Raw genomic sequence first — 57,671 nt, 5'->3', positions numbered from 1 at the left:
AGAGCGGGTAAATACGACGAAGATAAAGCGGCGGCTTGGCAAGCTTTTTACAATACTTCGCCTTACGTTTGTGCGAGTCACGTACTCGATGCTTTCCGATTCTTGACGAAGTTTGGATAGATTGAGGGCGGGTGGTTAATACAAGTCTCGATTGACCTGTTTGTAGTAACGACTTCCGTCCTTTCTTTGCCAACTCATCAGCAAGGGCTAAAGTCCTAACTACAAAGTTATTACATTTTTGCAACAAGTCAAGTAAACTGAATATTGGCAGTAAAATAATGTCAGCTATTAGCTCAATTACACGCGCCATCATCAAAGCATACTTAGAAGTTTTCATCGAAAACCTTGTCAATCAATACAGAGGACGGCTAATACCGAAACTTGATATTCCAGCAGCATATTTATCATGCAAATCCTCTAAAGGTCAATTGAAACCGTTTCAGGCTGCTATTATGCCCTCAGAGTTGCTGCGGATTAACGAGTTTGAAAGAGGTTTCAGCAGCAGCTTGGGCACAACTTATGAAGAATGTGCAAAACTCATTGCTTTGGAACATCACCAAGAAGCAAGCAGAAGCTATGAAATTTCTGGCGAAGTTAGCATAGAGGCTATCCATGAAATTGAGCGTCAGATAGCGCTATTTGAGCAGTCAGCAGACAAAAATGAAAATAAACCTGCTTTTGAAGAAATGATAGAAGCTGTTCTTGAGGCTCAAAAAACTAACCATTTAGTTACGCGATCGGTCAAAGTCAAAGCAGATTTGTACGTGCTATCTCATGACGGGAGGAAATTTTTCTTTGAAATTAAAGGATCGAAACCCAACAAAGGACAATGCTTGGAGGTAATTCAACGACTGCTGAGATATCATTTACTGTGCGGACTGTCTCGGCCCGATGCTCAATCTTATTATGCTATGGCTTACAATCCGTACGGGCCAAATCGTTCAGATTTTCAATGGCCAGTGGCAAGGAAGTACACGCCCTTTGAACAAGCTGTCATTATGGGGCATGAGTTTTGGAATATTATAGGGGGAGAGACTGCTTACGAAGAACTTTTGGATATATATCAAGAAGTTGGGCGGGAGAAGGGTAAGTATATGCTTGATGCTCTTGCTTTTGGATTTTAGTAAAGCACGAAATTCTTCTCAGGTTTCTATTTAAATTTAAGTAATAGTTAAAGCCGAGTTTAGGAGAAATAAAAGTGTCAGAGCAGCTTCATGAATTATTAGCATTTGTTTTAGAAAAAGAAGTGGGAATGCCTGCTAGCAAGTCTCGCTCTTTCGCCAGTCACTTTGCGGAGTTAGAAGAATTTTTGAACTTACAAGCAGAAACACTCAGAAACGGCATCAGCAGCATCTCTGGCAAAAGACTGCTCAGATTTACTTCCGATGAGATTGAACGCATTTTAGCATTTATATCTTCAGGCCAACTGTCGCTGCAACTTACTATCGCGGAAAATTTTTTAGCCAGCATTTGTCGAGATTTTACTGGGCGACAGCTAGTTATGGTTGAAAATCTGACTTTAGGGAAAATTCATCCCAACCCATTTTTAATCAGGGCGTTAAATCTGGACACTCCTGAAGAAGTTGTCAGGCTCAATGTTTATATGACTGCTACTAGGTCTATTGTCACTTCAATGGGATTTTTTATTCAAAAACTCTTGATATCTTGCTCGGAAAGTGCAGAAATTCCACCGGAAGAGTCTGGATGGGACGCAATTAAAACTACCAGTGATGGCGAGAAATGCTGGATACAGGTAAAAAGCGGCCCGAATGATATGGATAAAGACCCGATAGTATATTGGGCTGCCAAAATTGAGGAAAAAATGCACGAGGGCGATCGCGCTTATATTGGTATAGCTTACGGTAAAAGAACTAATAAAACTGTAACACTTGGTTTGCTGAAGCAAATTTTGCCCAATTCGGAAATGATCACTTTAATAGGTCGAGAGCTGTGGGATTTTGTCAGTGAAGATACTCGCTATACTGTGAATCTGTTTGAAGTTTTGCGTCAGTCGGCTCGTCAAATTTTAGCACAAAGTTCTATTGATGAAGCTATAGAAAGGTGTAGCGATCGAATAATCGATGAATTTATCGGGAAGTACGGCGAGGGAAGTCAAGGTGTTTTTAACTATATAGCAGATATATTTTGAGCGACAGCTTTGCATTAGCCAAGAAGCGCTACTACAAACCCCATACGACAAAACCCGGCGTTGCTTAATCAGGGTATGAAAAAAATAAGTTGAAAATCCCCAAGCTTTGTGGATACTGGTTTATATGAGTTGCATATTTAGCCTTTCATACCGTAAATCAGCAAAGCCGCGATTATGCGAGATCCTTCATACAGCGAGCGATGGCTATGGGAAAGAGCGATTACCTGCACGTCCTTACGCGTCTGCTACACATCATCACCCGCACCGCATTTTTGGTGCGGTTGGCAACACCGGCAATACTTCCGGCAACGCTCGTGCCGTGCAGAGTTCTGAGGCTGGAGCATCATGGCGTTGCCACAGTATTGTCGGTTTCTAGGAATAGCTTTGTACGGTTTTCTTCACTGCCAATAAATTCTGCTTCTTTCGTACTTATTCTAGCAAATACGACTAACTGAGTAGGGTTTTCCTGACTGTTCCTCCCACGCCCGGAAGCGGCATCATAATAACTGTAAGCAATGAGCTTCAACCCAAACTTTCGTTATAAAGTCTTACCAATCTTTGAGGTGACAGATTATGTTGATGCGCTATTGGCAACCATTCACAGAAATTGAAACGCTCCGCCAGCAACTCGATAAAGTTTTTGACCAACGGGCAACAACGAGAGATAACTCAGAAGCCACTTGGATGCCCGCTGTGGAATTTGCTGATGCTGGGGACAATTTCGTATTAAAAGCGCAACTGCCTGGAATTGACCCCAAAGACATTGACGTTCAAGTCACTCGCGAAGCAATTTCTATCTCTGGCGAACGCCGCTACGAAAACACCGAAGAAAAATCTGGCTACGTCCGCTCAGAATTCCGCTATGGCAAATTCCACCGGGTGCTTCCCTTGCCCGCACACATTCAAAACGACTCTGTGCAAGCTGAATACAAAGATGGCATTCTAACGCTAACCCTGCCCAAAGTAACTGAAGCCCGCAATAAAGTCGTCAAGATTAATTTGGCCGAAATTGCTGGAACTCCAGCAAATCCCGCTTTGGAACAGGCTAACCAATAACGATCGGCTGTGCTTAATCGAGTGAGGCAAATTTTCCCAAATTGAGCCTAATTGGATTTACTTAACAACAACGGAACTGGAAAAGTTGATACCGGGAGCTACACTTGCTCTCGGTATTCTTTATTAGGGAAAGCCGAGCGAAAAACTACCTACAACTGTCCTGCACCCGCAGTGAATTCAGTAACGCTTACAAGGCAGGCTTCTAGTAAATGCAGCAGAGAGCTAGACGAGCAGAATACCCAATCGCGATCCCAGGCTTTGAAATCCCTTAGTCTGACGCCCCACCCACTTCTGTGGCGAATAAAGAAACTTGGGCTATGTTAGACCACAGGGCGCTTTTACGGTCATCAGAAACTCTGGGGAAAAACGCTTGCGGCTATTGCATCTAATATATCTTGCAGCCGTTCTGCTTCCCGCCTCATAGTGCTACAGCCTCCTCCAAAATGCGATCGCGAATGCGTTCTTTCAACATATCCACGCTCGGCGCTCTCATGAGGCCACGATTGCCAGAAGCGAAACATGAGCTCACTTTTGTTGAGTAAATTACTATGTTACAATCAGCTCCAATCATAATTAAGTTTTAAAACAGGCCTTAACCTCACGCTCAATTTCCTTACGAGCTGTAGAATAACAATGACTATCAACTTAGCTGGCTATCAATTCGTTGAAACCCTCCACAGCGGAATAAGAACTTCAGTCGATCGCGCTCGGAAGGATTCGGACCTTTCCAGCGCGATCGTCAAAACGGTAAAGGCTGAGTATCCCACTCTTTCTGACATCACCCGCTTGCGCCACGAATATCAAATTTTGCACAGTTTGAACGTAGAAACAATTATCAAACCCATTAGTTTAGAAAACCATAAAAACGGTTTAGCACTGCTATTAGAAGATTCATGCTCCGAGTCTCTCAAAGATTGGATGAAGGGTAAAAAACTCACAATCATTCAATTTCTTTCTTTGGGACTCCAGCTTGTCTCTGCCTTAGCAGAAATCCATAAACATAACATTATTCATAAAGATGTAAAGCCACAAAATATTATCATCAACCCAGCCACTGAAAAAGTTCAAATTATTGATTTCAGCATCGCTTCGCGCCTGGAGCGAGAAAATTCGACGCTCAGCCATCCAGATTTGCTCGAAGGCACACTCGCCTATATGTCGCCAGAACAAACTGGCCGGATGAATCGGTCAATTGACTACCGCACTGATTTTTATTCATTAGGCGTTACCTTCTATGAAATGCTCACAGGCGAGTTGCCCTTTAATTCCACAGACCCGCTGGAATTGGTACACAGCCATATTGCCAAAACTCCCATTCCCCCTCACCAGCTAAATCCTGAAATCCCACCACAAATTTCAGCGATTGCAATGAAGCTATTAGCTAAAAATGCTGAAGACCGCTACCAAAGCGCTGAGGGACTAAAATTTGACTTAGAAACTTGCTTGATAAAGCTACAGGCTAGCGGATATATTTCCAACTTTGTTGTTGGAAGTGCGGATAAAGCAGGGCAATTAAATATACCGCAAAAGCTCTACGGTCGCGACAAAGAAATTGAAAAAATTCTAGAAACTTTCGAGCGTGTTACCAGTGGCACCACCGAATTAATGCTAGTTTCCGGTTATTCCGGGATAGGCAAAACAGTTTTGGTCAATGAAGTTCACAAACCCATTGTGCGGCAGCGGGGTTATTTTATTGCAGGTAAATTTGACCAGTTCAAGCGCAATATTCCTTATGCTTCCCTGATTCAAGCATTCCAATCCTTAACTCAGCAACTTCTAACCGAAGGCGAAGTAGAAATCCAAATTTGGAAAGAAAAACTGTTATCCGCTTTAGGCGATAACGGACAAGTCATCATTGATGTTATCCCTCAAGTCGAATTAATTATTGGCAAACAGCCACCCGTAGCAGAATTAGGGGCAACTGAAGCTCAAAACCGTTTCAGTCGCGTCTTTAAACAATTCATTGGCGTATTTACGACTGTTGACCATCCGTTAGTTCTCTTCCTCGATGACTTGCAGTGGGCGGATTCTGCCTCGTTGAAATTAATTCAATTGCTAATAACTGATTCTGATAGCAAGTATTTATTGCTGATTGGGGCATATCGAGATAACGAAGTTTCTCCAACTCATCCGACGATTCAAACAATTGACAAGATTCGCCAAACTGGTGCGACGGTGAATAATATTGTCCTTCAACCATTACACCTGGTTCATGTCGAAGAATTAATTGCGGATACTTTAAATGAAGCTGGCGGTTCGGAATCCCTGTCTGTAAAAACGCGAAATTTCGCGTCTCTACTTTTTAATAAAACGCAGGGCAATCCTTTCTTCATAAGTCAACTCCTCAAAACTCTCTATCAAGAAGATTTGTTGACTTATAAATTCACCCCCCTAATCCCCCCTTACCAAGGGGGGACAAAGGGGGGTTGGCAATGGAATATCGAGCAAATTCAAGCGATCGGCATCACCGATTACAATGTTGTAGAACTGATTGCTAGAAATATACGCAAATTGCCAGAAGATACACAAAAAGTATTAAAATTTGCTGCTTGTATTGGCAACACTTTTAACTTAGAAGTGTTGGCGATTGTCAATCAGGAATCATCCTTAGTCACGGCAGCGCAATTGTGGGCAGCACTTCAAGCTGGGTTGATTTTACCTTTGAGCAATGAATACAAAATTCCCCTCGTATTTAGTCAGGAAGAATCCGGCGGTTTTACCTTAACTGATGTGAAGGTTGACTACAAGTTTTTACATGACAGAGTGCAGCAAGCTGCCTATTCTTTGATTCCCGATGAGCAGAAAAAAGAGACCCACTTAAAAATTGGTCAACTGCTGCTGCAAAGTACAACGCCCGAAAACCGAAAAGAAAATATTTTCGCTTTAGTTAACCAACTCAATTATGGTACTGACTTACTTACCAGTGAATCCCAAAAATATGAACTAGCCCAATTGAATCTGATTGCAGGTCAGAAAGCGAAAGCTGCTACAGCCCACGATTCCGCCGTCAAATATTTGCAAGTAGGTTTATCTCTGCTAGCCGTAGATAGTTGGGACAATCAATATGAATTGGCATTAATGCTGCATGAGGAAGCAGCAGAGTCAGCATATTTGAGTGGTGATTTTGACGGAATGCAGAGATTCGTTGAGATAGTACAAAACTGCGCCAAAACACTATTGGACATAGTAAAAGTGTACAAAGTCCAGATTCAAGCTTATATGGCGCAGAACAAGCTGCTGGAAGCATTGAATACGGGGCTGCAAGTCTTAAAGCAGTTGGAGGTAGAGTTTCCCGACTCGCCAAACCCATCTGATATTGGGCAGGCGCTGGGGGAAACTGCGGCAATTTTGAGTGGCACCCGAATTGAGGACTTAATCGAACTCCCTGAAATGACCGATCGTTATCAATTAGCAGCGATCGGGATTTTGTCAAGTATATTTTCTGCTTGCTATTCAGGGATGCCGGTACTGGTGCCTTTAACAGTATGCAAACAGGTCAATTTATCCGTTCAATATGGCAATGCTTCTGTGTCTCCCTTTGCATATGCGGTATATAGTCTTCTTCTTTGCGGGGCGGTAGGAGATATTGAGGGGGGCTATGAGTTGGGCCAATTAGCTTTACGTCTAGTCTCAAAGTTAAATGCCAAAGAAATCGAAGTCAAGACTTGCCACTTAGTGTATGCTGCAGTTCAACATTGGAAAGAACACGTCCGAAATACCTTAGAACCTTTCCTGGCAGCTTTCTCTACTGGGCTGGAAACTGGAGATTTAGAATATGCTGGCTATGCCGTCATGGTGTGGAGTCATTACTCGTTTTTTGTTGGCAAGCAACTAATGCAGCTCGAACGAGAGATAGCAACTTATACAGATGCCCTTCATAAAATTAGCCAAGAAACAGCGCTTAATAATACAAAAATCTGTTGGCAAGCCGTCTTAAACATGATGGGAAGAAGCGAAAACCTCTGCGAGTTAAAGGGGGAAGCCTACGACGAAGAGAAAATGCTGCCGCTATATCAGCAAACCAACAACCAACTGGCAATTCATTACTTATACTTGCACAAACTTGCGCTTTGTTATGTGTTTGAGAATTACGCGGAAGCTTTAAAAAATATCCCTCAAGTAGAAAGTTCTTTCGGGTCGTCTACAGGGCAGCTAACTGTTGTTATCTTCTATTTCTACGATTCTCTAGTAAGGCTAGCTGTGTATTCTGAAAGTTCGCATTCCGACAAACAGGACATTCTTAACCGAGTACAAGCCAATCAAGAAAAATTGCAAAAATGGGCGCAATATGCCCCAATGAATCATCTGCATAAATTTTATTTAGTAGAGGCCGAAAAACATCGTGTTTTAGGCGAAAAATTAGAAGCGGTCGAGATGTACGACAAAGCGATCGCTCTTGCTAAAGAAAACGAGTATATCAACGAAGAAGCACTAGCTCACGAACTCGCTGCTAAATTTTATTTTTCATGGGGTAAAGAAAAGATAGCCCGAACCTACATGACCGATGCTTATTATGCCTATATGCGCTGGGGAGCTTTAGCTAAAGTTAAAGATCTAGAAGAAAAATACCCGCAATTAATAGCGCGATCGCCTGCGGTCACTGAAACCCCTTTCGACCCTACAATGACAATCGATCCTTTGACAATTACAGGCGCTCAAACAGAGTTCCTAGACTTGGCAACTGTAATGAAAGCATCTGTTGCCATTTCTAGCGAAATTGTTCTACCTAACTTGCTCAACAAGTTAATGAAAATTTTGATAGAAAACGCAGGCGCTGAAACTGGATCGCTTATTCTCTCAAAACAGGGTCAACTTGTTATAGAAGCGGCGGGAACTAAAGATGAAATCCGAGTGCTGCAATCTTTACCAGTATCAACTTTTGGGCAAGTGCCTATCTCGGTACTTAATTACGTCAGCAGAACTCAGAAAGATGTCGTTTTAAATGATGCCAGCAACGAGGAAATATTTAACGCCGACCCCTACATTACCCAACACAAACCAAAATCAATTTTGTGTGCGCCTATCCTATATCAAGGTAAGTTAACTGCCATCCTGTACCTAGAAAACAACGTGATTGCTGGAGCTTTCACGCCGAAGCGGGTAGAAGTGTTGCGGATGCTATCGGGCCAAGCTGCGATCGCCTTAGAAAATGCCAACCTCTATCACACATTAGAAGTCAAAGTAGAAGAACGAACCGAGGAATTAAAAGCAAAAAATACGAGCCTAGAAGTGGAAATTAAAGAGCGACAGCGAGCCGAGCAAGCGGCGGAAGCCGCAAACCGCGCCAAGAGCCAATTTCTTGCCAACATGAGCCACGAACTTCGCACACCGCTCAACGGCATTTTAGGTTATACCCAAATCCTCAAACGAGACACAGGTTTAACCAGTCAGCAAAATTCTGGTATTAACATCATTCATCAGTGTGGCGAACACCTTCTAACTCTGATCAATGACGTTCTAGACCTCTCCAAAATCGAAGCCGGAAAAATGGAACTCTATCTCACCGAGTTTCACCTGTCAGACTTTCTCCAAGGCATTACTGAAATCTGCCAGATTCGCGCCCAACAGAAGGGAATCTCTTTGATTTACGAACCGCTAACTCCACTTCCTACTTGCGTCCAAGCTGATGAAAAAAGATTGCGGCAAATTCTCATCAACTTACTCGGTAATGCCATAAAATTCACCGAAAAAGGAGGCGTTTGTTTTAAAGTAGACAGGCTGGAGACTCAGCAATCTTTGTCATCACCAATCGCCAATCCCCAATCCCTAACAGCGAAATTTATTTTCCAAGTAGAAGATACAGGCATTGGCATTGCGCCGGACGAACTCTCAAAAATATTTTTGCCCTTCGAGCAAGCCAGCGATTCAGTTAGCCAAATAGAGGGGACAGGATTAGGGCTGCCAATTAGTCGCCAATTAGTGGAGATGATGGGCGGCGAACTGAAAGTACAAAGCTCTTTAGGTAAAGGCAGTATTTTCTGGTTTGAGTTAGAGTTGCCTATTACCGAAAGCTGGGAAGGGTATCAAAAAGAACCTGAAAAAATTATCAGGGGTTTCTCAGGCGATCGGCAGAAAATTTTAGTCGTTGACGATCGCTGGGAAAATCGCTCGGTGCTAGTTAATCTTTTAGCTCCCATTGGGTTTGAATTAATGGAGGCAACGGACGGTCAAGACTGCGTGAATAAAGCGCTGTTATTTCAACCGGACTGTATTATAATTGACTTAGTAATGCCTGTGATGGACGGCTTTGAAGCGGTGAGGCGGATCAGAAAAATTCCTCTATTGAAGGATGTAATCGCGATCGGAACTTCTGCTAGCATTTTATCCGGCGATCCCCACAGCATTTTCCAGGCTGGTTGCAACGCTTTTCTCCTCAAACCTATTCGGGCAGAAAAGTTATTAGAATGCTTGGGCAACCATTTAGGTTTAGAATGGGTTTATGAGGAGCGAACAACTTTCAGTTCAGAAGGTATCTTCACCGATGCCTCTTCCCAAATCCAAGACCAACCACTGATTGCTCCCCCTTCGGAAGAAGTTGCAGTCCTGTTCGATTTAGCCATGAAAGGTGAACTCCTCAGTATTGAGAAGCGAGCCAGCAAGCTGAAGGCAATAGATATGCGTTATGCACCTTTTGTCAATCAGTTGCTTGAATTAACCAAAAACTTTGAAGAAGACAAATTAGTAGAATTTGTTCAACAGTTTAGATGAGGACTAAAAATGACTAGCGAATCTTTAGACAGAGGAACCATTTTAATTGTGGATGATACGCCCACTAATCTGGGTTCAGTATTGGATTTTTTGAGCGCATCAGGCTTCACTGTTTGGGTAGCTCGCAGCGGGTCTAGCGCTATCAAAAAAGTGCAATATTCTCAGCCCGATTTAATTTTGTTGGATGTTCTGATGCCAGAGATGGACGGGTTTAAAACCTGTCAACATCTAAAAGCAAATGACTTAACTAAAGATATCCCAGTCATTTTTATGACCGCGCTGGACGATACAGAAAGCAAAGTCAAAGGCTTTAATGTGGGGGGAGTTGATTATATCACTAAGCCCCTTCAACAGGAAGAAGTTTTAGCTCGGGCTATCACACACCTGAATCTGCGAAATCTAACTAAAAAGCTTCAGGCGCAAATTGTCGAGCGCGAGCGAGCGCAAGCCGACCTACAAATTTTGACACAAGAACTAGAGACGCGAGTAGAACAGCGCACCGCTGAACTTTCCCAAACGAACGAACGCCTCAAGCAGGAGGCTGCTGAACGCAAGCTTGCACAAGCAGCTTTGCAAGCATCGGAAGCGCGAGAGCGACACAAAGCCCTACAGCTCGAAAATTCCCTGCACGAACTCAAGCAGGTGCAAAGCCAGCTCATTCAAAGCGAAAAAATGTCGGGGCTAGGTCAACTCGTAGCTGGTGTAGCTCATGAAATCAATAATCCAATTAATTTTATTTATGGAAATCTTTCCTATGCTATGGAATATTCAAAAGCTTTGGTCACTATCATTGACCTGTACCAAAAGCACTATCCTAATCCGGCTCCAGATATACAAGCAGAAATCGCAGCAAGCGAGCTAGATTATCTCAAAGACGACTTGCCTAAAATGTTCAAATCGATGTACTTAGGAGCCGATCGCATCCGCGAAATCGTTTTATCTTTGCGCCTCTTCGCACGGCAAGAAGGATATGAAATGAGATCGGTCAACCTTCACGAAGGTATCGACAGCACGCTGATGATTTTACAGAGCCGATTAAAATTTAAGTCAGACCGCCCCTCGATTGAAGTGGTGCGGGACTATTGCCCAAACCTGCCCGAAGTGGAGTGTTATGGGGGAGAAATGAATCAGGTATTTATGAATGTACTTGCAAATGCGATCGATGCTATTGACGAGTGGAACAAGCAGAGAGCGCTAGAAGAAATTAAAGCGAATCCTAGCGTGATTCGGATTAGCACAGAAATAACCAGCAGCAATTGCGTAGCTGTCCGAATTGTTGACAATGGGCCGGGGATATCGGAAGATGTTCGTCGCCATGTATTTAACCCGTTTTTTACGACAAAACCCCCCGGTAAGGGCACAGGAATTGGGTTGTCGATTAGCTGGCAAATTGTAGTGGAAAAACACCGGGGAAGCTTGGGGTGTATTTCTGCACCAGGCAGAGGAACAGAGTTTACTATTGAGATTCCGATTCGGCAGGAGTCTCCTGTCTTGTCGCTGTCAGCTTGATGTTCTCCAAAAAAGTTAGTGAATTCATAGGGTTAATTTTTTAAACTACTCCCCAATCTAGCAAGCTTAACAAAAGTTGTGTGGCTGCTGCTTGTCAAGTTTCCTCGCCAACGATCGTCTTCCCAGGGATCACAAACTAAAAAACCTAGGGTTCGTGGTGGTTGTGTGCGATCGCTGAAGGGGTAACAAGAGAGCTACGAGGTAAAGCGCATAATGGTTTCCGCCCTTATACCTCTCTGATAAAAGCGGCGTTTATGGGGGGATTTACTGGCTAATTATGCAGTCCATTGGTGATATTGTTCCCAGTTTTTAACGCAGTTTTCTCCATTTAAATCCACACAAAATGTACTGCATCTTCAGTAAATTCTCCCGGCTTCTTTGGGACGACAGACATATTTTTTTTTTGATGTCAGTTGATTTCATCTCATTGCAGGGTTGACTTTAAATAAGCCAGAGACATCACCAAAATCCTTGAGTTCAATCGGTTTTCTCTTAATCCAGTGCCTTCTAGATTATAGCCCCCACTTTTACAGTCTCGGAACATTTCTTCAATCCCCATTCTTTTTTTATACGCTTCAATGGCGACGATTAAACTTACCTGATTAGTCAAGATATACCAAGGCTATTTTGTGTTTTGATTGCAGTAGTTTATTTTCCATGTAGCTGCCACGACAAAATCCTGAAAATGGCCGGATTTACGGATTTTATTCCCTTGACAATATAAAGCAATTCCGGTTTAATTGGCAACTCATCTAATCGCTGCCAAATTTTATTTTATACTTCTAGAAAAGTCGCTTTTTTCAAGCTTAAACAACATCTGACATTCCTTGTCTGGAGCCAGGTGGCTAAATCTAGGGAACAAAACTCGCGGTCTCCTAGCACCACTATTTGATAATTTTTGAATATTGCTAAAACTGAGGAGAGTACACTTTCTTGTTCCTCCTGGTTACTATTGCCTATGTGCGGCAGTAATATCCAGGCTAAGGCAATGGCTTTTCTTGACCAAATCACGCGAACCATTAGTAAGTTGAGATTTTTTCCCTGGCTGCGGTCAATCGCTAGGTATAACTTATGTTTCGACTTTTTGGGTGCCGATTTCTCTAGGCAATAACTGATGATAAGCCACAATAAGCTACTAATCGTTAAGGTACGTAAATCCAAGAATCTTTGTAAATTTCTACCTCTTCCTTCACAAGTTATCCAGATTGGAAAGACTCTTGCTATTGTTTCTAGTTTGAATTTTTTTTCGGCTTGAATCAAGTTGAGCCAGAAGCAGCAACATCAGGAAGTGGGCGCAGCCCAATTTTTTTCTAGATGCTCGTGACTAAATTCCATTAGTATTTTTTTGATTTGTGGGTTTACTTGTCACTATAGTAGACCCATCTTGTTTGGGGAACCCAGCTCTCATCCCTTCTGTGTCAAGGTTTTAGCTTCCTTGTTAACCCCCAGAAATTGTCTGTTAAAAAGCAATCAAACAATAATTGGGGTCGGCGTCCCGCCCGCGGAGAATATGCAATTTAAATGCGCGACAGCTTAAATGAAATTTTAATAAAATTGAAAAAAGTCAAAAGTAAGAAAGCTTTCAGTAAAAACAAGTTTTTTTACTTTTGGCTTTTGACTTTTGACTTTTAGCACATCGAGTATTCCACTCAAAACTCAAAACTCAAAACTCTTAAGGCGCTGCTGCTGCCCTGCGGTTGGCAACAATCAGATTAGCCTGATACTCTGCGGCTTTTTGCTGAGCCTTTTGGTAGTTCGGGCTGGTTGACGGTACGGCTCTCATGAGCTTAACCGCTTGCTGCCACTCGCTTGCTACTGCGATCCACTCATTTTGAGACTGAGCCTTCTGGGCCGAAATTGCTGCTTTCTGAGCTGTGTTAACGGCTTCTCTCCAAGAGTCAGGCTTGGGCGCGGCGGCTTTTGGTGCAGGAGAAGCTGGAGCTGGGCTTGCTGGCGCAGCAGCAGTGGGAGCGGGTTTTGGTGCAGGGGAGGCTGCCTGTGGGGTGCCTGGAGATGCGGCTGGAGAGGATACAGCGGCTTTAGAAGGGGGAGATGAGGGTTGGGGGGAGGGGGAAGCAGCTTCGGGGGCGATGGGTTCTGGGTTAGAGTTGCCGAAGGGGAAAGTTTTAGTAAAGAAAAGCCCTGCGATCGCCGCCAGAGGTACTAAGATACCCACAGGTATTACCCATTTGGGAAATTGTTTTTTCGGAGGCGGGGCTTGATCTTCGTCTTCGTCTTCGTCTTCCTCGTCGTCATCTCGATCGAATTCTCCTTCTTGATAATAGTCTCCGCCTTCGGGTTCGACATCATCTAAACCTACAGAGTCGTCAGGCATTCCACTATCCAAGGGGTAAGGCATGGAACCTGCAGGCATCAGATCAATTTCATCTTCCCACGCAGGCGATCCGTCACCTGTTCGACGCCCGTAAACCTTTACAGTGTGAATTGATTCGAGTCCCAGCTTCGTCATGCCGGTGCGGATGAAATCGACCAATACCATTTGATCCGGTACTTTGTCTGCCTCCAGAATTATGTGGAGGCAGCCGTTGTCGCGCGTCACATCGGCGTTGATGCCTTTGGGTTTGAGTGTACGGTTGATGCTAGATGCGATCGCTTTTGGATCGCCTTGCTTGAGCAGTTCCCGCGGGTTCTGTTGTGTCATGGGTAGCGCTCTTTTTTTGGGGGGGGTGGAGAGCCGGCAAATAATATTAACCGATCGGCGTTCGGCGGACAATATTTATTTACCACATTAACTTCTACTTTGCCATTCTGAGAGTATTTCTAGTATCTATTGACCTTTTGACCCGTGATCCGGCATCAAGCACATAGCCTCTATCGAAATTTGTTGTAAAAATTTACAGTAAGGGGCCGATCCTGTGCGCTGTCGCGCATCAGCGAAACAAGCTAGAAAGTTCTATAACTTTGGTTTGCAGGGTTGAGATTTCTTCCCGGCCCCGCTTTAAAGAAGCTTCTAACTCTAGCAGCAAAGGCAAACTTTTTTGCAGTTTTTCTAAGCTGGCGTTCTTGACTTCTTGACGAAAATAGTATACTCGTTTCGGATTGCCGAGATCTAGCGCTTGAGCAATTTTATCATCGCGATCGCCCGCTTGGATCATTGCCTTTACCCACAGCCAAATCCGAAACTTACCAGTCAAGCCAGCCGTAATCCTCAAACCAGGTTCGCTGCGGCCAGTTAAGCCGGCCAATAAATCCAAAGCGGCGGAGGTATTGCCCTCGCGAATCGCATCGGCTAGCTGGAAAGTATTCTGGGCGTGACAGTGTACCAGTGCCGCAACTTCTTCCGGGTTCAGAGGTTGGCTGCGGTTGCCCGCAAACAGCAACAATTTTTCGAGTTCGCTGTATAGCTGGCGGGTATCGCTACCAATGGATTGGGCCAAAAGTTCGATCGCTGTGGCGGTCAATTTTACGTTCATTTCGCCGGCGACTTGGCGCACCCGCTGGACTAATTCTTTGTCATTCCAAGGTGGAATCGGCGAAAATTCCCGCACTTGGGCGGACTGGACAAGTAACTTGGTAGATTTGAGCCGGCTGTCGGGTTTTTTGACGGATGTCAGCAGCAGCACGGTGGTAGGGGGAATCACCGGCAGCGTCCGTTCAAATTGCGCTAACAGTTCTGGAGAACACTGCTGCGTAACAGTCGTATTTGCCAGCCAGACAAAACGGCTGCCGGTACCGAAGGGGGGCGTTAAGGCTCGATCGAGCCCTTCGACCACAGTGTCGGGTCGATCGGCAATAATCTTGTCATAGTTAAAACTAGCCCAGTTGGGGTCGAGGACTGTTTGGCGCAAACTTGTCACAGCCTGCGCCATCGCAAAGTCGTCTTCCCCCCAAAACAGGTAAATTTGCATGAAAAACGCTCACTAGCCCAAAAAATCAGAGTTGCACGCGAGGCTTGTCCAACATATCCTGAATTGGGCTGTTGGAAGCCCGCGCCATAATATAAAATTTGGTGTGGGAGTATGTCACCGCGAGGAAATCAAGATTGGATGATACTTATCAAGCTTACGTAAATCGGGTGGCGCGAATGACGCTGCTGGAGTCTTACAAGTCCCAGGTGGAACACATTCAGGAATCTCCAAAATTTAAGCCGGACGAAGCTGGTCACAGAGATCCTGTACCTTTTCCGGGTTATTCGGTGATTACGCCGCCGGCTGGGGAAGATGCAGAAAATGCTGCACTTTATAGTAATTTGCACTCGATCCAACAACGGCTATTGCATGAAATAGCGGACGGTGCGATCGTGGCACTGCCTCCTGATAGCTTCCATTTAACCGTAGCCGATTTGATTTGGAGCAGCGCTTTTCGAGATGCCTCTGATAAAAATCCCGAATTTGAGGAGCAACTGCGCTCGCGCATGGCCGATCGTTTTGCCGCCTGCAAACCCTTGGCGGGGGGCCCTCCCATTCGCTGGATAGTGCTGGGGTTGATGGTGATGACTAGAGCTGTGGGTGTTTGTTTAGCACCGACGGACGAAAACTCTTACAAGCAAATTCTGGAGTTTCGCCGATCGATCTATCAAAATCCCGATTTAATGGCTTTGGGAATCGAACAGCAATATCATTTTACGGCCCACATTACTCTGGCTTATTTTGGGGACGTTGGGCCGAACCTTGACCGCGATCGCTTGTGCGCTTTGCTGTCAGAGTTAAACGAGCAATGGCTGGACACGCCGCAAGAACTGTCTGTACACCGAGTGGAACTGCGGAAGTTTGACGACATGACCACCTACCTCCGGCAACCGGACTGGCCTGTGTTTGAGTTTTAACGAAGGAAGAAGGAAGAAGGAAGAGGGAAGAGGGAAGAAGGAAGAGGGAAGAGGGAAGAAGGAAGATTTTTTCCCATCTCCCACTCTCCCCATCTCCCCATCTCCCACTCTCCCACTCTCTCGCCCCCTCTCCCCCTCTACCCCTCTCGCTTGTGACAATAGTCAGGATATTGGCTATTAAATGCTTTAATTATTTTTGTTTGACAGTAAAGTCAAGGAAAAAATTTATGAAAAACCAGGAAAAATCAGTAATTCTGGTTTTTTACTTTTTGCTTAAAAAGTGACAGTACACGTTGTTGGTATCGGTTTAGATGGAGCTGCTGGGCTGAGCGAATCGGCGCGGCAGGTTGTAGAAATGGCCGCTCTGCTAATAGGGAGCGATCGCCATTTGAGCTATTTTCCCCAGCACGATGGAGAGCGCTGGGCGTTGGAAGATTTGACCGAAGCAATTCTGGAAATTCGGCGGTGGTGGGCGACTGAACCCGAATTAGAACCCTCAGCAGGGACGGTGGAACCCCGCGATCGACCGATCGTAATTTTAGTGGCCGGCGACCCGCTGTTCTACGGCTGGGGAAAGTTGTTAATTGCCCAATTGCCGCCAGAAAAATTAACTTTTCATCCCCATGTCACTTCGGTGCAGTTGGCTTTTAATCGCTTGAGAATCCCTTGGCAAGATGCTCATTGTGTAGGCTCTCAAGGACGCTATTTTGAGGAGCTGACGGCGAAGCTGAAGCTCGGTGTGGAGAAGATTGCGGTGCTGGCGGACGAAGCTCACACTCCGGCTGTACTGGCAAGTTTGGTGAAAGCTCTAGATTTGCCGACACGCTACGAGTTTTGGGTTTGCGAAAACTTGGGGGCGGCCGAGGAACGGGTAAGCCGCAAGTCTCTGGAAGCTTTGCTGAGAGAGTCTTTTGCACCGCTGAGCGTGGTTGTGATGCTGCGGGAGTCCCCGCCGAGGGCAGAACCTTTGGATCTGGAAAAGTTGCCTTTGTTGGGAATACCGGATGCAGCTTTTATCGGTTGTGGCGACAAGCCGGGTTTGACGGTTGAACGGGAAGTGCGGGTGTTGGTGCTGGGACAATTGGCTTTGCAACCGGGACAAGTTGTCTGGGATGTGGGTGCTGGTAACGGTTCTGTGTCGATCGAAATTGCTCGTTTATTCCCGCAGTCTGAGGTTTACGCGATCGAACAAACGGTTTCTGGTACTTCTGCGATCGAGTTCAACTACGGCCGTTTTGGGCTGCAAAATGTGTTTTCGATTAACGGAACCGCCCCGGAAATCTTGCACCGCTTGCGTCCTCCGCACCGGATTTTTATTGGCGGTAGTGGCGGAGGGTTGACTAAAATTTTGGGCGTTTGCGCCCTGCGGCTGCTTCCTGGAGGCTCGATCGTGCTGGCGTTGGATGCTTTTGAGGATATTGCTACTGTTTTGAGCTGGATGGGCGATCGGGTGCGCCGCGAACCGCACTGGAGTTACCGAATCGTGCAAGTGCAGTTATCGCGTTCTGTGGCTGGGGGGAATTCAACTCGTTTTGATGCGTTGCGGCCAGTTTCGATTGTGACGATCGATCGACACTTGAATTAATGTCTGAATTTTTACCGCTGATTAACGCAGATTAATGGCTGTGTTATCTGTGTTTTTTGTGGTTTTAGTTCTCGCTTGATTGAATCTAATCTTTTTTTACCGCAGAGGGCGCAGAGGGCGCAGAGGAAGAGAGGAAGAGAAGAGGTAATTTTAAATGGGTTTGGGGTATTAGGTTTTAATTTTTAATTAACAAAACTACGGCTGCTGTTGCTAGCAATAACAGAATTCCGGCGGCACCGGCTAGGGGTTTTGCTGCTATTCCTGTAATCCATTCCGGTGCGCGGCCTGTGGGATTAATTGCGCCTTCTGTATCTACGGTAGTTATACCCCAAATCCAAGCTGCGTGAATGCCGATCGCCAATCCTAAACTGCCATTGTCGGCGATGCGGGCTAATGTTAAAACCATCCCCATCAGCCACAATCCGGGCAGTTGCGGTAGAGTTTCTTTGGCTGCCCAAATTAGATGGGCGATCGCAAAAATGAAACTGGCGATCGCTGCTGCGATTAGCACTGAGTAATCTTGCTGGAGGATTGTTTGCAAGCAGCCGCGAAAGATTAACTCTTCTGTGGCGCTAATCCACAGTCCTAATAACAGAGTCAGCAGACTAGCAGGGTTAAAAATTAAACTCCAAAACTTAATTTTTGTTTCGCCTGTTTCGGTGGAAGTTTCGCTGTTTTTTAGCTCGACCCAGCCTGCGGTTAATTGCAGACTGAATAAAATTACTAAGCTGATTATTCCTAATCCTAATCCCCGCAGTAATGAAATCAAAACTGCGGGTTGCCAATCCCAACCCCAGTTGGCAAAAGATGTGTTTTCGATCCAACTTGTCGCCCATAATATGAAGGGGACAATCACGTAGAGGGAAGCGAGTAAAGGTAGTTTTTTGTTTCCCAGGGGTTGGGGTGGATGCCATTTGAGGGCGATCGCCAGCACAATCGCTGCGGGAAGCCACACAAATATCCAAGTCGAGAAAAACAAGATTATTTTGACAATTGCTGGTATTGACGGCGACAGCAGTCGCAGGTTAGTTATACTATTCCACATTTAATGGGTTGCAACTATAATAATGTTGACTGTTGGCTGTTAACTGTTAACTAATGACTACTGACTACTGCCAACTGCCAATTGACTACCGATCGAGCTTGCGCTGAATTTGCCTCAAAGATTGGTACATTTCGGGCAAGCGGTTGTAGATTGCTGTGGCTTTGAGAAATAGTTTGTGGGGAATTGCTGGAATGCCCGTCACGATCGCACCTGCGGGCACGTCGCTGTGAATTCCGGCTTTGGCTGTGGCGATCGCCCCATCTCCGATTTTGGCTTGATTGGCAATTCCCACTTGACCTGCCAAAATTACATTGTTGCCAATTTTTACCCCGCCGGCCATGCCAACGTGAGCGGCAAACGCGCAATTTTTTCCTACTTGACAGCCATGACCTACGTGTACTAAATTGTCGATTTTTGTATTCTGGCCGATGCGGGTTTCTCCGACAGCGGGCCTGTCGATCGTGCTGTTGCAGCCAACCTCAACGCCCTCTTCTAATACAGTGCAGCCAGACTGCTCCATTTTCACCCATCCTGTCGCTGTCGGCACGAACCCAAAACCTTCGCTGCCGATCGCCGCACCGCTGTGAATCACGCAATTGGCCCCGATGCGAGTACGTTCGTGAATGACACAATTAGCGTGTAAAACAGTGCCTTCACCAATTACCGAATCTGGGTAAATTACGACATTTGGATGAATGCAAACGTTGCTGCCAATTTTGACTTTTGCTTGAATAACGGCGTGGGGGCCGATATAGACATTTTCACCAATTTCTGCTGAGGGGTGAACGACGGCTGAGGGATGAATTTCGGATGCTGGGCGAAACGGTTGATAGAAAATGGCGATCGTTTCAGCAAACAGCAATCGCGGATCTGGTGCGGCAATCCAAGCAATGTTGCGATCGTCACATTGAGCTTGAAGACTTTCATCTAAGGGTAAAATTAAAGCCGAAGCATTTGTAGTGGCTGTATGAACGGCAAATTTAGCACCTTCTATATAACTGATAGTACCGGGTGCAGCTTCATCAACAGGGGCCGCGCCTGTAATTTCCGGATCGGTAGCAACCGACGCTGTGAGGGTGCGACTGGTGGCTGAGTTAAGTTTTTCTACTATTTCGCTAAACTTCATCTATAAAAATTTGTTGTTAACACAGATGGATCATAGTTAAAATTACCAGCTTTGGAGCACGATCGGAGCAGTTGCCATTTAAAAAACAAAAACCCCGATTTCTTGAAGAAGTCGGGGTTGTAGCGATCGATTATTTTTGGAAATTATTTTACAGAAACTGCATCTACGTCAACGGTGCTGCCTTGGGCTTCAGAATAATGGGCACCGGTGGCTTCGGATGCTGAAGCTGTCTCTGTTTGGCGGGATTTAAAGTAGTCGATCGCCATTTGGGATACTTCGGAAATCAGCAAGACTGCAATTGCCACATCGTCAATTTGTCCGACGACGGGGAGAAAGTCTGGGGCAATGTCGATCGGGCTTACCAAATATGCCAGCGTTCCCAGAATAATCCACCAGCGGTATTTGGGGTTGCGGAGGGTGTCGCGATACCAGTTGTAAACAGATTGTATAGAAAAGCTCATGGGGTTGTCCTCTACTTATATTTTCAATCTTGACAAATTGTCGCTCGAAATGCTTGTGGAGATATCCCCCCTAGGGTTGGCAAGAGACTTCTACCTGGGAGTATAGGGAATTGGGAAGGGAGAAGTTGTCAAGCTGTATTGAAAGGGCGGCGACTCTTGACAACTCCCCTACAGAAACCTGACAGATGAAAGCCGATGGAATAAATATGTGTTTATCTGCTGTTTTAAATAATATTCATATCTATCACTCACGAATTTTGAAAGATCCATTTTTGGTCGCCGATCGCAATTTCGCAGCCATTTGGTAGCCAAAAAGGCTCGTTAGCAGCCAGCCTCTGCCCGCCCACAAAAGTGCCGTTGGAACTGCCGCTATCGACAAGCTGATACCGCTGTTTGCCAAGTTCGTCAGTGGCGCGGCGGATTTGAGCGTGGTAGCGCGAACTTTGCGGATCTTGTAATACTAGAGTGTTGGTTGGTTCGCGTCCAATTGTAAAAGGATTGGCTGTGAGGGCGATCGCCTCTCCAGAAAGTTTGTAGATTAAATATGCGGTTGTTTTGCGATCGCTGCTTGCGAGTACGGTTGGTGCAAGTTGCGGAGGATTTCTCCCAGCAGGGAGGCTGTTTTGAGCAAGTTGTTGTGTCAGTTGTTGTAAATCGCGATCGAACCCTGCTGCTGTGTCGGAAGCTGGAAGACTCGCAGGAGAATTACCTGAAATTAAGTTTAACTGCTGTACGGGAGATTGAGGAACAATCGGACGGCCTGCTTCGGCAATTCTCATTTGCAGGGCGGCGGCATTTTCTGCTTCCTGTCGGGCACTCATTCCCTCAACTTGGCGAATAACTCCGTTGGTTTCGGGAAAGCTGACATCGCCAATTCGCACGTCTTCTAAGTTAAAACCTAGGGTATAAAAATCTTGGACGCGATCGAGCAAATTTTGGCGCAGCAACAGGCGTCCTTGACTGATAAGCTGTTGTAGGGGTATTTGCCCGATCGCTAATCCCATACAATCCTTAACTGCACTTGCTAAAACAGCGAGAGGATCGGACAATTCCAAAGCTACTCGTTTCGGATCTATAACTTGATAAATAACAGTCAGAGTGGCATCAATTAAAAATCGATCCTTAGACAAAAAATCTCCGTGCGACTGCACATCCAAATTGCGGAGTTTGGTGTCTACGATGACAATTTGACACTGTTCCAGCAGGGGAAGGGCGAAGCTGAAATGCCGCCCGGATTTTAGGGTACGCACGGCGCGGCCGTTTTTGACCAACAAACCCGTGTAACCCGCCCCTATAAAGTCCATACTAAACCCGGCCCAGCGTTCTGGAGTTATCGTTTGAATTAGGGGAGAAGCGTTGTTCATGGGAGGGAGTTGAGGGAGGGAAGATTCTATTTTTAGGGTAACAAATTGCTGGGGGCGAGCGATCGGGCGGTGTGCCGGTTCCGCAACCTTTATTCTATACTTCTGGACTCCCCGCGATTCAGGCCGGACTGGATCTAGTTTGTACCCCAGCAACCCACCTTCTGTTTGTACTGCATTCCCACTTTTGCCATCACCCACCGGGAAGCAATATTTTCCGGTTTAGAAAGCGCTACAATGCAATCGAGTCCTAGAGTTTGAAACCCGTATTCTAAGATAGCAAACGCTGCTTCATTTGCTCAACCCTACCCCCAGTTTATATTTATTTGTACTAACTTACTCACTAGGCTTAAAGTGCATACATTCGCAAAAAATCTTTAAATTATCTGCGTTGCATCTAGGGTTTCCCTATTAATCAAAGATTTATGCAATAACTCTAGTGGATCGATCGCCCTTTTGATTCACCTGACCAAAAAAGCCGCACACTCAACATGAGAAGTCTGAGGAAAGAAATCCGCCGGCTGCACTCGCGCTAACTTATAATCCCCATTGTCGCACAAAATCTTCAGGTCGCGAGCCAAAGTAGCAGGCTTGCAGCTAACATAAACAATGCGATTTGGTTTGATTTCCTTGATAGCTTCCAAAACCGCGCGATCGCACCCTTTCCTCGGCGGATCTAGCAGCACAATATCAGGTGTCAATCCCAAGGAAGGCAGCAAACTCTCTACAGTTCCCACCTGAAAATCGACATTTCTCACGTCATTTAACTCAGCATTTAATTGGGCTTGTTCGATCGCCGCCGGTTGCACTTCTAAACCTATGGCTATTTTTACTTGTTTTGCCAGGGGTAAAGTAAAAGTTCCAATTCCGCAGTAAGCGTCAACTAAAACCTCGTTTCCCTGCAAATTCAATTCCCCTACAATTACCTCTAACAAAGCTTCAGCCGCCTCTGTATTTACCTGAAAAAAAGTATCAGCTCTTAGCTGAAATTTCAAACCAGCAAAACTTTCTCGCAGATAAGAACGACCCGCAATGCAGCGAGTTTCAGCACCAAAAATCACATTAGTTTGAGCGGGGTTTATATTCAAACAAACACCTACCAGTTGAGGATATTGTTTCAGCCACTCTGATGCTTGCTCTTCGAGTCCCGGCAAGTCTCCAGTGCGAACTATTAAAGTGAGCAGCATCTCGCCCGTGCGCCGTCCGATTCGCAAGGACAAGTGACGCAATTCTCCTGTATGTTTCTTTTCGTCGTAGACTTGCCAATCCCGCCAGTGGATGTCTTCTTTGACCTCTTTTAACAAAGGATTGAGGCGCGGGTCTTGCACCGGACACTGATTGAGATTGACTAATTTGTGGGTGCTTTTTTGATAGTAACCTGCTTGGACTTGACCTGTTGCAGATATTGCCACGGGATAAGTCGCTTTGTTGCGGTATCCCAAAAATTGAGGAAATCCCTCGATTTTTCCCGTTAAAATTTCATCAACTTGCACATTGCTAAATCCGCCAATCCTTTCTAAGGCTTGAATGATTTGATTTTGCTTGGCTGCAAGCTGATATGGATAATCTACGTGCTGCCACTGACAGCCACCGCACTTGTCGGCGACAATGCAGTTAGCTCGGATGCGGTGTTCGGAGGCTTCCAGAAGTGTGTCCAGCTTGCCTTTAGCATAGGTGGATTTGACTTGCACGAGGCGGACAAGGACTCGATCGCCCGTCACGGTATCAGGCACAAACACTACTAACTCACCAAAACGACCAACTCCATCGCCGGTGTCGGTCAAGTCGGTAATCTCTATCTCAATCAGTTGACCTTGCTGGCAAGGGTTTGCCAATTTCGTCGAGTTTGGGGTCGGGAATTTAGATTTGGTCACAAGTAGTCATGGTAGGATTTAATATGGTAATGCAATATCGCTCTCTCTTTCCTGAGATAAGTCGTAGCGAAGAAGCGGGGCGTAAGCCATCGCACTCAAGCTCAATTGCAGGCTGTCTTCCTGCGGCTGAACGTCTTGCTGCTAAAGCCAAGCTTCAACCGGGGAGTCGAGCTTGTCGCGAGTTGCCTCGATCCCGTCGGTGCGATCGGCTGTTGGGGCGATGTAGCAAAAACTCGTTAAACAGTCAAAGTGTCTGCCGACATCCAAACTCTCACTCGCAGTTTTTGAGTTTTTCCCGCAGTACCCTGGAACACAAGGAAACTGGCTTGAATATCAAGCATAACGCTTGGGGAGATTTACCCTCTACTTCTAGGATTGATAAATGTTAGGAGCAAGGCGAGTCTGCGAACCAAGAATCCCGTCGCCAACAGATGGGAATGTTTATTAATGTTATCCTCAAATTTGAATAACAATGAGCGTAGTTAGCCAATTTATTCTCCAAGCCGACGACGAACTTCGTTATCCCAGTACCGGCGAACTCCAAAGTATCAATGATTTCTTTAAAACCGGAGAACAGCGGGTGCGTATTGCTACTGCGCTGTCTGACAGTGAGAAGAAAATTGTTGAAGAAGCTAGTAAAAAACTCTGGAAAAAACGACCTGACTTTATCTCTCCTGGGGGCAATGCTTACGGCCAGCGCGAACGGGCTTTGTGTCTGCGCGACTACGGCTGGTACTTGCGCCTGATTACCTACGGTATCTTGGCGGGTGACAAGGAGCCGATCGAAAGCATCGGTTTGATTGGCGTTCGGGAAATGTATAATTCTCTCGGCGTTCCTGTTCCTGGCATGGTCGAAGCTATCCGCTGTTTGAAGGAAGCTTCTTTGGCTTTGCTGAATCAGGAGGATGCTAAGGAAGCAGCTCCTTATTTTGATTATATCGCTCAGGCAATGTCTTAATTGCTTTGGTGATTGCTTTCATGAATGTGGCGGAGCATTCGCGGGTGATTTTTGGGGTGATTCGATCTCGCAATTGCTCGCAAATGTTTCGCTTCTGTTTTGGGCAAGGAAATCTGCCTAATTTCTACTAGGAAGCAATGCTGTTTAAGCTTTCCCAAATGTTGAGTTCGTCTTGTCTTTCAATGCACATTTGATTTAAAAAGTCAAGGGTTTTTGGGAGAGATTGTTTTTTGAATTTCCGGCTGTCGTAGTGAATGGATGTTTTGAGCTGCGAGAGTTCTCCAAGGTTGGGGCAGGTTTGGATATGATGGGCGATCGCATTTTGCCATTCTTCCAGCCTGCGGTAGCTGACAAACAGGCCGCCTCTATCCCGATGGTGGACAAAAACCACGAAAGCCCATGATTCGACTCGCTTAATCAGGTTTTGGCTGATTTTGAGCAGTTGGGCGATCGACCTGACGGTGATGCGGAGCTTTTTTGATGGTTGGATGCGGCGAAACAGTGCTGTCATGGCTGAGTCACTCCTGAACTTGGGTGAGGTAGTTTGTGTTCGTCTTTGTATCTTACTATATCATATCATTCTACACGAATGCAGAGAAGTTGCAGTAATGTTTCTAAATGTGTAATGCTCAAACCCTGTGTGCTGCCTTGAGCAAGGCAAAAGTACAGCTAGCTTAAGAGTTAAATTGGATCTGTAAAATGCCGGGATTTCTTGACTTTAAGGCTGTCGTCGATCGGGAAAAACTGCGCCCTGTGCGATTTACGGATACGGGACGCGGTAGATTGGGCAAACTTCTGAAAGCAGCTAGAGAGATTCGGGGCTGGTCAATTATTGAAACAGAAATGGTCACAAAAGAATACGAGGCCGCTCTGTTTCGGACAGCCGGAGATCCTGTACCAAAAGATGTCGGTATTAGTAATGCTACTGTTAGTCGCTACGAACGCGGGAAGTTAGAAAGTTTGGATTGGCGATCGCTCTCTCTGTTATGCTTTGTGCTCAAGCCGATCGATCCGGTGACAGGGGAAGCCCTGGAACCGACAAATGCTTTATATATAGCGTGCGAACATCCGCCGTACAATGACGCGAAGCTCTACGAGTAGTTGATTTTTGATATCTGATTGAAGAAAATTAGTTAGATTGGGAGTTTTTAACCGCAGAGGGCGCAGAGGGCGCAGAGTTAGAGAAGAGAGAGATTAATCATTCTGATACCAACGGATTTGATATTACGCATCGCCCTTTTGTTTAGCAATTAAAGCTTTAGCTTGCTGCCACAGAGATTCTAACTCTTCTGGGGCATAATCTGACAAAGGTCGATCGCACGCAGCCTCCACCTTCGCAAACCGCTGCACGAAGCGATCGTTTGTTCCCTGCAAAGCAGCCGACGGATCTAAATCGTACCAGCGAGCTAATTGAATCAACACAAACATAATATCTCCCAATTCCGACTGCTGCGCTGCCTTATCCTCGTGTTTGAGAGCGTGTTCAAATTCGGCCATTTCTTCGTGAAATTTCTCCCAAACACCGTCTACACTGTCCCAATCAAAACTCACTTCGGCAGCTTTTTGAGAGATTTTCACCCCGGCGGCGATCGGAGGCAAAGTGCTGGCATAACGGCTCATTTTTGAGGCTAAAGTTGGCGGCTTTTCCGAAGTTGTGCCTTTTTCTGCTGCTTTGATTTTTTCCCAGTTTTCGTTGACTTCATCGACGCTGTTAAGTTCGACATCGCCGAAGACGTGGGGATGTCGCCGAATTAGTTTTTCTGTGATGCCCGCAGCGATTTCGGCGAAGGTAAATTGATTGGATTCGCTGGCAATTTGAGCTTGCAGAATTACCTGTAACAGTAAGTCGCCCAATTCTTCGACGATCGCATCTTTATCTCCTTTGCGAATCGCGTCGGCGGTTTCATAAGCTTCTTCGATTATGTGAGGAATGAGAGTTTCGGGAGTTTGGGCTAAATCCCAAGGACATCCGCCGTCGGGCGATCGCAATTTAGCCACAACTTCTATAAGTTCTTCGAGTGCTGTGAGCGATCGACTTTCAGAATTAGACATAATAATTTACCTTTTATATCAACCGCCAAGACGGTTATAACGTTGTTACTCCAACCATTGATTTTATTACTTCTTCCTTCTTCCTTCTTCCTTCTTCCTTCTTCCTTCTGCTATGGATTTGCTAGATGTGCGACTGGGAGCTTTGATTTTGGACCTCTTAATTGTCTTAGGAGGCCGCAACCCGCTCAATCCTTTTTTTTTGAATCTTTTGTAAGCCGAGCCGCCCCAATCGCTCAGATAGTGGCTCATAGCGCCCAATTCTAGACCGATATAAACGGCTAAAATTTCGATGTGGTGTTCCCAGGTCGATCGCCCGTAACTCAAAACCACATCCTGCCAATTCCCGCCTAAGTTCCCGACTTTTTCGGCAATTGCCAATCCCAGCATTCCGAAAACCGCAATCCAGATAGCGAGGTACAAGATTCGCAGAGCAGTGCCGATGAGAGGGCCGTGGGACAAAAAAGAGCGGTGGCGCAGGCTTTTTTGGTACGGGAGCCAAATCGCTTTGAACCATCCCCAGCGCTGATACTGGCAGGAGTAGATATCCAAGTCGGGGCCAAACATCAGCCCGCCAAATAAGAAACTGCCGGAAACGAGCAAAGTCAGGTTGCTGCTCTGAGTCTGGCCAAAGGTGAGGGCTGCCACAGCGGGCAAACTCCACATGGTTATTTGATCGTGGGTGCGGCCAGAGGGCATTTAGAGTTTAGGATTTTTTTTACTTGATCTTTCTGAGTTACTGTGATATGATAAATCCCGGTGAGTGCAATTGGGTGATTAGCTCAGTGGTAGAGCGCCTGCTTTACACGCAGGATGCCGTAGGTTCAAATCCTACATTACCCATCCGATAACTCAATATCAACAGTTTCAGCCGTTTTTAGCCGTCAAGCCGAGAACGGCTGTTGCTGTTGAGGGTGGAATGTTGAATGGGGTGACCGAAAACAATGGGATACAAGCCTCCCCCTTTTAGGGGGACTTTCGGTTCTGAATTTCTCCGAAGAGGATTTTGAATAAATGCAGTGCTGTTTGTTCAGACTTCCTCTACAATTGTTTTATGTTAAATCTAACCTACGAGTACAAGCTCATTCCTACCGATACGCAACGCCAAACTTTCGACCAGTGGCTCAATATTTGCCGCAAGGTTTATAACTTTGCATTGCGAGAACGAAAAGATTGGGTTAATTCTCGTAAGTGTGATATCAACTCGTGCAGCATTAAGCAGGAATACATTATCCCGGATGATGCACCGCGTCCAACCTTTGCGGGCCAATGCAAATCATTGGCCCAAGCAAAGAAGTTAATTCCTGAGTTGAAACTGCCTCACACCCATGTCTTGCAACAGGCGTTGCGCCAATTAGAGGCAGCGTTTGTGGCGATGTGGGAACGAGGACACGGTTTTCCTAGATTCAAAAAGCGGATGCGCTCATTTGTGTTTCCTCAATTGAATCTAGAATCCGTTAAACGGTTTGATGGTGCCGATTGGGTCAACCTACCCAAGATTGGCCCCGTAAAAATGCACCTGTCGCGTCCAATTCCTCAAGGGTTTGATGTCAAGCAAATTCGCGTTATTAAGAGGGCTTCTGGCTACTATGCCATGCTCACTTTGCAATGTGATATCAAAGTACCTCAAGCCTCACCTTCAGGACATGGACTAGGGATTGATTTAGGGTTAAAACATTTTTTGGCAACTTCTGATGGTGAATTGATTGATAGACCTCGATTCTTTGTGGATGGACAACGCAAGCTGAAATTGCTGCAACGTCAACTGAAGCGCAAGAAAAAAGGCTCTAGAAAGTTTCGTCAAATTCATCACCAAATAGCGAAGCACCACGAATACATCTCGAACAGTCGCAAAGACTTTCATTTCAAGACTGCACATCATTTATGCAACGCAGCCCAAACAGTATTTGCTGAGGATTTGAACCTCAAAGCAATGTCAGCCGGAAGCCTGAGCAAGCACACGCTTGATGCAGGGTTTGGTCAGTTCCTGAATATATTGAGCCATGTTTGCTTTAAGCGAGGTGCATACTTCGCAAAAGTAGACCCCAACGGAACAAGTCAAACCTGCCCATTATGTCAAACCCATACAGGTAAAAAAGAGTTATCCCAACGAGTGCATAAATGTCAAACCTGTGGCTATGAAACAAATCGAGATGTTGCAGCCGCGCAAGTAGTATTGCAGCGTGGATATACAGCGGTTGGGCAAATCGCAGTGAATTTTGGGGAGGGCAAGCTACATGAGTAGTCCCAATGAACCAAGAATCCCTGCTCCTTTAGGACAGGGAGTTGTCAAGACTAAATTTAACATTCTGTGGCGGATGCCTCAAAAGTTGGCACCCCATGCTAGAAAATTAATTTATTGATTTTCTTTTTTAGAACCGTGTATATGAAGCCTAAAATAACCAGCCCGATCGCGTGGCAGCAAGCTGAACTGCTCATGCAGCCAGCCATGATCCGAGTGCTCGACAACATCCGCAAACAATTAGAGGAGTCTGTGTGGACGGGCACTTATCAAGAAGTCCAGATTCCAATTCCGGGCTATCAACTAATTTTAGAGCTTCAAGGCGAGCAAAGATGCGTCGATATTTGGGAACTTTGCTATCGAGTCTGCTTTGTCAACTACCAGCCCGCCCACTCTCAACTGCAAAGCCAGGAAGTCGTAATTGACACTAGCTTGATTGACGATGACACTGGCGATGTAGATTGGAATCGTCTTGATGCCAAAGCCAGTCAATTAATACAAGAAATATTTGCCAATTTGGGCAAATAGTCAGTTGTCAGTTGTCAGGAAAGCAGTAGTTAACAGTCATCAGTCATCAGTCATCAGTCAACACTCAACATTCAACAGTCAACAAAATTTTATGCTGATTCAAGAATTGCACGACATTCAAGCAGCGGCTGGTGCTACTTTTGCAGAGTTAACCACCAAAGAAATTGTGCCAGTGAGTTTTGGTAACGACGCAGAAGCGATCGCAGCAACTAAACAAGGTGTGGCTTTGTACGATCGCACTCACTGGGGACGCATTCAAATCTCAGACAGCGATCGACTGCGGTTCTTGCACAATCAAAGTACCAATAACTTCAATATACTCAAACCCGGTCAAGGTTGCGACACCGTTTTCGTCACATCCACCGCCCGGACGATCGACCTCGCCACCGCTTACGCGACAGAAGATGCCGTACTGCTGTTAGTCTCAGCCAACCGCCGCCGCCAACTGCTGGAATTGCTCGATCGCTATATTTTCCCAATGGATCGCGTCGAGTTAACAGATTTAACCGATACAACTGTTGCTTTCAGTTTCCTCGGCCCGGAAAGCACTCAACTATTAGAAAAAATTGGAGTTACCGAACTAGAAAATCAACCTTACGCTACTCACAAATTGATAAAAACCCCCCCTCTTTCCCCCCCTTACCAAGGGGGGGTTCGAGTTGCGGTTGGTAGCGGTTTAGCAACTCCCGGATACACGTTAATTGCGCCAGCCAGGGATGCAGCCAAGTTGTGGCATGAATTAGTCGAAGCTGGGGCCGTACCGATGGGCGATCGAGTTTGGGAACAACTGCGAATCGAACAAGGACGCCCCGCACCCGATTTTGAACTCACAGACGATTACAACCCCTTAGAAGCCCGTCTTTTACATACTATTACCTATGACAAAGGCTGCTACATCGGTCAAGAAACAATTGCCCGGTTGAACACTTACAAAGGAGTCAAACAGCAACTTTGGGGCGTGCAGTTGAGCGGTGCGGTTGAACCCGGAACAGCAGTCACAATCGGAGAGGAAAAAGTCGGCAAACTCACCAGTTTTACGAAAACTGAATCCGGCTTTTTTGGTCTTGCTTACATCCGCACAAAAGCGGGAGGCGAAGGACTGAAAGTGCAAGTCGGAGCGGTATCAGGGGAAGTAGTAAATGTACCTTTCTTGAGTTCCTAGTTGCGATCGATAGCCTCTTGGCACCGCAGCGCCCAAAAGTTTTTTTGAGGTTGATTTAGGTGAATTTTAACGCAATAAATTGACAGGAATTCCTATCTTTATATAGATTCCCAAACAAACAACAGCAATAATTCTTCATTACACTCCTCACAGAAAAAACAGAGTTTTTCAGCGAAAAAGTTTACATCCCGCTTAATTACAATTTGCCTGGGAGTAGGAATAATCTTTGCTGTAGGAATATAGTGCAGATTTTTAGACGATTATAAAAAATTTTTAATTGAACGGTTTTCCCGTCCGAAAATTCGCGATCTGCTTCCGCGCTTTAGACTGAATGGATCGGGTAAAATTCGTAAGTTTGTTTTGGGTTCGCTCCGCGATAAATTACAACTTGAATGTGCGATCGATTACTTAAGTTAGACGATTGCTGCTTGGGGTAGATACATCAATAGTCACGATCGACAATGACAACCTATTCCCCTTGATGACCCATTAGCAGACATCCTCACTCAACGCGCCAGTTTGAGTGAATTAGATCCCAGACTATTACTCAAGCTACCGGAAATTTTTGGAGATTTAGTACACTCACCACGCTTCGTCGAGACTGTTGCTGACCAGTTTCGTAGTTTTCATGAGTTCGGTGCTAAAGCAACGCTAGCCCGATTGTCCTAGGCACCATCCGCCTCCGTGAGGAAACTTATTTGACACTGCCACGGCTGCACTACGTTAAACCCGTGGGATTCTCCCGTCTAGCCCAGGTCTATGTCTACGAGTGCAAAGGGAAATTCAGCAGCCCGTACAGCGCAATATTTATTGAGGTCATTCTTTCGGATCTTCTCTCTTGCCAAAGCATCTATCTTAAGGCAGATTCTCCAGAGGAAGTAACTCAGGTTGAATAGAGAAGACCGTGTATGTATACGGATGGATATTCATGAAGCGCGACGCCAGAGGCAAGTTTGTTAGCAATTGGAAATCGGAGACGAAACAACGAGTGAGCGTATCTCTGACTAATACAGCATGGCGATCGCTAGATAAAGAGGCTCGCAGGCGAGGAATTTCTCGCTCTGAAGTCATTGAAAACTTTGCCCGCACTCTTGAATGCGAACAGTTGTTCCCCGCCCAAGAAACTGAGCGCAAGGTGGCAACGATTCTGGAAAGCATTACGGATGCTTTTGTCGCCTTCGATCGCGATTGGCGCTACACCTATGTGAATCGGGCGGCGGCTAAAATCCTGCACAAAACGCCACAAGAGCTACTGGGAAAGCACGTTTGGAATGATGTTTTTCCTGAGCTAGTCGGTGCAATTCCCTATCGAGAACTACATCGGGCAGTGGCGGAACAAGTCCCTGTTTCCTGGGAAGAATTCGGGGAATCTGTCGAGTATTGGATAGAGGCAAATGCCTACCCATCTGCCGAAGGTGTCGCAGTTTATTTTCGGGATGTGACAAAGCGCAAACGCTTGGAATCCGAAATGCGGCAGCGAGAACAACAGTTCAAGATGGTGGCTGAAAATGCCCCAGACATTATTAGCCGAATTGATACAGAGTTTCGCCATATTTATGTTAGCCCTTCTGTAGAACTGGTAACAGGTATTCCATCAGGGCAATTTGTTGGCAAGACCAATGTTGAGCTAGGAATGCCAGAAGACCTCAATCGTTTTTGGCATGATAGTTTACGGCAAGTCTTTGCAACAGGGCAGGAACAGACGATTGAATTTAAGTTTCCGACTCTAAATAGTATTCGATGGTATCAGGCACGTATTGTCCCCGAATTTGGCAGTGATGATTCTGTTGTATCAGTATTGAGTATTGCTCGTGATGTGACGGATTACAAACAGGTTGAACAGGCATTACGAGAGAGCGAAGAACGCCTGCAATTGGCACTGACGGCAGCTCAGATATTTGTCTGGGATATGGATTTGCAGACCAATCAGGTGGTGTGTTCTGGTAATGCTCTAGAGGTTTGGGGTCTTCACGAAGGCACAGGAGAAGACTTTTTTGCGCTCGTTCATCCAGACGATCGACAACGGGTTATCCAAGCGGCCCAACGGGCAAGTGCTGGAGAACAGTCCTATATGCAGGAGTATCGGGTAATTTGTCCGGACGGCGTTGTGCACTGGATCGATAGTCAGGGACAAGTTTATCTGGATGAAACCGGACGGGGAGTTCGCATGATTGGCGTTTCGGTTGATATCACAGAGCGCAAACAAATGGAAGCGGAGCGCGATCGCCTTTTAAAACGAGAACAAACTGCCCGACTCGAAGCAGAAAGCGAACGCAAGCGGTTGTATGACATCCTGATGCAGTTCCCCGCCATGATTGCCATTGTTAAAGGTTCCGATCTCGTGTATGAATTTGCCAATCCCAGCTATCTGCAAGTGGCTGGGCGCACTTCAGACATTATCGGGAAATCAATGCGGGACGTTTTCCCCGAGATAGAGGGACAAATTTACTTTGAAGCGCTCGATCGCGTTTACCGGACGGGAGAACCGTTCATTGGAAATGAGTCGCCTGCTTACTGGGATCGAAACAGTGATGGTGTGTTGCCAGAGGGATTCTTCAACTACATCTTTGCGCCTTGGCGGGATGCTGAGGGAAGCATTCAGGGTGTGTTGATTTATAACATTGACGTGACAGCCGAAGTTCAGGCTCGGCGACAGATTGAGTCACTGCTGGCACAGCTACAGGAAAAAGAACGGCAGCAGCAGTTTTTGATTGAACTCAATGACGCGATTCGTGTCATTCAAGACTCGAAGGAAATTATGTGGCGGGTGGTTAGCTCCGCAGGAGAGCACCTCAATGTCACTCGCTGTACCTACGGCGAAATTGATTCTACTCAGGAATATGTCATCGTCGATCGCGACTATTGCAATGGTGTCATCAGCGTGGTGGGTAGACATCACATGGATTCGTTTGGCCCTGAACTTATTGCTCAATTAAAGCAGGGCAAAACTATTGTCGTAGATGATGTCGCTCGCGATCCTAGGACTGCCGGATCGGGGGCTGCTACCTTTGACGCAATCCAAACCCAATCTCTTTTATGTGTTCCATTGGTGAAAGAAGGGCGATTTGTTGCATTGTTGGTGTTGCACCATGTCTCTGTTCGCCACTGGACTGAGGAAGATGTGGTGCTGATGGAGCGCATTGCCGAAAAAACCTGGCTAGCCGTGGAGCGATCGCGGGCAGAAGCGGAATTGCGAGAAAGTGAAGCTCACCTGCAACTCGCTCTGAAGGTTGGACGCATGGGAACCTGGGAGTGGGACATACAGACCAACGCCTTGCTTTGGTCAGAAGGTCACTTCACGATACTAGGGCTAAAACCGAATGAGTGCGAACCGGGCTATAAGGTTTGGGCAAGTCGAGTTCATCCCGATGACCTAGCACAAGCTGAGGCGAAATTTCAGCAAGCCATAGCTGAAAAGGAAGAGTATCACCACGAATATCGCCTGTGTTGGTCAGATGGCTCGGTTCACTGGGTGGAAGCGAGAGGAAAGTTTACTTATGATGTTCAGGGAAATCCCAAGCACTCGATCGGGGTCGTCATCGATATCACACAACGCAAGCAAGCAGAAGAGGCGTTGCGTCAAGCCCTACAAAAGCTCAACTTCCATGTTGAAAACTCTCCAATGGCAGTGGTTGAATGGGATCGAGACTTTCGAGTCATTCGGTGGTCTGCTGGTGCAGAGCGCATTTTGGGCTGGAAAGCCGAAGAAATGCTGGGCAAATCTTTAACAGAGATACCTTTTGTCTTTGAGGAAGACCTGGAAGCAGTTGCTCAAGTCTGCCAACGGCTGGTCTATGGCGAAGAACCCCATATTTTTTCATACAACCGCAATTACACCGAAGATCGCAACATTGTGCATTGCGAGTGGTATAACTCCAGTCTCAGGGACGAATCGGGACGGATGATTTCGGTATTGTCGCTGGTGCTGGATGTGACGGAGCGCAAGCAAGCAGAACAAGAACGAGAACAACTGTTAGAACGCGAGCGCCTTGCACGCTCCGAAGCAGAAGCCGCACAGTGCCAACTGGAAACCGTCTTTGAAACATCACCCATTGGACTTGCTCTGTTAGATGAAAAGCAGCGATTTATTGCCATCAACGAAGCATTAGCAGAAATTAATGGATTAACCCGCGAGCAGCACTTAGGCTTTTCAATTCGAGAACTTTTTGGTCAGTTCGATCCCAAATTAGTCGAAGTCTTCGATCGGATTTACACAACAGGGAATCCTTTCATCTCACCGAACTTTGCGGTGAATGTTCCCGCACGCAGCGATCGCCGTCCCGGTTACTACAATGTTTACTATCTCCCAACGGTTAACTCAACTAGCCAGGTAGAAGGCGTTCTAGTTTATGTGGTAGATGTGACGGAACGGGTGCATTTAGAACGTGCCCAAGGCTTTCTCTCTGAGGCGAGTGCAGTGCTTGCATCCTCACTCGATTATCAAACGACTCTAGAGCGAGTCGCGCAGCTTACAGTGCCGGAATTAGCGGACTGGTGTACGGTTCACATGATAGAAGAGGATGGTTCGATCGAGCAGATTGCGGTTGCTCACATCGACCCTGCCAAGCTTTTATGGGCTTATCAGATTAGAGATAAGTATCCTCTGAACTTGGATGACCCTCGCGGTGCGGCATTTACACTGCGAACTGGGCAACCGGATTTTGTGCCGGAGATTCCGGATGAACTGTTAGTAGAGGCAGCGCGTGACTCAGAGCATTTAGAGATTCTGCAGCAGGTAGGATTCCAATCGGTAATGACGGTGCCATTACGAACTCAGGCACGAATTCTAGGGGTCATTTCCTTTATCTCAGCCGAATCTGGACGACGGTATACCTCAGCAGATTTGCAACTGGCAGAGGAATTGGCTCGTCGTGCTTCTTTGGCGATCGACAACGCTCAGTTGTACCGGGTAGCTCAACGCGATCGCACAAAAGCAGAAGCCGCTAACCAAATTAAAGACGAATTCTTAGCGGTATTGTCCCACGAGTTGCGATCGCCTCTCAATCCAATTCTGGGCTGGACAAAATTGCTGCGAACTGGGCGACTAGATACCACAAAAACCCAGCAAGCCCTGGAAACGATCGAACGCAATGCCAAGCTGCAAGCTCAATTAATTGAGGACTTATTGGATGTCTCGCGCATTCTGCAAGGAAAAATGACGTTTAACGTCGCTCCTGTGAATCTAGCGGCAATGATTGAGGCTGCACGGGAAACGGTACGACTGGCAGCCGAAGCCAAGCACATTCAAATCCAGACCACATTTAATCCTATTTCAGGAACGGTTTTAGGCGATACCAATCGCCTCCAACAAGTAGTCTGGAACCTGCTCTCCAATGCTGTGAAGTTCACCCCAACCGGAGGACGAGTCGAGGTGCAACTAGAACAGGTTGGTATGTATGCTCAGATTCAAGTCAAAGATACTGGAAAAGGCATCAGACGAGACTTCTTACCCCATGTGTTTGATTACTTCCGTCAAGAAGATGGTACAACAACCCGACAATTCGGCGGATTGGGATTGGGACTAGCGATCGTCCGTCATTTTACCGAACTGCATGGAGGAACCGTTCAAGCAGACAGTTTAGGACAGAACTTAGGGGCTACATTTACCATCCGGCTACCGTTAAACATCGTAGAGCCGGAACCCTCTTCTGATGACAGGCACCCAGAAAGTGCGGCAGACTTAGCAGGTGTTCAGGTCTTGGTTGTGGACGACGATGCCGATATGCGGGAGTTGGCAGCATTCACCCTGATGCAATCTGGCGCACAAGTTGCCACAGCCACTTCGGCGGCACAGGCGTTGGCCCTCCTGAATCAATCTGTCCCCGATCTGCTCTTATGTGACATTGGAATGCCAGAGATGGATGGTTATGCCCTGATTCGACAAATTAGAAAGTGGTCGCCCCAACAGGGAGGCACGGTTCCTGCGATCGCACTTACTTCCTATGCTGGAGAAATCAATCAGCAGCAAGCCCTAGCTGCCGGATTTCAGGTGCATATCTCGAAGCCTTGTGAACATGAGGAATTGGTAAAAGCGATCGCCCGTTTGCTGAGACACTGAATGATTTGAGGATTAGCCTAATGCTGCTTGGCATAGATTTAGGAACAGGCTCTGCTAAGGCATTGCTCCTAGCGACAGACGGAACCACTATAGGTGAAGCATCAAGCTCTTATGCTGTTCATTCACCCCACCCTGGATGGGCTGAGTCGGAAGCAGAAGATTGGTGGTTAGCTGTTGCCTCGGCTGTTAGGAAGGCAGTGGGAGATCGCGCTGATGGGGTACAGGCGATCGCACTTTCAGGACAAATGCACGGTGTTGTCCTAGCTTCGGAGTCTGGTCAGCCCCTGCGTCCTGCTATCCTCTGGGCAGATACTCGCTCTAGTGCCACGCTTAACACTTATCATTCGCTCGATGCCGCTATTCTAGAGCGATTGGGCAACCCGATTACGGCTGGAATGGCGGGGCCAACTTTGTTGTGGCTACGAGAACACGAGGCTACTGTCTACACCGAAGCGCGTTGGGCACTCCAGCCAAAAGATTGGCTGCGGTTACGGCTGACTGGAGAAGTTGCAACCGAACCATCTGATGCTAGTGGTACTTTGCTTTACGATGTTGTGTCGGACAACTGGGCTGGGGAAGCAATCGGGGCGATGAATCTACGTGGTGATTGCTTACCAAAAATTATTCCCTCAAGTGCGATCTCCGGCTACCTAACAACTATTGCTTCAGAGCATCTTGGCTTACCTGTTGGCTTACCTGTTATCGCTGGTGCTGCGGATACCGCAGCGGCGGCACTTGGTAACGGACTACTAGAGCCTGGATTAGTTCAACTAACCATCGGCACAGGCGCTCAAATTATTACAGCTCGATCGCAACCAATTATCGATCGTCATGGTCGTACACATCTCTATCGAGCCGCCGTACCGAAACAGTGGTACAGCCTTGCAGCCATGCAAAATGCGGGGTTAGCGCTTGAGTGGGTGCGAGGTATCCTCGGCTTGAGCTGGCAGCAAGTTTATACTAAAGCGTTTTCTGTTCCCCCAGGATGTGAAGGATTGACATTTTTGCCATACCTCACGGGTGAGCGAACTCCACACCTTGACCCTTATGTACGCGGCGCATGGGTGGGGCTGGGACTTCATCACACACAGGGGCACCTGATGCGGGCAGCTTTAGAGGGAGTTGCTTTTGCCTTGCGACAAGGTTTTGAGGCACTTGAGGCAACAGGTTTTAAGGCCACAGAAGTGCGTTTAGCAGGCGGGGGAACGGCAGAAATGCCTTGGAAACAATTACTGACTGATGTATTAAGAATACCCCTCTATGCAACTACAGTTGCTGCTGCTTCTGCGCGTGGTGCTGCTCTACTGGCGGGTATCGGAATTGGTGTATACGCAGATGCTAATGACACCATCAAAATGGTAGCCGCACCAACGCTTGCTGCAAGTCCGCAATCAGTTGATCCAACCCTAGAAGAGGCTTGGATGCGATATCAATCCCTTTACCCACGACTTAAAAATATCTGATCGGCATTTTATCAAAGTAATAATTGAGTCTTTATCAAAATTTAATTCTCACCATGTATAAAGAGTTGCAAAAATTTTTAACCCTATGTAAAAAATTTTTTTCTTAAAAACTCTCATTAAGTCTAGCAATTAAACACTTTAAAGGTTAATAAAAAACTATAACAATTAAAATGATATATAAGGCAGATTAGCTGGTATTAACCTTTTGACTCGGAGGTTTAAATTTGCTGCTGAAAGTAGTATTGAATAGTCATCCGTAAGTAGAGAATATAGAGAATATAAAAGTGCTTCAAAGGATATGACATCTACTATATTTTGGCAGCAATACCTTGCAATCAAGATCTACCATTGAAAGCCTCCATTGGTTGATGGCTGACAGCTTCGACCGCCAGCAACTCAACGATTCACAACAAAAGCGCGTTGGAATTAATTGGGGTAGTTGACGCTCCCCCGTCACAGCGTAGCTTGACGGGGAATTCTGCCTTCACAGTTTGATACCAAGTAAAAGCAGTGCCTTTACTTAGTCTTACTCTCGCTCCAGAAGCTACGGAGGTATGTCCTACGTCTCAAATTTGTACACCTTGATCTCTAATGTATTTAGCTGCATTGATGTTTCTATCCTGGTGAGGCAGACATTAGGGTATTCCCACTTTTTGATATCTAATGAAAGCCAATTTACAGCAGATTGCAAGCTTATAGACCGCAATATCAGCATTTAGAAAACCAATTTCTTAGATATTGAGTATTAATTAAAGAAAGTGCGAAGTGCGACCAGAATTGAGTAAGTTTGGAGGCGAGGTAAAACACAATTATTAAACGATCATCAAGTACCTAAAGACCATAAACTTGTCTAATTAAGGGGGGGTTACATACTGTTAAATAGCTCTCTTTACTCCTGCTTACCTACTTATCAGATGGAAGAAACTTGAGTTAAATAATGACATAATCTTCGCCCAAAATAGCTTGATTAACCTGCGGTTCCGGCTCTATTGGGTCGCTGTAATGAGTGTCAATGTATTTCATGAAACTTTCCCGGTAAGCTTTGAGATGCGAGTTAAGTGCTTCGATATCCTGCTCTCCTGTCGCAAAACCCCTCTCTCTTCTGAAGTGACCGGATTCCTTAACAAAAGCCATGTCAACTTGCCACAAAGCTGAATCCACCGGGCGATATGACAAATCAACAATATCGTAAGCTGCAAACCCTTGGGACTTCATAAAACTCATTACATCATACATCTGACCGAACAAAGTAACTTCTACAATTACATATTCAGTCTGCTGCAAAATCTCAGTTGCTCCTGCTAAAACATCTAATTCCTGTCCGTCTACATCAACTTTAATTAAATACGGGCCTGGCAAATTTCTTTCCCTGGATATTCCATCCAGGGTAATTGCTGGTATGTTTCTCAAATAAGGATTGCTGCTGTCAGTAACGCGATTTTCAGAAAGTGAAGAATGCACCATACCGGGACTGACGTTGAGGGTGAAAACTCCCGCTTCTTTGCTCGCCGCAGCGATAATGTATTCTGCACTTTTGAGCTTGCGGCAAATTTTGGCCAGATAAGGTTCATTTTCGGCGATGGGCTCAATTAGCAAATGTCGGGAATTGGGGAAAGTTTCGTAAAGGTTAAAAGTTCCCAATGCCGCGCCGACATCAATCACAGTTTTGGGTTCAAAACCTAACTGTTTAGCCAGCAGCAAGCTGCCTGACATGGAGTTTCTGAGAATTCCTGTTTGTTGTTGGTTCACAATTTTTTCCTCATTTCAAGGTGAATATAATTAATATTATGTCTTGTGGCAGAGTTATTGTATGTCCGAATAAAGAAACGAAGCAATCGAAATCTTGGCGATTGCTTCCCTTCGGATCGCAATGACAGAAAGAGGTTTTAACTGAGATGTTGCACCATTCTCAATAAGCTTTTTATGGACAGGCAAGATGTGAGTTTCAATGCAACCTCCTACTATTTTGGGGATTTCTGCGCCTTGTTTTCCGGTTCTACAGATTGCAAAGCTTCGTCGAGAATGGCACGCGCTTCTTCAGCTTTACTTCTAGCTTCTCGATAGCGGACATTAGCTTGAGCAAAGTTTTTTAGAACCTTGAAACCATCTTTCAAACGACCAATTTCCTCGGCAGTCACAGCCTCATCGGTAAACAAAATGTCGATCGCCGCCCGGATTTTGAGTGCTTCTTCGCGGGATTCCATCACTTTCAATTTGAGACTTGCCAAATTGCTCAAAATCTGGACAGCTTCAGTAATCGCGTCCTCCCCTTCAGACGCAGCATCTTCGATATCCTTAACTTCAACAAACTGCTTGGGCCCAAATCCCTCCACGAGTTCCGTAGGCAGCTTGCCCTCATCCATGAGATCCATCAGCCGATCCATCGCTTCTTCACGGGCTTTGGCTGAATCTTTCCCCTTGACAGTTAAAATAATTTCGGGGCTTTGAGGAAGTGTATAGCGAACCATATTTTGACAGCCTGTGCGCGAAAACAATTGAATGATATTTTATCTTTATTCGATCGCCAGTTGCAGCTATCAATCTGCTCCATTACCAACCGCTGGCCAAAAGTTGACACATATACACTCAAAAGGAACCCTCGGCAATGAAAGATAAATTTCTTAACTTGCTTAACTTCATTCTAGTAGCTGATGTATTTTTCGTCTTTGCCAGTTTTGCGTGGTTTGCAATCGCAGTAGCAGGTCGATCGACCGGCGTGAATCTCGGTTTTGATTTGTGGTACAGTCTCTGGCAGCCCGTATTTAATCCCGCCCTCGGAATTCTTATGGGTGGTGCTATTCTCAGCGGTATAATTAACCAAGTTTCTAAACGCCTCAATCCGAAGTAAAATTGATGTTTTGTTGGAGACGGTGATTGGCGATGCTACTTAGTTAGCGATCGAACTTGTGGGATGCGTCAGAGATGAGGCACTCCATTAGGTCGATGAAGCTTGAAAATACATAAGTAGTCACAAGTGAGTGAAACACTCCCCAAAGGAGCGATCTCTTATGAAAGCAATCACAAAAGTTATGATTGCTTTACATTCTGTTACAGGGTAAAGCTTATTTTCGTCTACCTATTTAGGTCGGAAATAAGGATGGGACGATCGGGATCTAAAAAAAATCAAGTCATGTTCTGAGTAACAAAAGTCGGGCATTAATTATGGGAGAACAAAAATGTATCGGTATCCTCACCAGCGGGGGTGACTGTGCAGGATTAAACGCAGTTATCCGAGCCGTTGTCCACCGCGCAACCGGAACTTACAATTGGAAAGTGATGGGCATTCGTCAAGCCACCAAGGGACTGATGAGTCGTCCGCCTCAAGCAATTCCCTTGGATATTGAGAAAGTAGACTCGTGGCTCACCATTGGCGGTACGATGCTAGGCACGACAAATGAGGGCAATCCTTTTGCCTTCCCGATGTCTGATGGAAGTCTACGCGATCGTGCTGAGGATATTATCGAAGGCTATCACAAACTAGGTTTGGATGCCTTAATCGGCATTGGTGGCGATGGCAGTCTTGCCATTCTCAGGAAGATTGCTCTACAAGGCAATTTGAATTTAGTTGCTATTCCTAAAACTATTGATAATGATGTCGGAATTACTGAGCGTTCTATCGGTTTTGATACGGCTGTCAATATTGCTACTGAAGCACTAGATCGCTTGCATTTTACTGCGGCTAGTCACAGTCGCGTTATGATTGTTGAAGTCATGGGACGCGATGCCGGACATATTGCGATCAGTGCCGGAATTTCTGGGGGAGCTGATATAATTCTGATTCCGGAAATCCCTTACAAAATTTCCCAAATCTGTGCCCAAATTCAAGAACGCCAAGACCGGGGAAAAAACTACTGTTTAATTATAGTAGCGGAGGCAGTTCGCACAGAAGCAGGCGAGTTAGTAATGCACACAAATCGCTTAGGTCAAAGTCGATTAGGCGGAATAGGTCAGTATTTAGCTGATACAATTTCTGACTGTAGCGGTGCAGAAACTCGCGTCACTGTTTTGGGACATACTCAACGCGGGGGAACTCCTTCACCGCTAGAAAGATTAATTGCTTCGGCTTTTGGCGTGGCAGCAGTTGATTTAGTTGCCGAAGAGAAATACGACTGCATGGTATCTTGGCAAAAGCGGGAAGTTGTGAGCGTTCCTCTGGAAGATGCGATCGCCAAATACAGACCTGTAGAGTTCAATGGTACTCTGGTTAAAACGGCCCGCGGTTTAGGGATTTGTCTGGGAGACTAAACAATTACCCATCCGATTTCTCAAAGATTTAGTCCGGGACGCACTCAGAAGCAAGAAACCGGGTTTTTCAACCGAGACTGAGGGTTTTAAGCCAGTGTATTGTTGTAAAAAAACCAAGGTGATGACCGTCTGTGCTTCCAGGACTAAGATCGACCTGGAAGCAGTGACGTTTCAACTTTTTAGTGTAACTTGCAATCAGTTGCGATCGAGTATCGACCCAGAGCGCGATCGCACTCGGAACTACAAAATACCGCAACAAGTAGAAAGGTGAGAAATTGACACCATTTACTGCACAAATTAGAGTGCGCCATTACGAAATGGACGCCCTCGGTCATGTCAATAATGCTGTCTACCAGCATTATTTAGAACACGCTGCGATCGAACATTTAGAACATTTGGGATTTACACTAGATCGCTACCGGGAACTGGGCGGCGTCTTTGTAATGCGGCGAATAGAGATTGACTATTTGCGATCGGCCGCTGCGGGCGATCGATTGGAGATATCTACTTGGATCGAACAAATGCGCGGCCCGCGCGCTGTCCGCCGCTACGAAATTCGCTTAGCTGGAAGTGACGAAATCTTGTTAAAAGCCGAGGCGCTTTGGGTTTGGGTTGAAGTTACCACCATGCGACCGCGAGCAATTCCCAAACAAATAATTGATATTTTTGAATCACAATCTCAAGCATTACCAACATAGATAAAAAATCAACTATTATATTTGCAAAATCCTGTAAAAATCTATTGGTTTGTAGTGAGGACTTCCGTGCTCTATTCCACGTTTGTAAAATTGCAAAAAGTTGATTGTCGCCGGGGCCGCAAATTCCGATGGCAAAAAGTCGGATTGCCCGCCTGCCAGTTTGGATGCCACAGAGGTACGATGGAATATAGGGAGGGAGGCCAAGCCGGCGAAGGTTAAGCTTGGTGACAATACCCACAGGAAGGAAAAAATGACACTTAACTTGCGGCGACCGATTTTAATAGGCGGAATAGGACTTTCAGCAGCGCTGTGGCTGCTGGAAACTCTACAGCATTCGGGTTCAGAAATGGGCGAAACGGCACTCATCGGCTTGGCTGCTGCCGGTGCGGGGTATTGGTGGTGGAAGCAACAATCCCCCAAACTGGAACTTGCACTCCCGGAACCCCTGGCGAACCGGGAAGCAGCCGAAAAAGCGATCGCGGCTTCCGAAGCAGCAATTAAATTGCTAGCCTCAGAAGCTCCAAACTCCGCCGATCCGGCGAATCTAACAGCAAAGCTCGATCGGCTCAGAAGCGAGTTAGACAGACAAGATTTGCGGATTACCGTCACGGGTGGCAAAGCTGTCGGCAAAACTGCCTTAATTCAAGTTTTAAATTCTAATTGGGCATCTCAACACCCGCAAAAGCTTAGTTTACAAGAAACAGCACCGCTATTTGCCAATACAAATGCCGATGCCAAAATCAACGGTGATTTAGTGCTGTTTGTAACAGCGGGCGACATCACAGATTCCGAATTTAAAACATTATCTCAACTAGCTTCTGCAGGTCAGCGCGTGCTGCTAGTCTGGAACAAACAAGACCAATATTTGCCAGAACAGCAGTCGCAGGTTTTGAACTCTTTGCAGCAGAAAATGCAAGGAATATTGGGTACAGAAGAGATAATTGCGATCGCAGCTTCTCCCAATTCTATTAAAGTGCGCCAGCACCAAGCGGACGGCACATTTAAAGAACGGATTGAAAAGCAAGTCTCTCAACTCGACGGGCTGACGGAAAGATTGACTAAAATCTTAACTGAAGAACGGCAACAGTTGGTCTGGGCGAGTGCAGTGCGCGAGGCTGCAAGTATCAAGTTAGAGGCAAAAACCTTCTTAAATGCGGTCAGGCGCGATCGGGCAATTCCCATTATCGAACAATATCAGTACATCGCCGCAGCCACCGTGTTTGCTAATCCGGTTCCCGCTTTAGACTTGCTAGCAACAACCGCCATCAGCACCCAGCTCGTAATCGACCTCGGCGCTATCTACAAGCAACAGTTTTCCTTAGACCAAGCTAAGACAGTAGCTGGAACTTTGGCTAATCAAATGTTCAAATTGGGATTAGTAGAAATGTCTACCCAAACTATTACTGGACTGCTGAAAAGCAATGCCGTCACCTATGTAGCCGGAGGCGCGGTGCAGGGAATTAGTGCAGCATATTTTACCAGAATAGCAGGACTGAGTTTAATTGAATATTTCCAAAGTCAAGAACTGGAAAATGCTGCCAAAGGCATTTTCAGTCTCGATCAGTTGACTAAAACTTTGCAAGCAGTATTTACGCAAAATCAGCAAGTTTCCTTCTTGCAATCTTTCGTCAACCAAGTGGCGAGTCGCCTTTCATCTCAGGTATCTGGGCCCGAAACCGTTAAGTCGGCGGCCAATTAAGTAAAATAAAGGAACAGGCATCTTGCCTGTTCCACAAGACAGTTTTTCTGTTGTGGAACAGGCATCTTTCCTGTTCCCCGGCCGAACCAGGCAACCAGTTAATATTTTCCTTCTTCCTTCTGCCTTCTGTTATACAATCAAATAAAGTTTGCACGATGATACAAACTCAACCAAAAATACTAAGCTTTGAAGAATTTCTAGAAGATAAATCCGAAAACAGATGCTACGAACTCCACGACGGGGTAATGGTTGAAATGCAGCCAACAGGAGAACACGAAGATATCACAGCATACCTTGTTCAAGAATTTACGCTGCTCTACACCCAACTGCAACTTCCATACCGCATTCCCTCGAAAGCGCTAGTTAAGCCACCAGCTAAAGATACAGGATATATTCCTGATGTTTTGCTATTAAACCGTCAGGCTTTAGCGTCGGAACCCTTATGGTTGAAGTCAGCAACAATCACCCAAGGAACATCTATCCCGCTACTTGTTGAAGTTGTCAGTACCAACTGGCGCGACGATTATCTCAAAAAGTTGGCAGATTACGAAATGATGGGCATCCTCGAATATTGGATTGCGGATTATGCTGCATTCGGCGGAATACGTCATATTGGCGACCCCAAAGAACCCACCATCTCGGTTTGCCAGCTTGTGGACGGAGAGTATAGAATTACACAGTTCAGAGGGAGCGATCGCATTATTTCACCTACATTTCCCAATATGGAGCTGAACGTCGATCAAATTTTCCGAGGCGGCGCCTAGTGTTAGGGAAAAGAACAGGCAAGATACCTGTTCCACAAAATTTTTTTTTATTGTGGAACGGGCGGGCTATCCCGTTCAATATTTTTTGGAAAACTCACAACTGAAAAATTATAAATTTATGGAAAAGTGTATTAAAATAAGAAATAGGATTTATAATTCGACGATAAATTATACCTGCTTAAAAAAGCCGATCGCCAATGGCTGACAATTCCCTTCAAGAAAATCGCTTATCCCTAGCCCGTGCCAGTTTGCGCGAATCCCTGGCGCGCTATTCCCACCTGCGCCAAGGGAAAAAAAACTCGAATAATACAGAATTAGAAGCGGCGCTGCAATATCAGTTAGATATCTTAACTTCCACCTCAGAAAAACTAGACCACAACGTCATCCGCATTGCTACTTTCGGCTTAGTCAGCCGCGGCAAGTCAGCCGTATTAAACGCGCTTTTAGGTCAAAAAATTCTGCAAACAGGCCCTCTCAACGGCGTGACTCAGTGGCCGCGTTCCGTGCGCTGGAGTGTGCCTTTATCCTTCCTTGACAGCGACGAATCCCCCCAACCCCCCCTCGGCAAGGGTGAGAAAGGAGGGGTGCAAGTAGAATTAATCGATACTCCCGGACTTGATGAAGTTGGTGGCGAAGTGCGCGGCGAAATGGCGAAACAAGTAACTCGCCAAGCTGACTTAATTCTGTTTGTCGTTGCAGGCGATATCACTCGAACTGAATATCAAGCACTGTGCGAATTGCAAACAGCTCAAAAACCTCTGATTTTAGTTTTTAATAAAATTGACCTTTATCCAGAATTAGACAGAAAAGCTATTTACCAAAGTTTGCAAGCGCTGGGAAATTCAGAACAGTTAGCAGCCGCTAAGGTAACAGAGGAAACAGATAGCGAAAATTTGTCCGATCGCCCAAACAACTCCTCCGATAAATCTACCGCAAAATCACCGCCTAAAATTGCCAAATCATTAGAAATAGTCATGGTAGCCGCCGAACCCGCGCCGGTGCAAGTGCGGGTGGAATGGTCCGACGGAAGAGTAACTAACGAATGGGAGTCGCCGCCCGCGCAGATAGACGAACTCAAACATAAAATTCTCACAATTCTTAACAGAGAAGGTCGATCGCTCCTCGCTCTAAATGCTTTAGTTGAAGCTAGAGATGCCGAAGCACACATTGCCCGTCACGTTCTCAAATTGCGGCAAACAGAAGCCGAAGATTTAATCTGGCAATTTGCAAAATATAAAGCTTTGGCTGTCGGTTTAAATCCAGTGGCATTCTTGGATGTAATGGGAGCAAGTGTCGCAGATTTAGCCTTAATTCGCTCTTTATCCAGACTTTACGGCTTACCCATGACTGGTTACGAAGCCGGCAAACTTTGGCAGACTATTTTCTCCAGTGCTGGCGGCGTACTTTTGGGAGAATTGGGTAGCAGTTTTCTGTTGGGATTTGGCAAAAGTGCGGCGGCTGCGGCCCCGCACATCGGCTTTTCTACTTTTGCCGGAGTCGCTGTAACTCAAGCTAGTTTAGCAGCTTACGGAACCTATGCTGTCGGTCGCGCCGCCCAAGTTTACTTAGAAAAAGGCTGCACCTGGGGCCCCCTGGGACAAGATACGGTAATTCAAGAAATTCTCGCCACCATCGAGCGTAATACAATTATCGATCGCTTGCAGCAAGAGTTTAAAATTGGCAATTAAAAATTGCCCTAGTAGTTGAGTAGGGTTCGTCAGCAGAGGGTTATTTCTTAATAATCGAATAGCTAGGATCTGACGCACCCTACTGCTTTTATTCTTATACAAGTGTCAAAAAAAAATGCAACTGTAGCTAAGCTTCCAACCACGATCTTCATCCGTGATTCCCAATTATTTAATCTAAAATCGAAAATCGTATTACCGTCTCGCGATTCTCACACCTTCCCTAAAATGCGCGATCGTCGCAATTACCGCTATAGAAAAGTAAAATATTCTAATCAGCCAAAAACAAACCCGCATTGACCAAGAAACAATAGTCGGAGCAATACCTGTGAACTGTACAAATCGGGAATTAACTTTTTTTTCAAAGCTGTCAAGGTCTTTCATCTCCGATTGTTTCGTCGGAATAACCGGAAACTGACCAGTATATACGTAATAACCGATAAAACCTGACAATCCTACTTTTCTATTCAAAAATGAGTTAGTTAATGTTGCAGTTTCTGGAGGCGATAATTTATCCGATTCTCCTACTTTTTCCAGCCAAGAATTATATCTGATGGCTGGCGTAATCATGAACACTAAGGGAACTATAACTATCAACAAAGCTGCACTAATTTTGCGACCGTATTTAGGGTGTAGAAGATTTGTCGCCACACCCACTCCCATACCGATAAAAGCAAATATCAATATATTTAACAGTTCAATAATTTCGATACCCCTCAACAAATCACCGATAATCAGAATTGTATATAATAATTTGTCTGCTAGTAGCAGAGCGGCCCACTTGATCAGCATTGAAACGCCTACAATAGTAGCTACAATTGCTACATACCCGATGCCACCTAGAACGTACAGTAAAATAGAACCGACTTGTTTAAATGATTGCATGGAATTATTCACTCTTGTGAAAGTTGAGGAGTCCAATTGACAAAAAAACTAGAAATTTTAGCTCAATCTGGAGTTCCAAATTTGAATTTTAAAATTGATTAGCTTCAAATCTTGAAATCAATCTACAATCTACAATCTACAATCGATCGACAAGTTCCCGCGCCGCCGCTTTGGTGACTTGTGCGATCCGTTCTGTCACAACATCCTCTTCGATCGCCCTCTGGTCTGTCTCTTGTTCGCGATCGATCCCCAACCATAAAAGATACTCGATATTACCGGCCGGGCCAAGTAAAGGCGACCACGTTAAGCCGCGTTGCTGCCATCCTAAAGCTGTGGCTGCCTTCCACACTTGAAAAATCGCATCAGCTTGAGTTGCTGAGTCTCTCACTACGCCTTTTTTTCCGACTCTCTCGCGCCCTACCTCAAACTGCGGCTTTACCAGCAACACCGCTTCTCGCGGTGGTACCAACAATTCCCACAGCGCGGGTAAAATCTTATCCAGGGAAATAAACGACACATCTACTACCGCCAAATCTGCTCGCTCAGAGTCGCCGTAAAGCTCAGCAGCAGTCATGTACCGCAAATTGGTGCGTTCTTTCAAAATTACTCTCGGATCGTTACGCAAGCCCCAATCTGCTTGACCGTAGCCAACATCTACGCCGTATACTAGGACGGCCCCGGCTTGCAGCAAACAGTCGGTAAAACCGCCTGTGGAAATGCCGCCGTCGAGACAAATTCTGCCTGCAACGGGAATCGCAAAAACTTCTAAAGCTTTGGCTAATTTGTCGCCGCCTCTAGAAACATAGCGCGATCGCTCTTTAATCTGAATTTTTGCTGCGATGTCAACCTCCGTGCCCGGTTTGTCAACTACCTGTTGGTTGATGGAGACTTTCCCAGTCCTAATCAAAGCCTGAGCTTGCTGTCTGGAACTGCACAAATCTAGGCTGACCAATAATGTGTCTAGTCGCTGTTTAGCCAAGGTTTTTAATCTGTACGGATAGGGTTAAGAACAGTACCAGATTAGCACTTACGCAGAAGCCCCACTGCTAATTTTTGGCGATTATTTTGGTTTTGCGATTGTCGCGGGGCGATCGCCCCTAGGTCACAGGATGTGACTGAGATCGCTCTGATTGTGTAGTTGGATCACAGATAAACATTCATAGAATCACACAATAATTTTTGTGACTAGCGGATGATTTATATGGAGCTAAAAGCGCTACACATACCATCCGGGCGATCGACCATGAAAATAATTAACTTTCCTATCAGAAATCAGGGCAATTGTCAAGAAAATCCCCTGGCATTCATCAGCGGTGATATCATCCACATTCTTTACCCCAACGGCGAAGTAGAAGCAACAACCGTCACACAAATCGATCTGCGCCAAACCAAAAATCCCCTGGACAAATGCCTCGTCTGGGGATGTGTTGACGATTTTTAGCACCAGTTTCAAACAAGAATGCAATTAGAGGGAAGCTCCACACCCTTAATTCATCAGTCATTCCCAATTATTCAAATTTTTAATCTATAATTTTTAATCGGAAATCTTTAATCTAAAATTGTATAACCCATAAAAAAAGATCGCTTGGAGGCTGTGAGGCCAAAAAAAGCGATCGATCTAAGTGCTGCTAACTGCCAGCCAAAAATGCAATTTACTGCTACAAGAACTAGCAAATTGACTTAAATATCTTGTTCGCTCAATTCGCGAATCATGTAATCAAAAGGCTGCTCCAAAAAAGGCCCCACAGACAAGCCAGCAGCTTCCACCTGAGCCTTAACCATCTCCTTCATAATGCTAATTCCCATCACCGTCGGGCCAATGGGAACGCTTAGAGAATTGTAAGTTTCCCGCAAACCTTGCAGCACGCGCTCGTCGAGCACATCGGTACTTCCAGCCACCAGGGCGTAAGTAGCATAGCGCAAGTAGTAGTCCATATCCCGCAGACAAGCCGCGTAGCGACGAGTCGTGTAGGCATTTCCCCCGGGACGGATCAGTTCCGGCTGTTCAGCAAATAGCTGGATACCAGCTTGCTTGACGATTGCCGCAGCATTGCTGTTAATCGCCGCCGCCGCCTGTACCCGTGCCGTGCCCGTTGCAAAATAAGATTTCAACCGATCGATACCATCTCGGTCTAAATACCTACCAGCAACATCATAATTTTCAATCAGGCTCGTCACTGCATCGCGCATAAGTTTCTCTCCCAAAAATCTTTATCAATACTTTGCTATCTGAGACAGACCGCCTATTGTAGACTACTACAAATCGGCGTTTGATTAAGATTTGAGATGGGATTTTCACTCTAGGTAGTCTATCCTCGGCAAACGGCAGCAAAATTCAGCCGCCTGCCTTGTATCTTCAGCCGAAAAATAATCCGCAGGGCAAGAATCACGAACTGCCAGGCCGCACTGGGCAGCAATTTCAAAATTTTGTAGCCATAGATACAAAATAGTGGATACTGAAGGCCTACGATCGCCCAAACAGTCTGAAATCGGCCGATCGCCAAGAAACAACCAATATCAGGAGTAAGTCATGTTCCAGACACCCCAAGAAGCCTTAAACTACATAAAAGAAAATAAGATCCAGATCGTTGACCTCAAATTCATCGATATGCCGGGGATCTGGCAACACCTTTCCCTGTACCACGACCAAATAGACGAAAGCTCATTCACAGACGGCGTACCCTTCGACGGTTCCAGCATTCGGGGCTGGAAAGCAATCAACGAATCAGACATGACGATGGTCATCGATCCGACCACCGCTTGGATGGACCCGTTCATGGCAGAACCGACCATCAGCTTCATTTGCAGCATCAAAGAACCCCGCACCGGGGAACCGTACAGTCGCTGTCCCCGCACCATTGCCCAAAAAGCCATAGACTACTTGCTTTCGACCGGTCTCGGCGATACAGCATTCTTTGGCCCGGAAGCAGAATTCTTTATTTTTGACGACGTTCGCTTCGACCAAACCCAAAATTCCGGCTACTATTACGTAGATTCGATCGAAGGTCGCTGGAATTCCGGCAAAGAAGAAGCAGGCGGCAACCTCGGCTACAAACCGCGTTACAAAGAAGGTTATTTCCCAGTAGCACCAACCGATACCTCACAAGACATGAGAACGGAAATGCTGCTGACAATGGCAAAATGCGGCGTACCCATCGAAAAGCACCACCACGAAGTCGCCACCGGCGGTCAATGCGAACTCGGTTTCCGCTTTGCCACTTTAGTACAAGCCGCCGACTACTTGCTGACTTACAAATACGTGATCAAAAACGTCGGCAAAAAATACGGCAAAACCATCACCTTCATGCCCAAACCGCTGTTTAACGACAACGGTTCCGGGATGCACGTTCACCAGTCGATTTGGAAAGACGGCCAGCCTCTATTTGCAGGCGATCAATATGCAGGTTTCAGTCAAATGGGACTGCATTACATCGGCGGCATTCTCAAGCACGCACCCGCACTTTTGGCAATCACCAACCCCACGACCAATTCCTACAAGCGTTTAGTTCCAGGCTTTGAAGCGCCTGTAAACTTAGCTTACTCTCAAGGAAATCGATCGGCATCAGTGCGGATTCCGTTGTCGGGAACCAACCCGAAAGCCAAGCGGTTAGAATTCCGCTGTCCCGATGCCACATCAAATCCCTATTTAGCATTTGCAGCGATGCTGTGCGCCGGCATTGACGGCATCAAGAATCAAATCGATCCGGGCGAACCTTTGGACGTGGATATCTACGACCTTTCCCCAGAAGAATTGAGCAAGATTCCTTCGACGCCTGGTTCATTGGAAGGCGCTTTAGAAGCTTTGGAAAAAGACCACAGTTTCTTAACTGAAACCGGCGTATTTACCGAAGACTTCATCCAAACCTGGATTTCCTACAAACTCGACAATGAAGTCAACCCGATGCGGCTGCGTCCTCACCCCTACGAGTTTGCTCTCTACTACGACTGTTAGAAGAAAATTAATAATTAAAAATTAAAAGTTAAAACTGGGATTATACCATTTTTAACCTGTAATTTTTAATTAATAAGAACGCCGCCTTTAAAAGCGGCGTTTTTTTCGAGTTTAGAACTTCTGGATCAGAGCCCAGACTCTCCCGTTACCCGACACTATCTGGGCAACGCTGTTAGTAGTAGGGCCCATTGTAGCCTCAGAAACATCCTCTACAGCCCATTTAGTTGCTTTCTCATCAACAATAAATAAATCGTCAGGAGTAGTGCCTTCCTGAACCCGATATATCTTATTCAAAATGAAACGCTGTCGCGCCTCAGCTTTTGGTATGCCGGTAACTTCATCAGGATCGATAGAGAGGGCACTGCCTTCTTTTAATGTACCTTTCGAGTTACTTAAATTGCGATCGTCCCTTTGAGCAACCTGCACGCCGTGAAGCTGTAAACAAGGCTCTGTCTCAGAGATATTCGAGACACCAGCTAGCGCTCCACTTTTTCCCAAACCGAGAACCGCTGCCAAAGGCATCAAAATTAGCAAAAGCTTGACATGATTCACCGTATTTATACTCCGCATATTTGTGAGATTATGCACTCATTCTAAATTAGCAATTAGCAATTAACAATGACTAAACGATGTCCGATATTTTTGTGATGATCCGCAATCAGAGTAACGTCGCCATGACTTCAGTTGACGGCATTGCGTTTGTCACTTTACTGACTCAAGAAGGACGAGTGCTGGCCGAGGAGACAGTTGACCTGTTTGAGGCCGATGTGAATTTTGATAACCTGAAGCCAGGAAAATATACTGTAGTTGTCAGGCATGAAGGCGTTGAACCTCGATCGGCAACTTGTAGTGTTACAATCACCGATGAAGATAAAGTAATCATGCTGACATTTGTTTACTTGGAACTAGAACGGGTGCTGCTGGGCATTCAAACTTCAACAGAAGAAAGACTATGACCGTGAAAGTTACTCCGCCAAATTCAATTAAAATGTTTCGCTATCGAGTACATTTCTTGGCAAAAGACCTCTGGAGGGAAAAAAACCCGGTTTGTCGGATGAATCTGGCTTTACAGTTAGCTGATGTGGCGACAACTCTGGCTAGGTTAGAAGTAGAAGAGGCGCGAAAATTTCAACAAGAGTCTGCTAGTGTTGAGACCCAAGACTCGAGGGAACCTGAAAAGTTTTGAGTGTATGAGGTTGCTTTCTGCGATCCGCGCAACCCTTGCGCGATCGCAGTTTAAAAAAATAATCTAACTGTATAAAAGCTCCCAACTCTGATAATCATCAATAATTTTTAATCTAAAATCTAAAATCTAAAATTGTATGACTGGCAACTCCAAACTATTGTCATTGGTTGAGCTAGTAAAAAAACTGTCTGTATAAAATTGACTCTCCGTGCTAAACAATAACTTTCTGCCTTGCGAGGTAATTGGTTGTCGAAAAAACTGCGTTACACTTATATAAGTATCTTTACAAAACAACATAAAAGCATGACTGTTGCCTACCCCCGCAAGCTACGCAACGCAATGGGAGCGCGCGAAATTTTAGCTAATGTAGTGCGCGATCGCGAAATTCACCTGATCACCCTCAACCGCTACCGCTACAGCGAACAGCGCAGTTGCAAAGACCTCACCGACGTGATCGAACGGCTAGACGGGGAACCGGCCGAACTCGTACGCGACCTCTCCCGGCACATTTCCGACGAAGCGCGACACGCTATGTGGCTCACCGACTTGCTGGTAGACCTCGGCCAAAATGTGGGAACGCCGCCGGGAATCTCCTACATTGACGAATTTGACCGCCTGCTGGACAAAGATATATACGACCCGAAACGCAACCTCGATGACAGTATAATTGCAGGCTTAGTCGCAATCAATGTCACCGAAAAGCGTGGCTGCGAATACTTCTCAGCGCACATCCACGCCCTCAAACAGGCTCCCCAAACCGCAGAAAACGTCAAAATCCGCGAAACCATCGAAAAGATTTTTCCAGAAGAAGCTGGTCACGTCCGCTGGGGCAACCGCTGGCTGGCCAAAATCGCCGACAAAAGCCCGGAACACCGCCAAAAGGTGGAACAGGCAAAGCGCAAGTATATGGCGATCGAACAAGCAGCATTTGAATCGGGAATGGATATCATGCTGGGGGCAGAACTGCGTCGCGTCACCCGCCTCGTGGATATTGCCAACACCATGCCGATGTGGGAACGCCCGCAATACCTGATGGAACGCTTGCCCGCAACCCTGCTGGCCCCCGACCTGCAAATGACCAGAGTCGATGTAGCTCAGCGCGCCTGGAACCGCGACCCGCAGGCATTTATGGAGAAATTGGTGCCCATGTTCCTCAACGGCTTGAATACCATTGAGAAGAAGCCCGCGGCGACTAAGCCCAAGGCTTAAAAACGATCGCGAACCTGGTTGAAACCGCTCTGCAAGTCAAACTTGCGTCTGCCTCCGCAAACAAGCGAGCTCTACTGGTTCCCAGGCATAGCCTTGGAACCAGTTATTTAAAATCATAATTTTAAGCTTTAGCAAGTAAACTGATTATTGGAATAGTTTTCCATCTAAATATAATTATGACTACCAGCGAGCCGAACATACAAACAGCTTCCGCAGAAAGCCTATCGAGTGAAAGCGCGATCGCCTCCGAGCAGGTCGAAAAAGCCACAGCCGTCACCTATGCAGAAGAAATTGAAACTGTCATCGCCAGCATGGCTGTAGACCAAAAAGTGATGGTCGGTCAAAGTGAAGCTGGCGGACATCTTTGGAAGTTTAAGTACGGCAGTGTTGAAGTGTTCGTGCAACTCACGGGCGAAACCGAAGAGGATACTTTGACTGTTTGGGCTTTTGTACTGCAGTTGCCAGCGAAGAATGAAGCTCAATTAATGCGGAAAATTCTAGAAATGAATTGGCTGTCTACTTTAGAAGCTCATTTTGCCATTGTTGATAATCAAGTTGCCGTAGTATCGACTCGGACGATGGCGGAAATCTCGGCCGGGGAAATTTCTCGGGTTATTACTATTGTCGCCACGATCGCCGATGACAATGACGATATTTTGCAAGCAGAATTCGGTCTGTAGTCATTAGTTAACAGTTAACAGTCAACAACTAACAGTTAACAGTTAACAGTTAACTAATATGCAGGCCCTGCGATCCAAGCAATAGTGATTCCTAACCCCAAACCCACAAGCACTTGAAAAGGAGTGTGTCCCAACAACTCTTTCAGGCGAGCCTCATTAAGGTTGTGATCTTCCTCAAAAAACTCGTCAATAATTTGGTTGAGGATGCGAGCTTGCTTGCCTGCAGCTTGGCGGACGCCTGCTGCGTCATACATCACAATAATTGCAAAGATCGCAGCGATCGCAAAATCCGGACTTTCCCATCCCATCGTTTGTCCGACTCCAGCAGCCAAAGCGCCCACAAAAGACGAGTGAGCGCTGGGCATTCCCCCCGTTGTTACCAAATACCGAAGATTAAACTTGCGATTTTTGACCAACTCGATCGGCAGCTTCATGATCTGAGCCGCCAGACAAGCGAGCAAAGCAACCACGAGTACATGATTGTTTAAGATGGCGCTGCAAATTTCCTGCATAGTGTTTGGTATTTCTAGTTACTCCGGCTGGTAATAAAATCGGCTATCGCCAGCAGCGGTAGAGCTTTGCTCCCAAACACTGCCAATTGAGCCTTAGCATCAGCAACAAGCTGCGAAGCTTGGCGCCGAGACTCCTCAATTCCCCACAAACTCGGATAAGTGACTTTCCCTGCTTGAACATCTTTGCCAGCAGTTTTGCCCAGTTCTTCTTGGGTAGCAGTAATATCCAAAATGTCGTCAACGATCTGGAAAGCCAGCCCAATATTTTGAGCGAAACGAGACAGCCGCTGCAAATCTGCTGCTGAGGCCCCAGCCAGAATTGCCCCACAAACTACGCAGGCCTCTAACAGCGCGCCTGTTTTGTGAGCGTGAATGTAATTCAAAGTTTCCAGAGAAACATCTGTCTTTCCTTCCGATTCCAAATCAACCACCTGACCGCCTACAAGTCCAGCAGCACCCGATGCCCGCGCTAAATGGGCGATCGTCTGCAACACCTGCTGGGGGGGTACGTTCTGAGTTTTAGTGGCGATAAATTCAAAAGCATAGGTCAACAAACCATCGCCAGCCAAAATGGCGATATCCTCGCCGTAGACTTTGTGGTTCGTCAGTTTGCCGCGCCGGTAGTCGTCATTGTCCATTGCCGGCAAATCGTCGTGAATCAGCGACATCGTGTGGATCATTTCCAAAGCGCAAGCTGTGGGAATTGCCATAGATGTAGTGCCGCCGGCCAGTTCGCAGCTAGCCAGACACAGGATCGGACGCAGGCGCTTGCCCCCCGCTAGCAGCGAGTAGCGCATTGCTTCGTAAATTTTCTCTGGGTAGATGACCGGCAGTGCACTGTCGAGAGCTACCTCGATCGCCTCTTTTCGATTGACTAGATAAGTAGATAAATCGAAAGAGGATTCCGGTTGGGACGAACCCATTTCTGTTGCCAATACCATCCCTTGCTCTCTTGTACTGAATAGTTACGTGGGATATTGTGATCCGTTGGGGTCGGATCGTGCCGACTTTTACGGCGGTAGTTGCTCGAACTCCGAGCATCAATTAATCATTCTACGGGTGTTGTTGCACAGAAAATCTTTGAGTTTTGATAACTTTGTCAATTTACCAGTCAATCTCAAATTTACAATCTCAAATATCAAATCCGCTGCTGAAGTCTGGCGACTTCCAAAAAGCGCTGCACCGCCGCCGTTGGATCGCTGCGCCAAATCAGAGCGATCGCCACAATGCAGGTTGATTCTGGTAACGCTTTGTAAACAACCCCGCTGCGTTGAAAATTTTGCATTGATGCCGGGACGATCGCCACTCCCATCTCGGCCGCTACCAAGCTGACAATTGTCTGCATTTGAATTGCTTCTTGAGCCGCGCGAGGGCTAAAACCTGCTTGCTGACAAAGACTGACGATCGCATCGTACAATCCCGGAGCCTGGGATCGGGGAAATAGGATGAACGGTTCCGTGGAAAGTTCGCGTAATTCAAGATGCGTGCGATCGGCCGCCGGATGCGTTTCTGGCAGTGCCACGATCAGCGGTTCTCGAAAAATGATTTCAGAATTTATCCCGTCTTCCTCAACCGGAGGGCGCACGAAGCCGATATCAATTTGCCCGAACCGCAGCCGCTGCAACTGTTCGTTTGTCGTCAGTTCGTGCAGTTCGAGCTTGACGGCGGGACACCGAGTGCGAAAAGCCTGCAAAATCGCTGGAACCACGTTGTGTGCTGCGGAACTCACAAAGCCGATCGTCAATTGTCCGAGTTCGCCCCGACTGGTTTGTCGGCCGAGTTGAATTGCTCGATCGACTTGCTGCAGAATTTTCCCGGCCTCCTCGAAAAAAACCTGTCCCGCTGCCGTTAACTGCACCGTCCGCTTGGTGCGGCGAAACAGTTGAAACCCCAATTCTGCCTCCAAATGCTGGATTTGTTGGCTCAGCGGAGGTTGGGCAATATGCAGTTTTTCGGCTGCGCGAGTGAAATTCAGTTCCTCTGCAACTGCAATGAAATAACGCAAATGCCGAAGTTCCATAGCTCCCCAATCATTT

The 57,671-nt window shown here is 46.2% G+C and carries 50 protein-coding genes, 1 tRNA gene and 1 pseudogene (1 of these 52 only partly in view); 31 read left to right on the top strand and 21 right to left on the bottom strand.

The window, feature by feature from the left end; all coding sequences use genetic code 11:
* The 3 genes from QUA33_RS01740 to QUA33_RS01730 all read left to right on the top strand — a co-directional run.
* On the top strand, positions 1-120 hold the end of the coding sequence (locus tag QUA33_RS01740; protein WP_333145979.1) for a glycoside hydrolase family 15 protein. It extends 3,090 nt beyond the left edge of the window; the window shows 120 of its 3,210 coding nt (coding positions 3,091-3,210); the start codon falls outside the window, past its left edge; it ends in the stop codon at positions 118-120.
* A gap of 158 nt (positions 121-278) precedes the next feature.
* A complete protein-coding gene (locus QUA33_RS01735) occupies positions 279-1,124 on the top strand; it encodes a TdeIII family type II restriction endonuclease (protein ID WP_333145976.1) in 846 nt (281 codons plus the stop codon).
* 74 nt (positions 1,125-1,198) lie between these two features.
* Positions 1,199-2,149 (top strand): PmeII family type II restriction endonuclease, encoded by a 951-nt coding sequence (locus QUA33_RS01730; RefSeq protein WP_333145973.1) that lies wholly within the window; start codon positions 1,199-1,201, stop codon positions 2,147-2,149.
* A 343-nt stretch (positions 2,150-2,492) separates the two neighbouring features.
* Here the strand turns inward: QUA33_RS01730 and QUA33_RS01725 are convergent, their stop codons facing one another.
* Positions 2,493-2,675, bottom strand: a complete 183-nt coding sequence (locus QUA33_RS01725) for a hypothetical protein (protein ID WP_333097110.1) — start codon at positions 2,673-2,675, stop codon at positions 2,493-2,495.
* Positions 2,676-2,722: 47 nt separating this feature from the next.
* On the opposite strand from QUA33_RS01725, the gene QUA33_RS01720 reads away from it, so the two are divergent.
* The 3 genes from QUA33_RS01720 (at position 2,723) to QUA33_RS01710 (ending at position 11,422) form a co-directional block, all read left to right on the top strand.
* Positions 2,723-3,205: an Hsp20/alpha crystallin family protein gene (locus tag QUA33_RS01720; protein WP_333145971.1), complete on the top strand. Its 483-nt coding sequence runs from the start codon at positions 2,723-2,725 to the stop codon at positions 3,203-3,205.
* Between the two features lie 633 nt (positions 3,206-3,838).
* Entirely contained in the window at positions 3,839-9,913 is a 6,075-nt protein-coding gene (locus QUA33_RS01715) for an AAA family ATPase (protein WP_333145970.1), read from the top strand.
* Between the two features lie 9 nt (positions 9,914-9,922).
* Positions 9,923-11,422, top strand: coding sequence for a response regulator (locus tag QUA33_RS01710; protein WP_333145967.1), 1,500 nt, complete (start codon positions 9,923-9,925; stop codon positions 11,420-11,422).
* A 1,672-nt stretch (positions 11,423-13,094) separates the two neighbouring features.
* Here the strand turns inward: QUA33_RS01710 and QUA33_RS01705 are convergent.
* Together QUA33_RS01705 and holA are read right to left on the bottom strand one after the other, a co-directional pair.
* Entirely contained in the window at positions 13,095-14,084 is a 990-nt protein-coding gene (locus QUA33_RS01705) for a hypothetical protein (RefSeq protein WP_333145964.1), read from the bottom strand.
* Positions 14,085-14,313: 229 nt separating this feature from the next.
* Positions 14,314-15,291: a DNA polymerase III subunit delta gene (holA, locus tag QUA33_RS01700; RefSeq protein WP_333145962.1), complete on the bottom strand. Its 978-nt coding sequence runs from the start codon at positions 15,289-15,291 to the stop codon at positions 14,314-14,316.
* Positions 15,292-15,467: 176 nt separating this feature from the next.
* Between holA and QUA33_RS01695 the strand changes: the two genes are divergently transcribed.
* The gene (locus QUA33_RS01695; protein ID WP_333097180.1) at positions 15,468-16,208 is read left to right on the top strand and encodes a DUF1868 domain-containing protein; all 741 of its coding nucleotides are present in this window, start codon (positions 15,468-15,470) and stop codon (positions 16,206-16,208) included.
* Between the two features lie 280 nt (positions 16,209-16,488).
* On the top strand, positions 16,489-17,793 hold the full coding sequence (gene cbiE / locus QUA33_RS01690) for a precorrin-6y C5,15-methyltransferase (decarboxylating) subunit CbiE (protein ID WP_333145959.1): 1,305 nt from the start codon (positions 16,489-16,491) through the stop codon (positions 17,791-17,793).
* A 175-nt stretch (positions 17,794-17,968) separates the two neighbouring features.
* Here cbiE and QUA33_RS01685 read toward each other — a convergent pair whose 3' ends face one another.
* The 6 genes from QUA33_RS01685 to rlmD all read right to left on the bottom strand — a co-directional run bounded on the left by QUA33_RS01685 (position 17,969) and on the right by rlmD (position 23,660).
* On the bottom strand, positions 17,969-18,838 hold the full coding sequence (locus tag QUA33_RS01685) for a CPBP family glutamic-type intramembrane protease (RefSeq protein WP_333145958.1): 870 nt from the start codon (positions 18,836-18,838) through the stop codon (positions 17,969-17,971).
* A gap of 85 nt (positions 18,839-18,923) precedes the next feature.
* The gene (gene lpxD / locus QUA33_RS01680) at positions 18,924-19,964 is read right to left on the bottom strand and encodes a UDP-3-O-(3-hydroxymyristoyl)glucosamine N-acyltransferase (protein WP_333145955.1); all 1,041 of its coding nucleotides are present in this window, start codon (positions 19,962-19,964) and stop codon (positions 18,924-18,926) included.
* A gap of 143 nt (positions 19,965-20,107) precedes the next feature.
* Entirely contained in the window at positions 20,108-20,425 is a 318-nt protein-coding gene (locus QUA33_RS01675; protein ID WP_333145953.1) for a YkvA family protein, read from the bottom strand.
* Positions 20,426-20,673: 248 nt separating this feature from the next.
* Positions 20,674-21,987, bottom strand: a complete 1,314-nt coding sequence (locus QUA33_RS01670; protein WP_333145950.1) for an SPFH domain-containing protein — start codon at positions 21,985-21,987, stop codon at positions 20,674-20,676.
* Positions 21,924-22,064, bottom strand: coding sequence for a GNAT family N-acetyltransferase (locus tag QUA33_RS28165; RefSeq protein WP_445243211.1), 141 nt, complete (start codon positions 22,062-22,064; stop codon positions 21,924-21,926). The genes QUA33_RS01670 and QUA33_RS28165 overlap by 64 nt, the downstream gene beginning before the upstream one ends.
* 183 nt (positions 22,065-22,247) lie before the next feature.
* Positions 22,248-23,660, bottom strand: coding sequence for a 23S rRNA (uracil(1939)-C(5))-methyltransferase RlmD (rlmD, locus tag QUA33_RS01665; RefSeq protein ID WP_333145948.1), 1,413 nt, complete (start codon positions 23,658-23,660; stop codon positions 22,248-22,250).
* 105 nt (positions 23,661-23,765) lie between these two features.
* On the opposite strand from rlmD, the gene QUA33_RS01660 reads away from it, so the two are divergent.
* The gene (locus tag QUA33_RS01660; RefSeq protein ID WP_333145945.1) at positions 23,766-23,900 is read left to right on the top strand and encodes a hypothetical protein; all 135 of its coding nucleotides are present in this window, start codon (positions 23,766-23,768) and stop codon (positions 23,898-23,900) included.
* Between the two features lie 232 nt (positions 23,901-24,132).
* Positions 24,133-24,618: an allophycocyanin subunit alpha-B gene (locus QUA33_RS01655; protein ID WP_333145942.1), complete on the top strand. Its 486-nt coding sequence runs from the start codon at positions 24,133-24,135 to the stop codon at positions 24,616-24,618.
* Between the two features lie 127 nt (positions 24,619-24,745).
* On the opposite strand, the gene QUA33_RS01650 is transcribed toward QUA33_RS01655, so the two are convergent.
* Positions 24,746-25,129, bottom strand: a complete 384-nt coding sequence (locus QUA33_RS01650; protein ID WP_333145940.1) for a hypothetical protein — start codon at positions 25,127-25,129, stop codon at positions 24,746-24,748.
* Between the two features lie 188 nt (positions 25,130-25,317).
* Here QUA33_RS01650 and QUA33_RS01645 point away from each other — a divergent pair, with 188 nt between their 5' ends.
* Positions 25,318-25,719 (top strand): helix-turn-helix transcriptional regulator, encoded by a 402-nt coding sequence (locus QUA33_RS01645; protein WP_333091252.1) that lies wholly within the window; start codon positions 25,318-25,320, stop codon positions 25,717-25,719.
* Positions 25,720-25,842: 123 nt separating this feature from the next.
* On the opposite strand, the gene mazG is transcribed toward QUA33_RS01645, so the two are convergent.
* Together mazG and QUA33_RS01635 are read right to left on the bottom strand one after the other, a co-directional pair.
* Positions 25,843-26,670, bottom strand: coding sequence for a nucleoside triphosphate pyrophosphohydrolase (mazG, locus tag QUA33_RS01640; RefSeq protein ID WP_333145937.1), 828 nt, complete (start codon positions 26,668-26,670; stop codon positions 25,843-25,845).
* 66 nt (positions 26,671-26,736) lie between these two features.
* Positions 26,737-27,366 (bottom strand): metal-binding protein, encoded by a 630-nt coding sequence (locus QUA33_RS01635; protein WP_333145934.1) that lies wholly within the window; start codon positions 27,364-27,366, stop codon positions 26,737-26,739.
* 72 nt (positions 27,367-27,438) lie between these two features.
* Here QUA33_RS01635 and QUA33_RS01630 point away from each other — a divergent pair.
* The 7 genes and pseudogenes from QUA33_RS01630 to xylB all read left to right on the top strand — a co-directional run bounded on the left by QUA33_RS01630 (position 27,439) and on the right by xylB (position 38,120).
* Positions 27,439-27,510 (top strand) — tRNA-Val (locus tag QUA33_RS01630).
* A gap of 211 nt (positions 27,511-27,721) precedes the next feature.
* Entirely contained in the window at positions 27,722-28,912 is a 1,191-nt protein-coding gene (locus tag QUA33_RS01625; protein WP_333145931.1) for a transposase, read from the top strand.
* A 141-nt stretch (positions 28,913-29,053) separates the two neighbouring features.
* Positions 29,054-29,437, top strand: a complete 384-nt coding sequence (locus tag QUA33_RS01620; RefSeq protein ID WP_333036076.1) for a hypothetical protein — start codon at positions 29,054-29,056, stop codon at positions 29,435-29,437.
* Positions 29,438-29,531: 94 nt separating this feature from the next.
* Positions 29,532-30,599, top strand: coding sequence for a CAF17-like 4Fe-4S cluster assembly/insertion protein YgfZ (gene ygfZ, locus QUA33_RS01615; RefSeq protein WP_333146137.1), 1,068 nt, complete (start codon positions 29,532-29,534; stop codon positions 30,597-30,599).
* A gap of 264 nt (positions 30,600-30,863) precedes the next feature.
* A pseudogene (locus tag QUA33_RS28160) lies at positions 30,864-31,016 on the top strand (mannitol dehydrogenase family protein); the annotation flags it as partial.
* A gap of 511 nt (positions 31,017-31,527) precedes the next feature.
* Positions 31,528-36,657, top strand: coding sequence for a PAS domain S-box protein (locus tag QUA33_RS01610; protein WP_445243210.1), 5,130 nt, complete (start codon positions 31,528-31,530; stop codon positions 36,655-36,657).
* 20 nt (positions 36,658-36,677) lie between these two features.
* Entirely contained in the window at positions 36,678-38,120 is a 1,443-nt protein-coding gene (xylB, locus tag QUA33_RS01605; protein ID WP_333097073.1) for a xylulokinase, read from the top strand.
* Positions 38,121-39,050: 930 nt separating this feature from the next.
* Here xylB and QUA33_RS01600 read toward each other — a convergent pair.
* Both QUA33_RS01600 and QUA33_RS01595 read right to left on the bottom strand, forming a co-directional pair.
* Positions 39,051-39,869 (bottom strand): FkbM family methyltransferase, encoded by an 819-nt coding sequence (locus QUA33_RS01600; RefSeq protein ID WP_333098759.1) that lies wholly within the window; start codon positions 39,867-39,869, stop codon positions 39,051-39,053.
* A 212-nt stretch (positions 39,870-40,081) separates the two neighbouring features.
* Positions 40,082-40,588, bottom strand: coding sequence for a hypothetical protein (locus QUA33_RS01595; RefSeq protein ID WP_333145925.1), 507 nt, complete (start codon positions 40,586-40,588; stop codon positions 40,082-40,084).
* Positions 40,589-40,725: 137 nt separating this feature from the next.
* On the opposite strand from QUA33_RS01595, the gene QUA33_RS01590 reads away from it, so the two are divergent.
* From QUA33_RS01590 to QUA33_RS01560, 7 genes are all read left to right on the top strand, one after another.
* Entirely contained in the window at positions 40,726-40,968 is a 243-nt protein-coding gene (locus QUA33_RS01590; RefSeq protein ID WP_333069256.1) for a hypothetical protein, read from the top strand.
* 314 nt (positions 40,969-41,282) lie between these two features.
* Positions 41,283-42,365, top strand: coding sequence for an ATP-dependent 6-phosphofructokinase (locus QUA33_RS01585; RefSeq protein WP_333145923.1), 1,083 nt, complete (start codon positions 41,283-41,285; stop codon positions 42,363-42,365).
* A gap of 121 nt (positions 42,366-42,486) precedes the next feature.
* Positions 42,487-42,636, top strand: coding sequence for a hypothetical protein (locus QUA33_RS01580; RefSeq protein WP_333145920.1), 150 nt, complete (start codon positions 42,487-42,489; stop codon positions 42,634-42,636).
* A 4-nt stretch (positions 42,637-42,640) separates the two neighbouring features.
* A complete protein-coding gene (locus tag QUA33_RS01575; protein ID WP_190735045.1) occupies positions 42,641-43,063 on the top strand; it encodes an acyl-CoA thioesterase in 423 nt (140 codons plus the stop codon).
* A 250-nt stretch (positions 43,064-43,313) separates the two neighbouring features.
* Entirely contained in the window at positions 43,314-44,762 is a 1,449-nt protein-coding gene (locus QUA33_RS01570; RefSeq protein WP_333145915.1) for a slr1306 family protein, read from the top strand.
* A gap of 155 nt (positions 44,763-44,917) precedes the next feature.
* The gene (locus QUA33_RS01565; protein ID WP_333098775.1) at positions 44,918-45,526 is read left to right on the top strand and encodes a Uma2 family endonuclease; all 609 of its coding nucleotides are present in this window, start codon (positions 44,918-44,920) and stop codon (positions 45,524-45,526) included.
* 197 nt (positions 45,527-45,723) lie between these two features.
* The gene (locus QUA33_RS01560; RefSeq protein ID WP_333145913.1) at positions 45,724-47,214 is read left to right on the top strand and encodes a DUF697 domain-containing protein; all 1,491 of its coding nucleotides are present in this window, start codon (positions 45,724-45,726) and stop codon (positions 47,212-47,214) included.
* Positions 47,215-47,406: 192 nt separating this feature from the next.
* Here the strand turns inward: QUA33_RS01560 and QUA33_RS01555 are convergent, their stop codons facing one another.
* Complete coding sequence (locus QUA33_RS01555) at positions 47,407-48,096, bottom strand: hypothetical protein (RefSeq protein ID WP_333145911.1); 690 nt, start codon at positions 48,094-48,096, stop codon at positions 47,407-47,409.
* A 136-nt stretch (positions 48,097-48,232) separates the two neighbouring features.
* The gene (locus QUA33_RS01550) at positions 48,233-49,075 is read right to left on the bottom strand and encodes a TlyA family RNA methyltransferase (RefSeq protein WP_333145908.1); all 843 of its coding nucleotides are present in this window, start codon (positions 49,073-49,075) and stop codon (positions 48,233-48,235) included.
* Positions 49,076-49,297: 222 nt separating this feature from the next.
* Between QUA33_RS01550 and QUA33_RS01545 the strand changes: the two genes are divergently transcribed.
* Positions 49,298-49,537, top strand: a complete 240-nt coding sequence (locus QUA33_RS01545) for a hypothetical protein (protein WP_333145904.1) — start codon at positions 49,298-49,300, stop codon at positions 49,535-49,537.
* A gap of 239 nt (positions 49,538-49,776) precedes the next feature.
* On the opposite strand, the gene apcB is transcribed toward QUA33_RS01545, so the two are convergent.
* Complete coding sequence (gene apcB, locus QUA33_RS01540) at positions 49,777-50,286, bottom strand: allophycocyanin subunit beta (RefSeq protein ID WP_333069246.1); 510 nt, start codon at positions 50,284-50,286, stop codon at positions 49,777-49,779.
* 340 nt (positions 50,287-50,626) lie between these two features.
* On the opposite strand from apcB, the gene glnA reads away from it, so the two are divergent.
* Positions 50,627-52,048 carry a type I glutamate--ammonia ligase gene (glnA, locus tag QUA33_RS01535; RefSeq protein ID WP_333145901.1) on the top strand — a complete coding sequence of 474 codons (1,422 nt, stop codon included), beginning with the start codon at positions 50,627-50,629 and terminating at the stop codon, positions 52,046-52,048.
* Between the two features lie 111 nt (positions 52,049-52,159).
* Here glnA and QUA33_RS01530 read toward each other — a convergent pair whose 3' ends face one another.
* Entirely contained in the window at positions 52,160-52,600 is a 441-nt protein-coding gene (locus QUA33_RS01530) for a hypothetical protein (protein WP_333145898.1), read from the bottom strand.
* A 77-nt stretch (positions 52,601-52,677) separates the two neighbouring features.
* Here QUA33_RS01530 and QUA33_RS01525 point away from each other — a divergent pair, with 77 nt between their 5' ends.
* From QUA33_RS01525 to QUA33_RS01510, 4 genes are all read left to right on the top strand, one after another.
* The gene (locus QUA33_RS01525) at positions 52,678-53,004 is read left to right on the top strand and encodes a hypothetical protein (RefSeq protein ID WP_333145895.1); all 327 of its coding nucleotides are present in this window, start codon (positions 52,678-52,680) and stop codon (positions 53,002-53,004) included.
* Positions 53,001-53,234, top strand: coding sequence for a hypothetical protein (locus tag QUA33_RS01520; RefSeq protein WP_333098786.1), 234 nt, complete (start codon positions 53,001-53,003; stop codon positions 53,232-53,234). Before QUA33_RS01525 ends, QUA33_RS01520 begins: the two co-directional genes overlap by 4 nt.
* Positions 53,235-53,537: 303 nt before the next feature.
* Complete coding sequence (locus tag QUA33_RS01515; protein ID WP_333145894.1) at positions 53,538-54,443, top strand: ferritin-like domain-containing protein; 906 nt, start codon at positions 53,538-53,540, stop codon at positions 54,441-54,443.
* A 176-nt stretch (positions 54,444-54,619) separates the two neighbouring features.
* On the top strand, positions 54,620-55,123 hold the full coding sequence (locus QUA33_RS01510; RefSeq protein WP_333145891.1) for a YbjN domain-containing protein: 504 nt from the start codon (positions 54,620-54,622) through the stop codon (positions 55,121-55,123).
* A gap of 53 nt (positions 55,124-55,176) precedes the next feature.
* On the opposite strand, the gene QUA33_RS01505 is transcribed toward QUA33_RS01510, so the two are convergent.
* From QUA33_RS01505 to QUA33_RS01495, 3 genes are all read right to left on the bottom strand, one after another.
* Positions 55,177-55,635 (bottom strand): divergent PAP2 family protein, encoded by a 459-nt coding sequence (locus QUA33_RS01505; RefSeq protein ID WP_333069238.1) that lies wholly within the window; start codon positions 55,633-55,635, stop codon positions 55,177-55,179.
* Between the two features lie 14 nt (positions 55,636-55,649).
* Entirely contained in the window at positions 55,650-56,576 is a 927-nt protein-coding gene (crtE, locus tag QUA33_RS01500) for a geranylgeranyl diphosphate synthase CrtE (protein WP_333077874.1), read from the bottom strand.
* Positions 56,577-56,773: 197 nt separating this feature from the next.
* Positions 56,774-57,655 (bottom strand): LysR family transcriptional regulator, encoded by an 882-nt coding sequence (locus QUA33_RS01495; RefSeq protein WP_333145889.1) that lies wholly within the window; start codon positions 57,653-57,655, stop codon positions 56,774-56,776.
* Positions 57,656-57,671 lie beyond the last annotated feature (16 nt).

The sequence above is a fragment of the Microcoleus sp. Pol14D4 genome, assembly GCF_036701245.1.
In the GTDB taxonomy this organism is placed as follows: domain Bacteria; phylum Cyanobacteriota; class Cyanobacteriia; order Cyanobacteriales; family Microcoleaceae; genus Microcoleus.
Note: the sequence above shows the minus strand (reverse complement) of the source record. Positions and strands in the feature narration are given on the sequence as shown.

Bases quoted from the DNA above. Each gene is read 5' to 3' on its own strand.
- QUA33_RS01735 (WP_333145976.1), top strand. From the start codon at position 279: ATGTCAGCTATTAGCTCAATTACACGCGCCATCATCAAAGCATACTTA.
- QUA33_RS01720 (WP_333145971.1), top strand. From the start codon at position 2,723: ATGTTGATGCGCTATTGGCAACCATTCACAGAAATTGAAACGCTCCGC.
- QUA33_RS01715 (WP_333145970.1), top strand. From the start codon at position 3,839: ATGACTATCAACTTAGCTGGCTATCAATTCGTTGAAACCCTCCACAGC.
- QUA33_RS01710 (WP_333145967.1), top strand. From the start codon at position 9,923: ATGACTAGCGAATCTTTAGACAGAGGAACCATTTTAATTGTGGATGAT.
- QUA33_RS01705 (WP_333145964.1), bottom strand. From the start codon at position 14,084: ATGACACAACAGAACCCGCGGGAACTGCTCAAGCAAGGCGATCCAAAA.
- holA (WP_333145962.1), bottom strand. From the start codon at position 15,291: ATGCAAATTTACCTGTTTTGGGGGGAAGACGACTTTGCGATGGCGCAG.
- QUA33_RS01695 (WP_333097180.1), top strand. From the start codon at position 15,468: ATGACGCTGCTGGAGTCTTACAAGTCCCAGGTGGAACACATTCAGGAA.
- QUA33_RS01685 (WP_333145958.1), bottom strand. From the start codon at position 18,838: ATGTGGAATAGTATAACTAACCTGCGACTGCTGTCGCCGTCAATACCA.
- lpxD (WP_333145955.1), bottom strand. From the start codon at position 19,964: ATGAAGTTTAGCGAAATAGTAGAAAAACTTAACTCAGCCACCAGTCGC.
- QUA33_RS01675 (WP_333145953.1), bottom strand. From the start codon at position 20,425: ATGAGCTTTTCTATACAATCTGTTTACAACTGGTATCGCGACACCCTC.
- QUA33_RS01655 (WP_333145942.1), top strand. From the start codon at position 24,133: ATGAGCGTAGTTAGCCAATTTATTCTCCAAGCCGACGACGAACTTCGT.
- QUA33_RS01650 (WP_333145940.1), bottom strand. From the start codon at position 25,129: ATGACAGCACTGTTTCGCCGCATCCAACCATCAAAAAAGCTCCGCATC.
- QUA33_RS01645 (WP_333091252.1), top strand. From the start codon at position 25,318: ATGCCGGGATTTCTTGACTTTAAGGCTGTCGTCGATCGGGAAAAACTG.
- mazG (WP_333145937.1), bottom strand. From the start codon at position 26,670: ATGTCTAATTCTGAAAGTCGATCGCTCACAGCACTCGAAGAACTTATA.
- QUA33_RS01635 (WP_333145934.1), bottom strand. From the start codon at position 27,366: ATGCCCTCTGGCCGCACCCACGATCAAATAACCATGTGGAGTTTGCCC.
- QUA33_RS01625 (WP_333145931.1), top strand. From the start codon at position 27,722: ATGTTAAATCTAACCTACGAGTACAAGCTCATTCCTACCGATACGCAA.
- QUA33_RS01620 (WP_333036076.1), top strand. From the start codon at position 29,054: ATGAAGCCTAAAATAACCAGCCCGATCGCGTGGCAGCAAGCTGAACTG.
- QUA33_RS01610 (WP_445243210.1), top strand. From the start codon at position 31,528: ATGAAGCGCGACGCCAGAGGCAAGTTTGTTAGCAATTGGAAATCGGAG.
- xylB (WP_333097073.1), top strand. From the start codon at position 36,678: ATGCTGCTTGGCATAGATTTAGGAACAGGCTCTGCTAAGGCATTGCTC.
- QUA33_RS01595 (WP_333145925.1), bottom strand. From the start codon at position 40,588: ATGGTTCGCTATACACTTCCTCAAAGCCCCGAAATTATTTTAACTGTC.
- QUA33_RS01590 (WP_333069256.1), top strand. From the start codon at position 40,726: ATGAAAGATAAATTTCTTAACTTGCTTAACTTCATTCTAGTAGCTGAT.
- QUA33_RS01585 (WP_333145923.1), top strand. From the start codon at position 41,283: ATGGGAGAACAAAAATGTATCGGTATCCTCACCAGCGGGGGTGACTGT.
- QUA33_RS01580 (WP_333145920.1), top strand. From the start codon at position 42,487: ATGACCGTCTGTGCTTCCAGGACTAAGATCGACCTGGAAGCAGTGACG.
- QUA33_RS01570 (WP_333145915.1), top strand. From the start codon at position 43,314: ATGACACTTAACTTGCGGCGACCGATTTTAATAGGCGGAATAGGACTT.
- QUA33_RS01565 (WP_333098775.1), top strand. From the start codon at position 44,918: ATGATACAAACTCAACCAAAAATACTAAGCTTTGAAGAATTTCTAGAA.
- QUA33_RS01560 (WP_333145913.1), top strand. From the start codon at position 45,724: ATGGCTGACAATTCCCTTCAAGAAAATCGCTTATCCCTAGCCCGTGCC.
- QUA33_RS01555 (WP_333145911.1), bottom strand. From the start codon at position 48,096: ATGCAATCATTTAAACAAGTCGGTTCTATTTTACTGTACGTTCTAGGT.
- QUA33_RS01545 (WP_333145904.1), top strand. From the start codon at position 49,298: ATGGAGCTAAAAGCGCTACACATACCATCCGGGCGATCGACCATGAAA.
- apcB (WP_333069246.1), bottom strand. From the start codon at position 50,286: ATGCGCGATGCAGTGACGAGCCTGATTGAAAATTATGATGTTGCTGGT.
- glnA (WP_333145901.1), top strand. From the start codon at position 50,627: ATGTTCCAGACACCCCAAGAAGCCTTAAACTACATAAAAGAAAATAAG.
- QUA33_RS01525 (WP_333145895.1), top strand. From the start codon at position 52,678: ATGTCCGATATTTTTGTGATGATCCGCAATCAGAGTAACGTCGCCATG.
- QUA33_RS01520 (WP_333098786.1), top strand. From the start codon at position 53,001: ATGACCGTGAAAGTTACTCCGCCAAATTCAATTAAAATGTTTCGCTAT.
- QUA33_RS01515 (WP_333145894.1), top strand. From the start codon at position 53,538: ATGACTGTTGCCTACCCCCGCAAGCTACGCAACGCAATGGGAGCGCGC.
- QUA33_RS01510 (WP_333145891.1), top strand. From the start codon at position 54,620: ATGACTACCAGCGAGCCGAACATACAAACAGCTTCCGCAGAAAGCCTA.
- QUA33_RS01505 (WP_333069238.1), bottom strand. From the start codon at position 55,635: ATGCAGGAAATTTGCAGCGCCATCTTAAACAATCATGTACTCGTGGTT.
- crtE (WP_333077874.1), bottom strand. From the start codon at position 56,576: ATGGTATTGGCAACAGAAATGGGTTCGTCCCAACCGGAATCCTCTTTC.
- QUA33_RS01495 (WP_333145889.1), bottom strand. From the start codon at position 57,655: ATGGAACTTCGGCATTTGCGTTATTTCATTGCAGTTGCAGAGGAACTG.